This is a genomic window from Saccharibacillus qingshengii, assembly GCF_013185195.1.
Lineage (GTDB): Bacteria > Bacillota > Bacilli > Paenibacillales > Paenibacillaceae > Saccharibacillus > Saccharibacillus qingshengii.
In genome coordinates, this window is record NZ_JAAZWC010000015.1 from 1 (window position 1) to 57185 (window position 57185).

General features: G+C 56.6%; 53 protein-coding genes (1 of these 53 running past the window's edge). 15 read left to right on the forward strand and 38 right to left on the reverse strand.

Annotation, left to right across the window (positions count from 1 at the left end; genetic code table 11):
- Window positions 1-167: 167 nt before the first annotated feature.
- The 3 genes from HRQ60_RS13720 to HRQ60_RS24020 all read right to left on the reverse strand — a co-directional run bounded on the left by HRQ60_RS13720 (window position 168) and on the right by HRQ60_RS24020 (window position 3558).
- Entirely contained in the window at window positions 168-488 is a 321-nt protein-coding gene (locus HRQ60_RS13720) for a hypothetical protein (protein WP_172196404.1), read from the reverse strand.
- 94 nt (window positions 489-582) lie between these two features.
- Window positions 583-888, reverse strand: coding sequence for a YtxH domain-containing protein (locus HRQ60_RS13725; RefSeq protein WP_172196405.1), 306 nt, complete (start codon window positions 886-888; stop codon window positions 583-585).
- Window positions 889-996: 108 nt separating this feature from the next.
- Window positions 997-3558, reverse strand: coding sequence for a helix-turn-helix domain-containing protein (locus HRQ60_RS24020; protein WP_172196406.1), 2562 nt, complete (start codon window positions 3556-3558; stop codon window positions 997-999).
- Window positions 3559-3889: 331 nt separating this feature from the next.
- Here HRQ60_RS24020 and HRQ60_RS13735 point away from each other — a divergent pair, with 331 nt between their 5' ends.
- From HRQ60_RS13735 to msrA, 4 genes are all read left to right on the forward strand, one after another.
- Window positions 3890-4606: a cytochrome c biogenesis protein CcdA gene (locus tag HRQ60_RS13735; protein ID WP_172196407.1), complete on the forward strand. Its 717-nt coding sequence runs from the start codon at window positions 3890-3892 to the stop codon at window positions 4604-4606.
- A gap of 46 nt (window positions 4607-4652) precedes the next feature.
- Window positions 4653-5216: a redoxin family protein gene (locus HRQ60_RS13740; RefSeq protein ID WP_246281323.1), complete on the forward strand. Its 564-nt coding sequence runs from the start codon at window positions 4653-4655 to the stop codon at window positions 5214-5216.
- Between the two features lie 46 nt (window positions 5217-5262).
- Entirely contained in the window at window positions 5263-6480 is a 1218-nt protein-coding gene (gene msrB / locus HRQ60_RS13745; protein ID WP_172196409.1) for a peptide-methionine (R)-S-oxide reductase MsrB, read from the forward strand.
- Window positions 6481-6567: 87 nt separating this feature from the next.
- The gene (msrA, locus tag HRQ60_RS13750) at window positions 6568-7272 is read left to right on the forward strand and encodes a peptide-methionine (S)-S-oxide reductase MsrA (RefSeq protein ID WP_172196410.1); all 705 of its coding nucleotides are present in this window, start codon (window positions 6568-6570) and stop codon (window positions 7270-7272) included.
- 368 nt (window positions 7273-7640) lie between these two features.
- Here msrA and HRQ60_RS13755 read toward each other — a convergent pair whose 3' ends face one another.
- Together HRQ60_RS13755 and HRQ60_RS13760 are read right to left on the reverse strand one after the other, a co-directional pair.
- On the reverse strand, window positions 7641-7868 hold the full coding sequence (locus HRQ60_RS13755; protein WP_172196411.1) for a YuzB family protein: 228 nt from the start codon (window positions 7866-7868) through the stop codon (window positions 7641-7643).
- Window positions 7865-9292 carry an SMI1/KNR4 family protein gene (locus HRQ60_RS13760; protein ID WP_172196412.1) on the reverse strand — a complete coding sequence of 476 codons (1428 nt, stop codon included), beginning with the start codon at window positions 9290-9292 and terminating at the stop codon, window positions 7865-7867. The genes HRQ60_RS13755 and HRQ60_RS13760 overlap by 4 nt, the downstream gene beginning before the upstream one ends.
- A gap of 155 nt (window positions 9293-9447) precedes the next feature.
- Between HRQ60_RS13760 and HRQ60_RS13765 the strand changes: the two genes are divergently transcribed.
- Window positions 9448-11004, forward strand: a complete 1557-nt coding sequence (locus HRQ60_RS13765; protein ID WP_172196413.1) for an ABC-F family ATP-binding cassette domain-containing protein — start codon at window positions 9448-9450, stop codon at window positions 11002-11004.
- Window positions 11005-11088: 84 nt separating this feature from the next.
- Here the strand turns inward: HRQ60_RS13765 and HRQ60_RS13770 are convergent, their stop codons facing one another.
- The 7 genes from HRQ60_RS13770 to HRQ60_RS24025 form a co-directional block, all read right to left on the reverse strand.
- Window positions 11089-11961 carry a fumarylacetoacetate hydrolase family protein gene (locus tag HRQ60_RS13770; RefSeq protein ID WP_172196414.1) on the reverse strand — a complete coding sequence of 291 codons (873 nt, stop codon included), beginning with the start codon at window positions 11959-11961 and terminating at the stop codon, window positions 11089-11091.
- A gap of 186 nt (window positions 11962-12147) precedes the next feature.
- Window positions 12148-12432, reverse strand: a complete 285-nt coding sequence (locus tag HRQ60_RS13775; RefSeq protein ID WP_172196415.1) for a hypothetical protein — start codon at window positions 12430-12432, stop codon at window positions 12148-12150.
- A 71-nt stretch (window positions 12433-12503) separates the two neighbouring features.
- Complete coding sequence (locus HRQ60_RS13780) at window positions 12504-13214, reverse strand: hypothetical protein (RefSeq protein ID WP_172196416.1); 711 nt, start codon at window positions 13212-13214, stop codon at window positions 12504-12506.
- Window positions 13215-13346: 132 nt separating this feature from the next.
- Complete coding sequence (locus tag HRQ60_RS13785) at window positions 13347-14345, reverse strand: diacylglycerol kinase catalytic domain-containing protein (RefSeq protein ID WP_246281324.1); 999 nt, start codon at window positions 14343-14345, stop codon at window positions 13347-13349.
- Window positions 14342-15388, reverse strand: a complete 1047-nt coding sequence (locus tag HRQ60_RS13790) for an SPFH domain-containing protein (protein ID WP_172196417.1) — start codon at window positions 15386-15388, stop codon at window positions 14342-14344. Before HRQ60_RS13790 ends, HRQ60_RS13785 begins: the two co-directional genes overlap by 4 nt.
- A gap of 165 nt (window positions 15389-15553) precedes the next feature.
- Window positions 15554-16300, reverse strand: a complete 747-nt coding sequence (locus tag HRQ60_RS13795; RefSeq protein WP_172196418.1) for an alpha/beta hydrolase — start codon at window positions 16298-16300, stop codon at window positions 15554-15556.
- 85 nt (window positions 16301-16385) lie between these two features.
- Window positions 16386-17768 (reverse strand): HEAT repeat domain-containing protein, encoded by a 1383-nt coding sequence (locus tag HRQ60_RS24025; protein WP_172196419.1) that lies wholly within the window; start codon window positions 17766-17768, stop codon window positions 16386-16388.
- 262 nt (window positions 17769-18030) lie between these two features.
- On the opposite strand from HRQ60_RS24025, the gene HRQ60_RS13805 reads away from it, so the two are divergent.
- Window positions 18031-19737, forward strand: a complete 1707-nt coding sequence (locus tag HRQ60_RS13805; RefSeq protein WP_172196420.1) for a DUF6138 family protein — start codon at window positions 18031-18033, stop codon at window positions 19735-19737.
- A 4-nt stretch (window positions 19738-19741) separates the two neighbouring features.
- On the forward strand, window positions 19742-20077 hold the full coding sequence (locus HRQ60_RS13810) for a hypothetical protein (protein WP_172196421.1): 336 nt from the start codon (window positions 19742-19744) through the stop codon (window positions 20075-20077).
- 143 nt (window positions 20078-20220) lie between these two features.
- On the opposite strand, the gene HRQ60_RS13815 is transcribed toward HRQ60_RS13810, so the two are convergent.
- The gene (locus HRQ60_RS13815) at window positions 20221-21717 is read right to left on the reverse strand and encodes an MDR family MFS transporter (protein ID WP_172196422.1); all 1497 of its coding nucleotides are present in this window, start codon (window positions 21715-21717) and stop codon (window positions 20221-20223) included.
- Between the two features lie 188 nt (window positions 21718-21905).
- Here HRQ60_RS13815 and HRQ60_RS13820 point away from each other — a divergent pair, with 188 nt between their 5' ends.
- Window positions 21906-22457 (forward strand): helix-turn-helix domain-containing protein, encoded by a 552-nt coding sequence (locus tag HRQ60_RS13820; RefSeq protein ID WP_172196423.1) that lies wholly within the window; start codon window positions 21906-21908, stop codon window positions 22455-22457.
- A 144-nt stretch (window positions 22458-22601) separates the two neighbouring features.
- Here HRQ60_RS13820 and HRQ60_RS24030 read toward each other — a convergent pair whose 3' ends face one another.
- The 3 genes from HRQ60_RS24030 to HRQ60_RS13835 form a co-directional block, all read right to left on the reverse strand.
- Window positions 22602-23819, reverse strand: coding sequence for a DUF418 domain-containing protein (locus tag HRQ60_RS24030; protein ID WP_172196424.1), 1218 nt, complete (start codon window positions 23817-23819; stop codon window positions 22602-22604).
- 154 nt (window positions 23820-23973) lie between these two features.
- Window positions 23974-24396, reverse strand: coding sequence for a MaoC/PaaZ C-terminal domain-containing protein (locus HRQ60_RS13830; protein WP_172196502.1), 423 nt, complete (start codon window positions 24394-24396; stop codon window positions 23974-23976).
- Between the two features lie 51 nt (window positions 24397-24447).
- Window positions 24448-25875 carry an NAD-dependent succinate-semialdehyde dehydrogenase gene (locus HRQ60_RS13835; protein ID WP_172196425.1) on the reverse strand — a complete coding sequence of 476 codons (1428 nt, stop codon included), beginning with the start codon at window positions 25873-25875 and terminating at the stop codon, window positions 24448-24450.
- A gap of 242 nt (window positions 25876-26117) precedes the next feature.
- Between HRQ60_RS13835 and HRQ60_RS13840 the strand changes: the two genes are divergently transcribed.
- The gene (locus tag HRQ60_RS13840; RefSeq protein ID WP_172196426.1) at window positions 26118-27209 is read left to right on the forward strand and encodes a helix-turn-helix transcriptional regulator; all 1092 of its coding nucleotides are present in this window, start codon (window positions 26118-26120) and stop codon (window positions 27207-27209) included.
- Between the two features lie 124 nt (window positions 27210-27333).
- On the opposite strand, the gene HRQ60_RS13845 is transcribed toward HRQ60_RS13840, so the two are convergent.
- Both HRQ60_RS13845 and HRQ60_RS13850 read right to left on the reverse strand, forming a co-directional pair.
- Window positions 27334-28512: an acetoin utilization protein AcuC gene (locus tag HRQ60_RS13845; protein WP_172196427.1), complete on the reverse strand. Its 1179-nt coding sequence runs from the start codon at window positions 28510-28512 to the stop codon at window positions 27334-27336.
- Window positions 28513-28534: 22 nt separating this feature from the next.
- Window positions 28535-29167 (reverse strand): GNAT family N-acetyltransferase, encoded by a 633-nt coding sequence (locus tag HRQ60_RS13850; protein WP_172196428.1) that lies wholly within the window; start codon window positions 29165-29167, stop codon window positions 28535-28537.
- Window positions 29168-29511: 344 nt separating this feature from the next.
- On the opposite strand from HRQ60_RS13850, the gene acsA reads away from it, so the two are divergent.
- Complete coding sequence (gene acsA, locus HRQ60_RS13855; protein ID WP_172196429.1) at window positions 29512-31275, forward strand: acetate--CoA ligase; 1764 nt, start codon at window positions 29512-29514, stop codon at window positions 31273-31275.
- A gap of 135 nt (window positions 31276-31410) precedes the next feature.
- Here the strand turns inward: acsA and HRQ60_RS13860 are convergent, their stop codons facing one another.
- From HRQ60_RS13860 to HRQ60_RS13915, 12 genes are all read right to left on the reverse strand, one after another.
- Window positions 31411-32145, reverse strand: coding sequence for a Bax inhibitor-1/YccA family protein (locus tag HRQ60_RS13860; RefSeq protein ID WP_172196430.1), 735 nt, complete (start codon window positions 32143-32145; stop codon window positions 31411-31413).
- 95 nt (window positions 32146-32240) lie between these two features.
- Window positions 32241-32996 carry a TipAS antibiotic-recognition domain-containing protein gene (locus tag HRQ60_RS13865; protein ID WP_172196503.1) on the reverse strand — a complete coding sequence of 252 codons (756 nt, stop codon included), beginning with the start codon at window positions 32994-32996 and terminating at the stop codon, window positions 32241-32243.
- A gap of 198 nt (window positions 32997-33194) precedes the next feature.
- On the reverse strand, window positions 33195-34040 hold the full coding sequence (locus HRQ60_RS13870; protein WP_172196431.1) for an endonuclease/exonuclease/phosphatase family protein: 846 nt from the start codon (window positions 34038-34040) through the stop codon (window positions 33195-33197).
- A 387-nt stretch (window positions 34041-34427) separates the two neighbouring features.
- Window positions 34428-35150 (reverse strand): ABC transporter ATP-binding protein, encoded by a 723-nt coding sequence (locus HRQ60_RS13875; protein ID WP_172196432.1) that lies wholly within the window; start codon window positions 35148-35150, stop codon window positions 34428-34430.
- Window positions 35147-36265 (reverse strand): ABC transporter permease, encoded by a 1119-nt coding sequence (locus HRQ60_RS13880; RefSeq protein ID WP_172196433.1) that lies wholly within the window; start codon window positions 36263-36265, stop codon window positions 35147-35149. The genes HRQ60_RS13875 and HRQ60_RS13880 overlap by 4 nt, the downstream gene beginning before the upstream one ends.
- Before the next feature lie 130 nt (window positions 36266-36395).
- Entirely contained in the window at window positions 36396-37802 is a 1407-nt protein-coding gene (locus tag HRQ60_RS13885) for a sensor histidine kinase (RefSeq protein ID WP_172196434.1), read from the reverse strand.
- Window positions 37799-38476, reverse strand: coding sequence for a response regulator transcription factor (locus HRQ60_RS13890; protein ID WP_343044690.1), 678 nt, complete (start codon window positions 38474-38476; stop codon window positions 37799-37801). Before HRQ60_RS13890 ends, HRQ60_RS13885 begins: the two co-directional genes overlap by 4 nt.
- A 25-nt stretch (window positions 38477-38501) precedes the next feature.
- A complete protein-coding gene (locus HRQ60_RS13895; RefSeq protein ID WP_172196436.1) occupies window positions 38502-39284 on the reverse strand; it encodes an apurinic/apyrimidinic endonuclease family protein in 783 nt (260 codons plus the stop codon).
- Between the two features lie 189 nt (window positions 39285-39473).
- On the reverse strand, window positions 39474-40454 hold the full coding sequence (locus HRQ60_RS13900) for a glycoside hydrolase family 43 protein (RefSeq protein ID WP_172196437.1): 981 nt from the start codon (window positions 40452-40454) through the stop codon (window positions 39474-39476).
- 350 nt (window positions 40455-40804) lie between these two features.
- Window positions 40805-41701 carry a carbohydrate ABC transporter permease gene (locus HRQ60_RS13905; protein ID WP_172196505.1) on the reverse strand — a complete coding sequence of 299 codons (897 nt, stop codon included), beginning with the start codon at window positions 41699-41701 and terminating at the stop codon, window positions 40805-40807.
- Window positions 41702-41717: 16 nt separating this feature from the next.
- A complete protein-coding gene (locus tag HRQ60_RS13910; RefSeq protein ID WP_172196438.1) occupies window positions 41718-42596 on the reverse strand; it encodes a carbohydrate ABC transporter permease in 879 nt (292 codons plus the stop codon).
- 128 nt (window positions 42597-42724) lie between these two features.
- Window positions 42725-43984 carry an extracellular solute-binding protein gene (locus tag HRQ60_RS13915; protein WP_172196439.1) on the reverse strand — a complete coding sequence of 420 codons (1260 nt, stop codon included), beginning with the start codon at window positions 43982-43984 and terminating at the stop codon, window positions 42725-42727.
- Window positions 43985-44258: 274 nt separating this feature from the next.
- On the opposite strand from HRQ60_RS13915, the gene HRQ60_RS13920 reads away from it, so the two are divergent.
- The 4 genes from HRQ60_RS13920 (at window position 44259) to HRQ60_RS13935 (ending at window position 48211) form a co-directional block, all read left to right on the forward strand.
- On the forward strand, window positions 44259-45161 hold the full coding sequence (locus HRQ60_RS13920; RefSeq protein WP_172196440.1) for an ArsR/SmtB family transcription factor: 903 nt from the start codon (window positions 44259-44261) through the stop codon (window positions 45159-45161).
- A 248-nt stretch (window positions 45162-45409) separates the two neighbouring features.
- The gene (locus tag HRQ60_RS13925) at window positions 45410-45901 is read left to right on the forward strand and encodes a sigma-70 family RNA polymerase sigma factor (RefSeq protein ID WP_172196441.1); all 492 of its coding nucleotides are present in this window, start codon (window positions 45410-45412) and stop codon (window positions 45899-45901) included.
- The gene (locus HRQ60_RS13930; RefSeq protein ID WP_172196442.1) at window positions 45898-46236 is read left to right on the forward strand and encodes a hypothetical protein; all 339 of its coding nucleotides are present in this window, start codon (window positions 45898-45900) and stop codon (window positions 46234-46236) included. Before HRQ60_RS13925 ends, HRQ60_RS13930 begins: the two co-directional genes overlap by 4 nt.
- Window positions 46226-48211: a hypothetical protein gene (locus HRQ60_RS13935; protein WP_172196443.1), complete on the forward strand. Its 1986-nt coding sequence runs from the start codon at window positions 46226-46228 to the stop codon at window positions 48209-48211. Before HRQ60_RS13930 ends, HRQ60_RS13935 begins: the two co-directional genes overlap by 11 nt.
- Window positions 48212-48586: 375 nt before the next feature.
- Here HRQ60_RS13935 and HRQ60_RS13940 read toward each other — a convergent pair whose 3' ends face one another.
- Window positions 48587-49549 carry an AraC family transcriptional regulator gene (locus tag HRQ60_RS13940; RefSeq protein ID WP_172196444.1) on the reverse strand — a complete coding sequence of 321 codons (963 nt, stop codon included), beginning with the start codon at window positions 49547-49549 and terminating at the stop codon, window positions 48587-48589.
- Between the two features lie 270 nt (window positions 49550-49819).
- Here HRQ60_RS13940 and HRQ60_RS13945 point away from each other — a divergent pair, with 270 nt between their 5' ends.
- Window positions 49820-50578, forward strand: a complete 759-nt coding sequence (locus HRQ60_RS13945) for an SDR family oxidoreductase (RefSeq protein ID WP_172196445.1) — start codon at window positions 49820-49822, stop codon at window positions 50576-50578.
- Between the two features lie 100 nt (window positions 50579-50678).
- On the opposite strand, the gene HRQ60_RS13950 is transcribed toward HRQ60_RS13945, so the two are convergent.
- From HRQ60_RS13950 to HRQ60_RS13980, 7 genes are all read right to left on the reverse strand, one after another.
- On the reverse strand, window positions 50679-51509 hold the full coding sequence (locus tag HRQ60_RS13950) for an energy-coupling factor transporter transmembrane component T family protein (RefSeq protein ID WP_172196446.1): 831 nt from the start codon (window positions 51507-51509) through the stop codon (window positions 50679-50681).
- Window positions 51509-53212: an ABC transporter ATP-binding protein gene (locus HRQ60_RS13955; protein ID WP_172196447.1), complete on the reverse strand. Its 1704-nt coding sequence runs from the start codon at window positions 53210-53212 to the stop codon at window positions 51509-51511. Before HRQ60_RS13955 ends, HRQ60_RS13950 begins: the two co-directional genes overlap by 1 nt.
- 111 nt (window positions 53213-53323) lie before the next feature.
- Window positions 53324-53881 (reverse strand): ECF-type riboflavin transporter substrate-binding protein, encoded by a 558-nt coding sequence (locus HRQ60_RS13960; RefSeq protein ID WP_172196448.1) that lies wholly within the window; start codon window positions 53879-53881, stop codon window positions 53324-53326.
- 96 nt (window positions 53882-53977) lie between these two features.
- Complete coding sequence (locus HRQ60_RS13965; protein WP_172196449.1) at window positions 53978-54139, reverse strand: hypothetical protein; 162 nt, start codon at window positions 54137-54139, stop codon at window positions 53978-53980.
- A gap of 40 nt (window positions 54140-54179) precedes the next feature.
- On the reverse strand, window positions 54180-54851 hold the full coding sequence (locus HRQ60_RS13970; protein WP_172196450.1) for a DUF1266 domain-containing protein: 672 nt from the start codon (window positions 54849-54851) through the stop codon (window positions 54180-54182).
- Window positions 54852-54854: 3 nt separating this feature from the next.
- Window positions 54855-56774 carry a tetratricopeptide repeat protein gene (locus HRQ60_RS23910; protein WP_172196451.1) on the reverse strand — a complete coding sequence of 640 codons (1920 nt, stop codon included), beginning with the start codon at window positions 56772-56774 and terminating at the stop codon, window positions 54855-54857.
- 1 nt (window position 56775) lies between these two features.
- A protein-coding gene (locus tag HRQ60_RS13980) for a molecular chaperone HscC (protein WP_172196452.1) crosses the window boundary here: on the reverse strand, window positions 56776-57185 show its end. 1288 nt of this gene lie beyond the right edge of the window; 410 of the gene's 1698 nt are visible here — the last part of the coding sequence; its start codon lies off the right edge, out of view — the gene reads right to left on this strand; the stop codon is at window positions 56776-56778.

The window sequence follows — 57185 nt, forward strand, 5'->3', positions numbered from 1 at the left end:
TTGAGCTTCGTTTATTTGGCTTCGACGATGATTTTATTGAAATAGTTGGGCGGAATCGGGTTTTAAAACACGCCCTAGTTCAGAACAAATTTCTCGACCTATGCTCCATCTGGAGAGAACTAAGTTTCTTCTCGCTTTGACTCTTTGTAATAATCATGAAAATCCTTTTAACGTTCATTGTTTACAGCTACTTCAATAGCTTCTGTGATATATTCACAAATCTTTTTTATTGATTTTGTTCTTTTAAGAAAAATTGGAGTTTCCCAATTTCTTTCTTTTATGATTACCAGCTTGAATTCTCCTTTTTCCAAGTCAAATTCAGGCAGCCATCCTAAATCTAAAACAATCCCCTTCTTATATTTGACTTGTATAATGTCATGCTTAAAAGACCACAACTTATCTTCTGGCTGCTCGCCAGGTTCAAGAGATTTAATAAAGTCGAAATCATTTAAAATTACCATTCCCGTTTTAAAATCAAATTCTTCCATCAATTTTATACCACCTCTTTTCCACACAAAAAAACTGCCCGCAAACATTGCGGACAGTTTTTCAATTCAATTACAGAAATCAAAACAGAAAGTCTTAAGACTTAAACGCCTTAACCTCTTCCTTAATATCCGAAGCCGCCGAAGTCGCTTCGTCCTTGAATTCGCGAACGACTTCCACGGATTCCTGCAGGATGCCTTTGACTTCTTGGCCTTTTTCCTTCAGTTCCTGGCTGCGTTCGTTCAGAACGGTTCCCTGCTCCTTGAGCAGATTCACCGTGTTCATGAATTTGTCTTTCAGGGAAGAGCCTTCTTGGGCGGCTACCAGAACGGCCAGGCCGGCTCCGATCAGCGCTCCCGCTACCGCTCCGACAATAATTGCATTTTTTTCTGTATCTGCCATATTGTGTTGCTCCTCTCGTTTATCCAAATGGGCTTGCTGCTTCGCTTCTCTTTTAGCTATTACCCACTCTTCGGCGTTTTGCTCTCATTCGGACGAAGCGTTTTTGGATTATTCCGTATTCCCTTCTGTTCGGCTTCGACTGCGGTACTCGCCGGGAGTAGCCGCGGCCACTTTTTTGAAGGCGCGGCTGAACGACATATAGTTGGCATAGCCGACGCGGATCGCGATTTCCTGGATCGGGTCGGACGTTTCACGCAGCATCGTTTTGGCCGCATCGACCCGTACGCCCGCCAGATAATCGACGAAGTTCTGACCGAACGCGTCTTTGAACAGGCGGCTCAGGTAGCTTGCGCTCAGCCCGAACCGTTCGGCGATCGAAGACAGCGACAGATTGGGATCGCTGAAGTTGGCGTCGATAAACGCCCGTACTTCCTGCAGCGTGACATGGCTGCTCCGGCTTTCGCGCAGCAGCCGCAGCCGGACGGCGTATTCGTCCAGCAGGCTGCGCACGGAAGTCTCCAATTCGTCCAACGTATCAAAATGTTCCAGTGCTGCGGTCAGCTTCGGCGCAGCTTCGCTGCGCCACAGCTCTTTGGCTTCGCCGGGCAGTTCCATCATCTCGCGCAGCAGCTGATACGCGAGCACATTCATCAGAGCGGACAGATCGTCTCTGGGCAGCAGGGCGGCGCGCAGACCGCCGAGCAGCTCTTCCAGCTGCTCCCGCCACTGCGGCTCGCCCAGCCGGTAAGTCTGCGCCAGCTCGCGAATCGTGCGCAGCACTCCGTACAGCTCGGCGGCCGCTACCCGCCGCAGCTCGCGGAGGGCGATAACCCGCGCGCCGCCGAGAGAAGACTTGTATCCCATCGCTTCCTCCGCTTCGTGGAACCCGCGCGCGATCTCGCGCGGCGAAGCGACCGGATCGCCCAGCGCCACGGTCACGGTGCATTTCAGATGCGCCGCTACCCAGGCGACCAGCTCCTTCGCAATCGCGATAGCCGCGGCTACGGCGTCTTCGGCTTCTCCGCCGGACGGATCCGCGGCGCCTTCCGGATCGGCCGGGGACGCATCCGATTCGGCCCGCTTCGTCTGTGCGAAGCGCAGCAGCAGACCGAGCCGGCCGCCGGGCAGCCATTCCGCCCAGAGCCGCGCTCCGCGTTCTGCCGCCAGTTCGCCTGCAGCGCTGGAGACCGCGTAGCGCAGCAGTTCGCGGCTGCGCTCCGAATAAGCCCGGTTGAATTCGTCCGGCCGGTCGATCTCCAGCAGACCGACGGCCCCGCTTCCGAATACGGGGATTTCGGCGCTCTGCACCGGCTTGCTTCTTTCTTTCACAAGAACCGCTGCCCCCGCAAATTCCCGCCGTTCCGGCTCTTCCTTGCGGATCGCCGATTCGGCCTGCAGCCGCCGGACTTCATGTTCCCATTCCTCAGGCTCCACCACCCGCGAACCTTCCAGCAGCTCTCTAAAAAATTCCCGCCGCCGGTACACGATGTCTTCCCGCTGCTGCCGGCGGTCCGCTTCGGCACGCGCGATCATGGCGCTGAGCGTCGATTCGATCCGTTCGAACTCGTCCGGATGCTGCATCCTGCGCCCTTTTCGTTCGCTTCGCGTCATCCGGTCTTCGCTGCCGGCCTGCTCTTCTTCGCCTTCCCGCCCGGCGGCTCCGGCAGCGTTCCCGTCCAGCTGCGCCGCTTCGTTCAGCGCGGCGGCGGCTTCAAGCGTCCCCGGCGGCAGCGCATCGAGCCGCTGCAGCATCCGGACCACCGGCTCGTAATTGCGCCGCGAGACAAGCGCCGTCCAGCCGATCCCGAGCGCGACAATCAGCGCGGCGGCGCCAAGCCAGACGTACCAGATACTTTTGAGGATCAGCGAGAGCGAATCGCCGATGACGCCGCTGCGCACTTCCCAGCCCGTGTACGGAGAAACAACGGAAGACAGCTCCCGATCGGGATCGACCGCTTGGCGTCCGGATCCATTCTGCAGCCGCTGCGCTTCCAGCGCCGGGAATCCGGCTTCGGTTCCGAGCATCGGCACCCCCTGCGCCGTATACAGATGGATAAAGCTTGTTTCTTCGCCGATCATTTCGCGCAGCAGTTCGCGTACCGAGTCGAGCGACACGTTGACGACCATAATGCCCTGTTCGCCTGTCAGCAAAGGGATGCCCCGCGTCAGCGTCACGACTGTCCGGGGCTGCGTATGGAATCCGGGCAGCTGCCTCGGCTCCGACCAGCGCGTCGGAACCGGCCCGGCCAGCACCCGCTTGATAAAAGCCCGGTCGGCAAATTCTTCCGTGCGCCCGATCGACAGATTGCTCAAGACGACGCCGTCCGACAGTCGGCAGATATACAGCGAGTCGATCAGCGGGTTGGTCAGTTTGAGCCGGGCCAGCCGGGTCGATGCATCATGCGCCGCCAAATAGGGATTATCCGATGCCGAGAAAAAGGACTGGAACTCGCCCGCCAGAATCTCCCGGTTCATCATCTCGCTGATCGAACGAAACGAGTAATCCAGCGACTGAACGGCCTGACGCGAAAAGACTTCGTTCGCCCGCGCCGTTTCCCGTTTCGACAATTCCGACGATCCGAGAAAGAACAGGATCATCAGAATCACGGGCACGATAATAAGAATGGGCAGGTAAGAAAACGTGAGCCGGTTGAACCATCTTCTCGACACGGAAAACACCTCCTAATCTTCTTATAAAGTTACATATTTTCTCATACAGCGCAATCCCTTTCATCTATTTTCTGCAAAATTATTCCTCTTTCTTTGGCCGGGCCCTCCTGATCCCTTTGTAAGGCTCTTTTTAAAAATATTTCGAATAACTAATCCAAAACAAACTCTTTTGCGTACAATAAGATGTAGATCTTGTATGCACACGGCTCGACCTGTTCGATATCCGGGCCTTTCGCTGCCGATCGCCGTCTTTGAACACGTATTCGAACGATTCCGGAAACCGGTTCTGACCGCGGTTTTCCGATCTTATTCCCCCGGAGGTGACGCTTCATTGCCTGCTGAATCCTTATATGTCGGAAGCGTGCTCGCGGCAGGAGTCTTGTCTTTCTTCTCGCCCTGCATCTTCCCCATGCTGCCCGTCTACTTCGCCTTTCTCGGCGGTTCGGAAGCGGAGCGCGCCAAAGCGGCGGAGTCCTCTTCCGGATTCCGCGTCGATCCCAAACTGATCGGGCGCACGCTGCTGTTCATCCTCGGACTGTCCACCGTCTTCCTGCTGCTCGGCTTCGGAGCGGGCGCGCTCGGCGGCGTCATCAACAGCTCGTGGTTCATGATCGCATGCGGCGCCGTCGTCGTCTTGTTCGGTATCCACCAGACCGGCGTGCTCAATCTGATGTTCATGCAAAAAGAAAAACGGCTCACGTTCGACAGCACCAAGCAAAAAGGCTGGTTCGGCGCGTTCCTGCTCGGCTTCACGTTCAGCTTCGGCTGGACGCCGTGTATCGGGCCGGTGCTCGCCGCCGTACTCGGCGTGGCCGCAGGCGGCGGATCGGCCGGCTACGGCGTGTGGATGATGTTCGTCTACACCGTCGGCATGGCCGTTCCGTTCCTGCTGCTGGCCGTATTCTCCGACCTGCTGCTGCGCCGCCTCAAGAACCTGTACAAGCATATGGGCAAGCTCAAGATCGTGTCCGGCGTCGTGCTGATCGCGATGGGCATCCTGCTCATGACGAACAATCTAGCCGTGCTCACGTCCGCTTTTCAGATCTGACCGGCCACAATCCGACTTTCATTTTTAACCCAAGGAGATGACTCATTTGAATAACGTCAACGCCCGTCCCCTGCGCCGAAAATGGCTGCCGCTGCTTCTGCTGACACTCTCGGCCGCCCTGCTGCTGTCCGCCTGCGGGCAGAACGGCGCGGCAAATGCGGCAAATTCGGCAAGCGGCCAAACGGCAAGCGCCAAACCGGCTCCGCAGTTCGATCTCCAAGACCTGAGCGGCAATGAAGTCAAACTCGCGGATTTCCAAGGTGAAAAAGTCTACATCAAATACTGGGCTTCCTGGTGCTCGATCTGCCTCGCCGGCATGGATGAATTGAACACGCTGGCCGGCCAGGAGAACGACTACAAAGTGATCAGCATCGTCGCTCCGAACTTCAAAGGCGAAAAATCCGAAGCCGATTTCAAAAAATGGTATGCCGGTCTGGACGAGAAAAACACGACCGTGCTGCTGGATCAAGACGGCAAATACGCGCAGCAGCTCGGCGTACGCGCTTATCCCACTTCCTTTTACATCGATTCGAACGGCGGCCTGGCCAAAACGGTACCGGGTCACAACGCCAACGACGTGATCGCGGCGAACATCAACGATATTCCCTAAATCCAGCATTCTGCTTCTCCCCATAATGAAATAGGAGGCTGCTCGCATGAAAAAAAGATCCCGGTCCACAGCCTGGCTCTCTCTCGTATCGCTGATGCTGCTGAGCTTGCTGGTATCGGCCTGCTCCACATCCGGCTTAACCGGAATGAACGCTGCCGGCTCTACACTGCCTTCGAGCGTCACCGCCGCCAGCATCCCGAACCCGAACGCGGACGTCGATTTTTCCAAATCCGATCTCAAAAAAGTGTATCTCGCGGGCGGCTGCTTCTGGGGCGTCGAAGCGTACATGGCCCGCATCTACGGCGTGCAGGACGCGGTATCCGGCTATGCCAACGGCACCGGCGAGAATCCGTCTTACGAAGACGTCATCAAAGGCAACCGCGGCTTCGCGGAAACGGTCGAAGTCACCTACGATCCGGCTCTCGTTCCGCTGGATAAAGTGCTCAAAGAATTTTTCAAAGTCGTCGATCCGACAAGCGTAAACCAGCAGGGCAACGATCGCGGCATCCAATACCGTTCCGGCGTTTTCTATACGGAAGACAGCGAGAAATCGGTCGTCGAAGCCGTCATCGCCAAGGAACAAGAGAAATACAACAAGAAGATCGTGACCGAAGTGCTGCCGCTCGAGAACTTCTATATGGCGGAAGAGTACCATCAGGATTATCTGGAAAAGAATCCGGAAGGCTACTGCCACATCGATATGGGCATCCTGAACGAACAAGAAATTCCGGGCCAAGAAGGTGCGGCGGCTGGCGTCACTTCCCAGAGCGCCAAGTCCGCAGCCGCTTCGAAAAAAGCCGGTCAAATCGTGATCGATCCGGCGGATTACCCGAAACGCAGCTCCGAAGAACTCAAATCGCTGCTGACCGATATCCAGTACAAAGTGGCCGTTGAACAAGATACCGAACATCCGTATTCCAACGAATATTGGGATACGTACGAGCCGGGCATCTACGTCGATGTCTCGACCGGCGAGCCGCTGTTCGCAAGCGAAGACAAGTACGACTCCCAATGCGGCTGGCCAAGCTTCGTGAAGCCGATCCTCCCCGAAGTCGTCACTTATAAAGAAGATAAAGCCTACAATATGGTCCGCACCGAAGTGCGCAGCCGTTCCGGCGATATCCATCTGGGCCATGTGTTCGACGACGGTCCCGAAGATCGCGGCGGCAAACGCTACTGCATCAACAGCGCTTCGATCAAGTTTGTGCCGCTGGCCGATATGGAAGCGCAGGGTTACGGCTATCTGGCAAGCGTAGCGAAATAAGTTTGCTCGACACCGATAGGCCGCGCCCGATGACATGACATTCATCGAGGCGCGGCCTTATTTTCGCGAAAAGGAGTTCCGAACGCTATGCGCAAATTTTGGATCTCGGCTGCTGCCGCCGCCTTGGCGGTCCTCCTGCTGTATTCCGCGCTGTCCCTGAACGGCGAAGCGCAGAGCTTGCCCGATCCCGACTCCCCGGCGGCTTTCGCCAATCCCAACGACGGGATCGATTATTCGGGAGCGAAGCTGCATACGATCTATTTGGCGGGCGGCTGCTTCTGGGGCGTCGAAGCGTACCTGTCCCGGGTGTACGGGGTATCCGACGTGACGGTAGGCTATGCTTACGGCGGCGGTTCCGGCGGCGGAAGCGGAAATGCGGACCGTAAGAGCGAAAATCCCGCTGCCCACAGCGAAGGTTCCCGCGAATCCGCGCCGCCGGATACTCCGCCGTCCGGTTATGCCGAGACGGCGCGCGTCGCTTACGATCCGGCGAGGATTTCGCTCGAGGAGCTGCTAAGCTTCTTTTTCCGCGTGATCGATCCGACGACGCTGAACCGTCAAGGCGAAGACGTCGGCACGCAGTATCGTTCGGGCGTTTATTATACGGACGAGGCGGATTGGACAGCTGTCGAAGCCGCGATCCGGCGCGAACGTTCGCGATACAATCAACCGATCGTGACCGAAGCGCTGCCGCTGGGACGTTTCGTCGCCGCGGCCGAAAGTCAGCAGGATTATTTGGACAAGCATCCCAGCGGCTATTGTTCGATCGATCTGCACGCGCTGGACGAGTAACAAGGCGAGCTAATAGCGTACGTACGATTCGTTAGAATTCCGAAGCGGCCGAGAAAACCTCGACTGCCGACTACCTCTTTCGGCTGCGGAAGTCCGGAAGCCGGGAGGCAGCGCAAAAGCCAATGAAAAAGAGCCATGCAAAAGAACCATGCAAAAGAACCCCTACGCTCCGCGGAGCGTCGGGGTTCTTGCCATGATGAGGTTTCTTTACGGGAGCCTTTGCTTAATTACGTTTCCGGCTTTTCGGATACGCCGCGTTTAGCGGATGCCTTCCATTCGCGCCTAGGCGTCGTCGCGGTCATCCCGGGGGCTGCCGATTCCTACTGCATATTCTTTCGAAAAGGAAGGTTCCGCTGTCTCGGTTCCTTTTAGGATAACTCCCCGATTCTTTTCTCCAGCTTCTTCACCAATTTTTTCGGCGTCTCCGCCCGGACGATCTCGCCTTTGACGATCGCGAACGGTTCGGTCCGGCACAGCCGGCATTCTTTCAAGCAGCCGTCTTTTTTCACTTTGACGTCGTCGTATTTGCTTTTCAGTTCTTTGTAGGCCTGCTTCGAGAAGCGGTCGATATTTTTCTCGCAAAATTTGATCTTCATCTGTGTGCCTCCATGAGGTCTCGCAGCATGCCCCTTACTCTCGTCAGGTCTGCGGGCACGCCGCGTTCGATTTTTTGATGCGTATGGAATCTATATTCTATTAAGCGATGCCGGACGTTGCCGCGAATATAAGGTTCGTCCGTCGGATACCGCTCCAGCATGTGCTCATAAGCCGGCAGCAGCCGCGGGTCGGTCACGCCTTCGAGCGCCTGAATCGCCGTCAGCCTGACAGAGACTTCCGGATCGTGCAGCAGAATGCCGACAAAATCTTCGACGTAATCGGCTTTGCGCCTGGATTTGCCGGCCTGCCAGATCGCGCTTTTGCGGATTTCGGCGGCGGGGCTCCGAAACGCGGGCAGCAGCAGAGGAAGCGGCTCGATGTCGGCCGACTCCAATATATAAGTCGCGAAGCGGAACGTTTCTTCGTCCGTTTCCTTCGAAACCGTCGCTTGCAGCGTTTCGGCGAACGTGCGGGCCGCCTGCTTGCGATACCAATGGATCAACTGCACGGCCGCCTTGCGCTTGTCCGCCTGTTCGCTTCCCAGATCTTCCAGCAGAATAGGATCGGCCGAATCCGGCGCATGGGCAGCCAGCAGCGTCAATGCCCAGTACCGGACTTGATCCGACGGATCACCGTCCACAGCCTGCTTGGCGAACGCGATCGCAGGATTGCCAAGCTTCGGAAAACGCAGCAGCGATTTGAGCGCTTCGCCCCGCTGCGCGGCGTATTCGGAAGTCTGCGCCAACGTCAGCAGTTCGGCTTCTCCGCCGCCCGGTGTCGTAGCAAACCAATGGATCTTAAAGCCCTCGATCACTTCGTCGAGCCAGCGTTCGTACCAATCCAGGAAATTTTTTTTGTACACGAAAAAAGGCTTCAGGTATTCCGTATCCAGATACACGATGCGTCCGCGGTGCTCCCCGCTCACGATCAGCAGAATCTCGCTGCTGCACCCCATTGTCCCGATCGTAAGCGTCCCCCGCATCAGATCGGACAGCGCTTCGTCATAGGCATCGTCGTCGAGGTCTTCGTTCCAAACGGACGGATCGGCTGGTTCTCCGGCATCCCAACTCCGATCGGGCTTAAGCTTCGCAGGCTGTCTCAAGCGTACAGGGTCGGGGTCCATCTCGTCGACGGCATAAATGCCGTAATACGGCCCGGCTCCTCCATAAGAACCCGGCCCTCCGTTGCCTACGGCAGTAACAAAGGCGGCGAAATCTTCGGGCAGCGTCACGCCCCACTCCTGTTCCAGCGTATCCAGCTCCGCATGCGTCAGCGGTTCGTTGAGCCGATAGCGGTGGCTGCTCGCACCAAACACCTCGTCCGCTCCGGGAGATTGGGCGGCGAGCAGCCGTTTGCGGCGAATCCGCTCGATCTGGACGGCGAAAGGCTCAAGCTGCGGAGCGGCTTCCGTTTTCCCGTCCATGTTTTTATTTTGCCGCTCTTTTTTTCTTTTCCATGAAAACATTTGACGGTTTTCCACCTTTCCATTGAGTTGTGCGCCGTTACCTTTTATAATGAAACGGAAAAAGTGTTAAAAAAGTTCAACCGAAATCTAACAGAAAAAGGTGTCTTTCATTAATGAGTATACTAAATGTAGAACGACTGAGCCACGGTTTCGGCGACCGGGCCATTTTTAAGGATGTTTCTTTCCGCCTGCTCAAAGGCGAACATATCGGTCTGATCGGCGCCAACGGCGAAGGCAAATCGACGTTTATGAATATCGTAACGGGCAAGCTGCAGCCGGACGAAGGCAAAGTCGAATGGTCCAAGCGCGTCCGCGTCGGCTATCTCGATCAGCACGCCGTGCTGGAGAAAGGCCTGAGTATTCGCGACGTGCTCAAAGGAGCTTTCCAATACCTGCTCGATATGGAACAGGAAATGAACGATATGTACGGACGTATGGGTGAAGTCACGCCGGAAGAATTGGAAGACCTGCTCGAGCAGGTTGGCACGATTCAAGATACGCTGACGGCGCAGGACTTTTATCTGATCGATGCCAAGATCGACGAGACGGCCCGCGGGCTGGGTCTGACCGACGTGGGCCTCGACAAAGACGTGGACGATCTGTCCGGCGGACAGCGCACGAAGGTTCTGCTGACCAAGCTGCTGCTGGAGAAACCGGATATCCTGCTCCTCGACGAGCCGACCAACTATCTGGACGAAGTGCATATCGCCTGGCTGACGCGCTACCTACAGGAATACGAGAATGCGTTCATTCTGATCTCCCACGATATTCCGTTCCTGAACAGCGTCGTCAACACCATCTATCATATGGAGAATCAAGAACTGAACCGCTACGTCGGCGATTATGAATATTTCCAAGAAGTATACGCGATGAAAAAACAGCAGCTGGAATCGGCCTTCAAGCGCCAGCAACAGGAGATCTCGCAGCTCAAAGACTTTGTGGCACGCAACAAAGCGAGCGTCGCGACCCGCAACATGGCGATGTCCCGTCAGAAAAAGCTCGACAAGATGGACGTCATCGAACTGGCGCAGGAACGTCCGAAGCCCCAGTTCAACTTCAAGGTCGGCCGTACGGCCGGCAAGCTGATCTTCGAAGCCAAAAATCTCGTGATCGGCTACAACGAACCGCTGTCCCGTCCGCTTGACCTGAAAATGGAACGCGGCCAAAAAATCGCTCTTGTCGGCGCCAACGGCATCGGCAAAACGACGCTGCTGCGCAGTATCCTCGGCGAAATCCAGGCGCTGTCCGGTACGGTCGAACGCGGCGAACACCAGCAGATCGGCTACTTCGAACAGGAAATGAAAGGCGACGGTTCGAAAACGTGTATTGAAGAGATCTGGAGCGAATTCCCTTCGCTGAGCCAATTCGAAGTGCGCGCGGCGCTGGCCAAGTGCGGCTTGACGACGAAGCATATCGAGAGCAAGGTCACCGTCCTCAGCGGCGGCGAGAAAGCCAAAGTCCGTCTGTGCAAACTGATCAATCGCGAAACGAATATCCTCGTACTCGACGAGCCGACGAACCACTTGGACGTCGATGCAAAAGACGAGCTGAAACGCGCTTTGCAGGCTTACAAAGGCACGATCCTGATGATCTCCCACGAACCCGAATTCTACCGCGATATCGTGACCGAGACCTGGAACTGCGAATCGTGGACGACCAAAGTCTTCTAAGTTCGGCTTCCGGCAGGAAGTTCGGTTGGCCGCGTGTGTATACAGAGAAAGGGCTTCCGGCAGGAAGCCCTTTTTGTTGTTTTTTTATTTGCCGATTCTATTCGTCAGTTCGCCCAAACCTTCGATCGAGATCGTCACTTCGTCACCCGGCTTCAGCCAGACGCGCTCCGCTTCGGGCTTGCCGAGTACGACGCCTTCCGGCGTTCCGGTCAGAATGACGTCGCCCGGACGAAGCGTGAAATGCCGGGACAGATACGCGATAATCTGGCGGCAGGAAAAGATCATATCCGAAGTATTCGAATCCTGCACGGTCTGACCGTTTACGCTTGCCGAGATACGCAGCCTATTGGGATCGGCAATCTCGTCGGCGGTTGCGATAAACGGACCCAACGGCGCGAAGCCTGCCCCTGTCTTGCCAAGCAGCCACTGTCCCGAGCGCATCTGCAGATCCCGGGCCGACAGATCGTTGGCACAGCAGTATCCGAATACGAAATCCAGTGCGTCTTCCTCGCTCACATGCGAAGCGGTGCGCCCGATTACGATACACAGCTCCGCTTCGTAATCAAGCTGCCGCGTTTCGGCGGGATGCAAGATGACGTCTCCGTGCGCGGCTGCGGAATCCGAGAATTTGCCGAATACGACCGGTTCCTTGGGCAGCGCCATATTCGTCTCTGCGGCATGGCGTCTGTAATTCAGTCCGATACAGACCAGTTTGCCGGGGTTCAGCACGGCCGGCAGAAACCGGAAGTCCGATCCTTCCAGGCCGATCTCCTCTCCGCTGTAAGCCGCTTGTTCGCAAGCTGTGCGGATTTGTTCGATCCGCTCCGGCGATTTCAGCAGTTCGTCCGTCGATGCCGGCAGAACGCTCCATCCTTCCAGCCATGGCGCGAGCGCGCCAAGCGGTACGACCACAGCGACCCCTGCGGCGCCGCCTTGTTCGATATTGGCGAATTTCATCTTGTTCCCTCCCGCGGTATGTACATGCCGGCGGTTCCGGAACTCTTCCGGTCCGCTTCTCTCCATCATACGCCAGCCGAACGGCAAAGCAAATGAACTCGGTCACCCCGTACTTCTACGCAAAAAGCAAGCACTCGCTTCTGCTGCGGACAGAGGCGGGTGCTTCCCGTAGAGTGCGCTGCGCGCTTATTCGGTTCTCGTTTCGTAGGAGCCTTCCCGGTATCCGTTCTCTCTGGACGATTCCCGGCGCTCCGTCTGCGTTCTCGTCTCGCGGGTGTCCTTCTCCGAATGCCAGGCTTGGATCTTCTTCTTCCGCTTGCGCTGCATCCAACGTTCGATCGGATTGGCGGATTGACGTTCGGCCAGTGCCTTCTTGATTCCCTTCATCATAAGCTTCGAACGGTCTTCGTCACTGCGTTCCAGCTCGTGGAGGTCCTTCAGAAATTCATCATTCATCGTATGCATCTCCATTAACAAGGTCTCCTCCCATTATATCGAACATATGTTCTTTTGTCGAGTCCGGGTACACAAATGGGCATCGGTCAAGAAGACGGCTTTTCTTCTTCCCCGTGCGGCAGAAGGCCTCCCTCCTGCCGGATCTTGGCCAGAATGCCGGGAATCAGCTCGCGGTAAGGGCCGATCTCGCTGATATCCGACAGATCTCCGATCTCCAGCAGATGCTCTTCCTTCCGATTCTCCAAGTCGAGCAGCAGGCGGTATTCCGACTGGTACTCGTATTCTTTCGGTTTGCGAAAATATCCCCATTTCCCCGTAAAGTTCTCGACTTCGTGATAAGCGACCATGCCTCCGCACAGACCGAATCCTTTTTTGCGGCAGGCCGCATCGATCCGGTTCCTGAATTCTTTGGGATGGGTGATCACAACCGCGTAATCGCCGAATTTTTCGTTCCACGGATGGATCAGGCTTTCCTGTTCTCCACTCACATGACGCTGAAGCGATTCATTCGTCACGCCGTACAGGCTGAGCGAATACTGGCGGTCCGCTTCGTTTTCCTGCAGCACGATCGGCCCTTCCACGTCTTCGAGAGGTTTTCCTCCGACATAGACTTTATAATTGCCCGGATTATAGATCGCGGAGGCCGCTTCGAACGGATCGTTGCGTCCCGCCTCGTCTTTTTCCGAATTTTTAAAAGCGCTGAGGCATTGAAAATGCAGCTGCCCGCGCCGGAATTTTTCCATAAAGCGGCGTTCTCCGAATTTGAGCAGTACGTAAATTTTCACCGGCTCGCTCATTGGGATGCTCCCTTCTCTCTTTTTTATTCCATCTGGCTGTACGAGGGATACTCCATATTTACCCAATCTCCGGCAAAAAAATAAAAACGCTCTCCTTGGGGGAGAGCGTTTTGGAATATTTTTGTAGAGGTCTCAGACGGCCAGACGCCCCCGACGCTCCGCCACGGTAATCGAAGCTTCGATGCCCGAACCGAACTCCAGATAGTCGTCTTCGACTCCATCGCTGAAGATTACGCCGCTCTCGGGCATCTGCGAGACGATCTTGAGCGGGCTTCGCTCGTCGATCCGTCCGAACACCAGATTGGCCGAAGTGGAGCGGCTCGGATAAGGTTCGCGTACACTGAAATACAGATACGGGGAGTCCCAGCCGAACGTCGGATCCGGCACAAGCGGCTCCGGTGTTCCTCCGCCTGCCCGCGAAGAAATGCCCGCGGCTCCGGCCAGCACGCTGCGCAGCCATCCGGTCGACCCCATGCCCGTCGATACGATGATGCCGCTCGAAGACTGCTGCTCGGCCGCCTCGCTTTGGCGCAGTTCGTATCTCGCCGATACATGCGTGCGGCGTCCGATAAACAAATCGTTGACCGCAACCAGCACCTGTCCGTCGTTCAGCTCCGCCTGCGCCAGACGGACTTCCCGGATCGGGCGTTTGCCGCGCAGCAGATCGCGCACCGCGGCAGGCAGCTCGGCAACCGTAAACGGCAGCAGGGCTCCGTCCCAGCGCTGCGGATCGGGATTGACCCCGATCAGCGGCTGTTCGGTCACATATTTGAGCGTATTGGCGACCAATCCGTCCTGACCGAGCACCACGACGACATCTTTTTGACCAAAAATAAAGTTCGGGACATGCTCGCGGTCGACCTGCTGGACGCGCCCGATACTCGCAAGCGTCTCCGAAGCCTGGTGCAGCGCCGTATGATACAACCGGTCTTCCTGTACATAATCGCCGAAATCAGCTCCCAGCCTTTCCACGAAAAACTGCGCCTGCTGGATCGTGTTATAACGAACCACCAATTCTTCCAGCCGGGTACGGCGTTTCACCAGTATGATCTTTATTTCCGTCTCCGGGCCTGCCGATGCCTGTACCTTTCCGCTATTTGCGACCGCTTCTTTTTTTCCGAAAAAGCTCATCGCGGACCTCCTCCCCTCGCTGCCGGATTCGCCTGTCCGCCCATCAGTCCCTGCAGCAGATCCGGCGTAATGTTCAGCTGGCCGATCTTCTCGGCATTGCCCGCCATGTCGCGGAACGCGATCGCAATCAGCTTGTCCGGCTGCATATCCATCTGCGCCATCGCTTCGAGCACGCCGGGACTGACGTTCTCAAGCGACTTCATGACCGCGGTCAGCTCGTACGCTTTGGCGTCTGCCGCGACTTTGCGGTTCGATGTTTCCAGACCGATCAGCTCCTGCCGATCCGATTCCATGCCGATATCGAAGCGCAGCTGTTCTTCCGCCATCTCGTGTTTCTTCTGCTTGACCGCACGCTCGGCATTCAGCTGCGTTTCGCGAATCTGCCGCTTTTTGGTCTCGACGGCGATTTCGGTATTGAGTTCGTTCTCTTTCACTTGGCGTTCCTGCTCGATCGAAGCATTCCGGCGGCGGTACAGCGCTTCGTCCGCATCCTGCAGAATCTCTTCCCGGGCTTTCGCTTCGAGCGCGCGCATGGTGTCTTTGTTGGGCAAAATAGCCAGGATCGACAATCCCATCAATTCCACGCCGAGCGCCGCCATTTCTTCATCCTGCACCAGCTCCGCCCGCAGGCTCTGAGCCAGGTTCTCGCTGGCCTGGATCGCTTCGCGGAGCGGCATCCGGGCAAGTCCCCGTTTGATGCGCACTTTGACAATATTCACGACACGCTGGCTCAGCAGAGCCGGATCATCGGAGAGATAACGCTGCTTTTTCAGATCGTACGTATAATTCAGCACCTCGGTCATCCGGCGGTACTCGGCAATCCGGTAGATCAGCTGTCCCTGGACAGTAATTCTCTGATAATCGCTCGTCATTTCGTCGAACATGAACGGTACATCGATCGAGGAGACGGGAACGACGACGACCGAAGTGGTCGGGGCGTAATAGTGAAACGCGAGACCGACGCCTTCTTTGACGACTTTGCCGTTCTTGATCTTCATCACGTACTCGCTGGGCTGGAATTTGGCAAAACGGAATCCGAACATAAAAGTTCCCCGCTTTCTTTTTCAATATTGTCATTTCGACTTTAACGAAACTTTATCATATCTTTTTGATATTTTCAATATGATAATTACAATATTTTTTCTGTGCGCACAAAAAAAGCCCGTTCCCGGGGAACGAAGCTTGGCAGATCGGTTTTGACCTTGCGGTTAGACGGATTCGACCTGGAGGTCGCGGTGATCTTCGGTACGAGCGGCAGAATCGAAAGATTTCACGGGAGGGGTTGGCGGGCTGCACGACGATCTCTTCACATGATCCAAGACGGCATCGAACAATTCAAGCTGATCGGGCGAATGACACACCAGATGCCCGCTGCGTGCAAGAATCAGCTGTTCTTTCCGTTTGGATCCCAGCCGTTCCTGCAAATAGGCAGCACTGCGGGGCTTGACCAGGTGGTCTTGGGCTCCCTGAACGATCAAGGCCGGAGCCTGGGCTTCTTCATACCATTCGAGCGATTCGTCGACAAGCCGGTAAAATTCCTTTGCGGCGCGGGAAGGCACAATGAACAGATTGCGGATGTACCGGCCGACCATCTTGGGTTGAACCAGGGTTCTTGCGATCGCGGGCGGATGAAGCGGAAATACCGGCGTAGACAGCAGTGTCAGCGAAGCGATTCGCTCTTTGTACAAAGCGGCCAATCTCGTTGCGATCAGCGCGCCTGTCGAGAAGCCGATCAGATGCACCTGCCCGTGTTCGTCCAGCAGCTTTTCCAATGCGGCTTCCGCGCTGGCGATCCATTCCCGGCTGCCCGCATCCTGCATTTCTTTTCGGCTCCCGCCATGACCGCTGAGCGTGAACGTCCCGACCCGTATTCCTTTGCTTTCCAAAAAGCCGGCAAGCGGCGCCAATTCATGCACGCCGCCCGTGAAACCGTGAATCAGCAGGCAGGCTTCCATCGTTACCCTCTCCCGTCTTTTTCGATTTCGTGCTTTGTTCCATTATAGCCCTAATCGAAAAGAAGCGGCAAAGAAAACGCTTTATTCACGACTTGTTCACTTTAACTTTCAACCGTTCGATCTTGTGCCGGGCCTCTCTGCCGATCTCCGGATCTTCGTCCGCGCTCAGCCGCTCCAGGAGCGTCCGCGCCCGTTCTCCGTACTCGTCCAATCTTCGGAGCACCATACGCCGCATTTCGGTATCCGGCTCGTCATCGTGCAGCAGACGCTCATACCGGGGCAGCAGTTCCGGCAGCGGAATGCCTTCAAGCGCGCCCAGCGCCGCACGGCGCACTTTCCCGTCCGCATCGCCTAGCGCCGCGCCGAATGCTTCGGCCCAGGCTTGCCTGCCGGGCAGCCGCCCCGCATGAAAGACCGCTTCCCGGCGAATATCGGGATCGGGGCAATCAAACAGCGGGATCAGCAGATGAAGAGGGTTCACGGAGCCTTGTTCCAGAATACGGGCGGATTGGCACAGCACCCGGGCATCCGTTTCTTCCGAAAGCAGGCTCGACAGTACATGGGCCAAGTGTCCTCCGCCCGGTTCGCCATGCGCTTCGATCTGACGGGCGGCGTTCAGGCGTTCTTCCGCAACCGAACTGACCAGCGCCTGTTCCAGCCGAGGTACCGCTTCCGCGTAATCTTTTTGGGCCAGGATTTCCAGAGCGGCCATACGTACTGCAGGCGAAGCATCGTCGCACTGTTCCAGCAGAAATGCCCGTGTATCCTGCTTCAATTTCAGCAGTTTGTGCATCCCCCGGATCGCGCTGACTTTCACCTTTTCTTCCAAACTCGATAGATAGAGATCAATCAGCATGAGTTCGTCGCGGGCTTCTTCCATTTCGAACCAGCCCGTATCGTAGCCGCCGATAATCTCGTCCAGCCAGCGTTCGTACCACTCGAGAAAATTCGCTTCATAGGTGAAAAAAGGAATCTGATGACTGCGGTCGATATACACGATCCGTCCGCGGTAAATTCCCGTTACCACCAGCATCATTTCGAACGTCCAACCCATCGTTCCGATATCCAGCAGCCCGCCGTACAACTCGCTTCGCAGGCGTTCTTTCTCCGGTTCGTCCAGCGAAGGATCATCCATAAAAGCGCTCAGTTCTCCCCACTCTTCCTGCGTCATGTCCGGTGCCAGACGGCATTCCCGATTCATCAGGCCCGGCGGATGTCCGGCATCCAGCTCCAAGATCCCGTAATAAGGACCGGCTCCGCCGTTTCCGACGGTTTGCAGGAATTCGGCAAACTCGGCCGGAAGCGCAATCCCCGTTTTCTTTTCGAAAGATTCGATCTTGCCTGCTTCGATCGGTTCGTTCATCCGGTAACCGTGCCGATTTGCTCCGAATTCTTGCAAAGCTGCGTCCCGCCGCGCCGCCACCTTCAGCTTCCAGATAATGCGTTCCAACTGCACCTGCTTTTTCACTTCGTTCCCCTCCCTGAAATAGGCGGCCGATCTTGTTGTGAGGCCTGCTGCAGCACCCTGATCGAAACGTTTCTCTTACGTGAACGATATGGTTTTTTATATCGCTTGTGTGCTATAATTCCCACTTGTAACGGTTGGTATGCTTTCCCTAATCTTCCACTGAGCTTGATTGTAACTCGTTGGGGTGTTTTGTGCAAAATCCCAAATTACCTATTTATTTTTCTTTTTCAAGGATTTACGAGGAATATAAGGAGGAACTTCCATGGACAGCACGTCTTCCCTTTTTTTGCAGGAAGTTTGGAGCCGATTGAGCGATATTTATAACAGGGAAAAGCAGCGGATCGATCAAATCGAAGACTGGAGTCTTCTTCATGCGGGCATCTTCGGGTATGTCAAAATCACGCGTTTGATTCCCAAGCCGGGCCAAACCCCTTTTGAACTGGCAATCGACGTGTATCTGCCGCTGGATTGGAGCGACAGCTCCTACAAATTCGAACTGGAATGCGACGCGGAAGAACTGACCGACGAGCATCTGCGCAGCGAATTCTGGCCCGAACTGCTGAACCATCTGCTTGAGCTGCGGCAGTCGGGAACAATGGGCCCGCGCTTTTTCGATTATCGTCTGGACGTCGAACTGGAATTCCGCCGCTCCGATCCCGCTCCATCGTTAAAAATTGCCGAGACCTTGATAGACGAGGCTGCCCGAACCCGGGTGCGGGAAACCCTGGACCGGTTCATCTCCGAGAAAGTGTTGTCGGATTCGCCGGCCCGGCCCAAACCCAAAGACCTGTTTTTCTTCGCTTCCTGGCTGTTGAACCCGGATCTGCTGCCTGAAGGGCGCCGTGTACCCGACCCTGCTCGAATCGGTGAACTGCTGAACGGCGTGAACCGCAAATTCCGCGCCCAACCCGAACGGTTGGCCCAATGGCGGGGCGAATACAAGCGGGTGCTGCGGCAGTGGGCAGAGACGTATTTCCTCCCCGCTTACTTCACCGCCTCGGGCGAATATTCGCCGGGCTTCATGCTCAAACCGGAAGACCAGCGTCCAATCGTCGATCAAGAAGCGCTGGACTTCTTCTTGTTTGCCGCGCTCAAGATCGGGGAGTCCGACCCCAATCTTCGCCTGGAATATCTGCGTTATGCGGCGATGCTCGATTCCGAGACGGCGGCCCGGTATCTGAAGACCGGCAGCGGCTTGGTAGAGAGCGAACGAATCGGCCGTCTGTTCCGCGGCACAGCGAACGACATTCTGCAGCAAATCGAGCTGAAGATTCTTCGCGAAGAAGCGGCGGCTTACCGCGAAGCGCTGGATTACTTGTGCGATCTGCTGCGGCAGGGCTTCTCGAACGAATATGAACTTAAGCTCAAAAGCGCGGCCAAACATCTGCTTCCGCTGAAAAAGCTGGCCAAATCGCCTCTTCACCGCTTTTTTGCCAATGCGCTTCAATATCCCGAAATATTCCCTGCGATCGCCGAATATGCGGAATTGGCCATGCAGGAGTTCACCTGGTACAACGATACGCCGCCCAGCGAAAAATCGGTGATGCCCGGCACGTATGCGGTGTTCGGACTGGGCCTGTACAGCAGCGCCTATTTCCCGCTGTTGCTGCGCTATATGGACCTGGTCGATACGGAGCATCAATCGGCGCAGGATGAATACGCAGAAGCGTTTGCCCAAGCGCATTCTCCGGATGTCCATACGCTGCCTATACTGGTCGCTATCCTGCGGGCAGGCGGTCAGTCGGCCAAACCAATGAAATCTGCTCCGATTGACTCGGCGGAACTTGCCGGAATCGTACATAAACAGCTCGAACCGCTTGCAAGCCATGAACGGGAGACCGTATTGTACCGCCTGTTCGGCGGACAGGCCAAGCTCGTCCGGCTTGCCCAAAAAGCCGAACCCGATCTGCGGGGCGCCCTGCAAAACCTTGCGGCGCTGCTGCCCGAATCTTCTCATAGAAACAGGTGAATCGATGAAAAAAGTAATCTTTGCGGGACTTGTGCTTCTGCTGATGTTGCCTGTACGGGCAAGTGCCGCCGATGTTCAAGTGTCCGAGACCGAACTTCGCCGCCTGGAGGAAACGTACGAACTGGGTCCATCCCCTGCCGATCCCGTGCCTTCTTTTGCCGGCGATTTGGGCTTCGACCTGGGAGGCGTATCGGGCAGTTTCGGCGTATCGACCTTGTCTCTTAGCGATCCGTTCGCCGGAGTTCAGCTGCTGATCGGACTTGCCGAAGCGCCCGATCTGAGACTTGTATCCGCCTGCCGCTTATCTGTCCGGCTGCTGGCCGATCGTTTCGACTCCTGAATGCTCCGGACGTCAAGCCGGCGGCAGACACATCAAAAAGACTGCCCTGCCGGAATGTTCCGGCGGAGCAGTCTTTTTGCATCGTACAGCTGCCGATACGAACCTGCGGCAGGATTTCTTTTTCGGACACCGCTAAGCGCGGTCTACTTCGTTTCTTCTGCACCGGCTTTGTCTTTGCCCATGAAAGCGACTGCGACTGCGGCCAGTGCGATCGGCACCAGTGCATAGAGGAACATTGCCGTAATCGAGTCCGACATCGCATTTACGATTTTGTCGAGAATATCCGGCGGAATCTGCGAGCGTACATCGGACTGGAAGACTTGGCGCAGATCGCCTCCGAATCCGGCGGCGGCTCCGCCTTCCTGCCCGGCGAACGCCTCGGCCAGACGATTCGCGAGCACACTGCTCTGAATAGCCCCAAAGACCGTGATGCCCATCGTCATGCCGAACGAACGCAGGAACGAGTTGGTCGAGTTCGCCGTTCCCCGATATCTCGGCTCCAGATTGTGCATGGAAGCGGTCGGAAGCATCGAGAACGAGAAGCCGACCCCGAACCCTGCCAGAACCATATAGACCGTCAGCAGCAGACGCGATGTATCCGGCGTCATGAAAGCGAGCAGCGCCATACCCGCGAAGAACGAAATCACGGACACGGTCATCAAACGGCGGAACGAAATTTTCGTCTGGTAAATACCGCCGATGGCGCTGCCGGCTACCGAACCCAACATCATCGGCGTCAGAATCAGACCGGCATTGGTCGCCGAACCGCCGTAAACAGCCTGAACGAACAGCGGAATATAGACGGTCAGGATGATAAAGGTCGCCCCGTACAGAAAGGCGAGAATCTGGGAAGACGCGAACAGCGGACGCTTGAACAGCCAGAACGGCAGAATCGGATCGGCCGCTTTGCGTTCGACAGCAACAAAGGCGATAAAGAAAATCGCGAATGCGGCAAACAGCGCGATAATCGGCATCGAGCTCCATCCGTAGGAACCGCCCAGTTCAAGCGCGAACATCAAGGCCACGATCGCAACGACCAGCGTAAAAGCGCCGGCCCAGTCGATCCGCTGTTTCTGATGCACCGCCGATTCTTTGTAGAAGACAAGAATCAGCGCCAGCGCCACGATCCCGATCGGCACATTGACGTAGAAGACCCAGTGCCAGCCGATCGTGTCGGTGATGTAGGCGCCGAGCAGGGGTCCGAGTACGCTTGCCAAACCGAAGACTGCACCCAGCATGCCCGTCATCTTGCCCCGCTTCTCGGGTGGGAACGTATCGAAGATAATGGTGAAAGCAATCGGCATCAGCGCTCCGCCGCCGATACCCTGGATCGCCCGGAAGATACTGAGCTGCGTCATCGTCTGCGCGAGCCCGCACAGCGCCGAACCGAGCAGGAAAACGATCAGTCCGAAGACGAAAAACCGTTTGCGGCCGTACATATCGGACAGCTTGCCGAAGATCGGCATACCCGCCATCGTGGCGACCATATAAGCGGAAGTGACCCAAACGAACTGGTCCAATCCCCCCAGATCGGCGACGATGGTTCCCATGGCGGTCGCAACGATCGTGTTGTCCATCGCGGCCATCAGGATACTGAGCAGCAGACCGGTTACGATCCATTTGGTATTGATTTGATTCATGATCCGCTCACCAGCCTTTTCTCATTGTTCGTTGTAAATCTTAGATGACCGACCGGTCAGAGTCAAGACATATTTATGTCTATAAGAGCATACGTGCAGCCTGGAAGGCAAATGCTGGCGAAGCGGTGCGAAAGTTGGTAGGATAAGAAAACGCAAGACCAACCAACCGACAAAAAGGAGCAGGAAAAATGGATCTCGGTTCCAATATACGTACCGTACGCAAACGCAAAGGGATCACAATCGCTTCGATCTGTGCCGCTACCGGATTGTCCCAGGGATTCATGAGCCAGGTCGAAAACAATAAAACATCGCCGTCCATCTCCACGCTCGAACAAATTGCCGAAGCCCTGGATGTACCGCTGGTTTATTTGCTGCTAAAAAAAGAAGACCGCATGCAGGTCACCCGCAAAAAAGACCGTCATCAAACTGCCGGCGGTACAAGCCATGTCTCGATCTCGCATATCGGACGTACGCCCCATCTGCGCATGACGATCGTCGAACTCGCACCGGGCGCTTCGTCGGGCGACACTCCCCATTCGCATGAAGGCGAAGAAGTGCATGTAGTCGTGCAGGGAACGGTTATCGCCGAGCAGGGCGAAGATCGGTACGTGCTGAGCGAAGGCGATGCTTTCAGCTGGAACGCAGGCGTTCCCCACCGGGTCTGGAACGAAGGCGAAGAGACGGCAATCGTGCTGATCGCCGTTTATACCGACAGCCCAAGGGAAGCGGAACCGATATGAAGCGCACGACAAAGCCGCCCTGCACCGAAACGGTTGATCGGTGAGGGCGGCTGCGCGGAGCGTGTATCGACAGACGACAGAAGCCGGATTTCGGGCCAACCGCCGTGTGCCGGGGTCGTCGACAACAGCCCATAGCTTCGTCGATCAGGCTGTGTGCCGACTCTCGTCCGTCCCTTCCGCTCGACTTGGTTTTTTGAATGCCGGCCATTCGAGATTGGTGCCGGCTCTCCACAACCATTCAAACGGACCGTACAGGAATACCCGAAGCCAATAACGGCTTGCGGCCATCTGCAGGGCAAAAAAGGCGAGCCCGATCGGTACGACGGCGGTCATTGGCAGGCTGCCGATAAAACCGAGCGAGGCGAAGACTCCTTCGCCCGACGCGCTGAACAACGTGACAAAGACCAGCGACTGCATCAGGTAATTGGTGAACGCCATCCGGCCGACTGCGCGGAACGGTTCCAGAAGACGCGAGGCTGCCGAGCCTTCCCGTCCCGCCAGTCCGACGATCAGGAACACCGCTCCGATCGTAACCGAGAAGCAGGCGACGGGATGCAGCGTCATGATCCATGCATTTTCGCTCGACAGACCGCTGTACATATATTTCCCCGTCCAACCGAGCAGAAGCAGCAGAGCCCCGATTCCCGCAGCCCGGCGCGGATACTTCGGCAGACGGACAAACAGGCCGCTGCGGTAAGCATACATGCCGAACAGGAAAAAGGTCAGATGTTCGATCGCCAACACCAGCTCGCTGAACGAGGTAGCCAGATAGGGATTCGAGAAGAATACATCCGGATTCGGCAGCTTGGCGATTCCGTTATAGAGCCAATTCGACGGAGAGAACGTCAGCAGCCAATTGGACACTTCCGGACTCATCGCAGCCTGCAGTTCATAGGACGAGATCAGAAACAGCAGAATGCCCGACAGAAGCAGCAGCGGCTTGGGCATCCATAGGAACAAGATCAGCATAAATCCGTCCAGCGCATACATGAACAGGATATCGCCGTTCCAGACGGCAAATACGTGCAGCGCGCCGAACAGCAGCAGCATCCCCATCCGCCGCAGCAGCATGGGATAAGGCCGCCGGCCTTTGCGAACCGCGGCGTCGAAGATCAGCATCATGCTGATGCCGAACATGAACGAGAACAGCGGACGTGCGCTGTTGCCGAACAAGACGTCGATCGCCTGCGCCAGGAACGTGCCGACCGCATCCCCTTCGTCGATCGAAGCTCCAGCAAGATGCGACAAATTGCACATAAAAATCGCAAACAGGGCGATCCCTCGCAGTTGGTCCAGCACGTTGATCCGGCCGGCAGGCGTACCCGCTGCCGCCTTGACCTTGGGTGTCGGTAAAGTCGTCACAATGATTCATCCTTCTTTCTTCTGCAATCGATAAGTATAAGACAAGCTACTTATCCATTGTAGAGATGACGCGCAGACGACTCTTCCTTCGAACACTACAATCGAATGACAACTTTGTTACGCCTTCGAACCCGACTCTCTATCCCTCCCGGGCTTACCGGCTCACCAGGGCGGACAGTTCTCCGCTGAATACTTTTTCGTTTTTTTGATTGAATGTCGACAATCGCACGGTTACGATTCCGCTGCGGCGCCTTTCTTCCAGACCGATCACCTCGACCTCGACATGCAGTTCATCTTCCGGATAGACCGGTTTGATAAAGCGGATTTCGTTCATTCCTGTGCCCGCTACCACTTCTTCGCCGTACGCCCCCGTCTCCACCCACAGCTTGAAAGAGACCGCCATCGTCTGAATCCCCGAAGCGATCAATCCTTTGAACCGTCCTTGCGCCGCTTTGGCTTCGTCCAGATGCATATACTGCGGATCGTAGACGGCTGCGAATTCCATAATGCTTGCCCTGCTCAGAATCAGGGAAGACGTCTTGAACGTCTGTCCCAGCGTAAACTCTTCGAATTTCACCTGCGTGTGCACTCCCCGTTCTCTTGCCGCCGCTTCAAGCTTGATATCTGCTCAAAGTCCCAGCGAAATATATTTCACTTCCAGATATTCTTCGATTCCGTAACGACCGCCTTCGCGGCCAAGGCCGCTTTCCTTGAAGCCGCCGAACGGCGCCTGCGCGGTGGACGGCAGCGGATCGTTCAGACCGACGATGCCAAACTCGAGACGCTCGGCGATCTGCACCGCTTCGCCGATCCGTTCGGTGAACACGTAAGCCGCCAACCCGTAAGGACTGCGATTGGCGCGTTCGATCACTTCGTCAATCGTGCGAAACGATGCGATCGGAGCCAGCGGACCAAACGTTTCTTCGTTCATGCAGACCATATCGTCCGTCACGTTCGCAAGCAGCGTCGGCTGTACGAAATGGCCGCCCGCTTCGTTCGCGCGTCCGCCGCCCGTCAGCACTTTCGCGCCTTTGGCCCGGGCATCTTCAATCTGCGCCAACACTTTGTCGACTGCGGCCGCATTGATCAGCGGACCGATCTGCGTACCTGCATCGAGGCCGTTTCCGACCACGAGTTCGGACACTTTGCGCGCGGCAAGCTCGGAGAAACGTTCGATCAGGCTCTCATGCACATAGATCCGATTGGTGCAGACGCAGGTCTGGCCGCCGTTGCGGAACTTGGAAGACATCATGCCGTCCACCGCCTTCTCCGGATCGGCATGTTCGGTCACGATAAACGGCGCATGTCCGCCGAGTTCCAGCGACAGCTTTTTCATGGTGTCGGCGGCGCCTTTCATCAGCTGTTTGCCTATGCGGGTCGATCCGGTAAAAGACAGCTTGCGGACGCGCGGGTCCTGCTGCCACACACCGCCGATTTCGCCCGGAACGCCTGTCACCATATTGATGACGCCGTCCGGAATCCCCGCTTCGACCGCAAGTTCCGCCAGGCGCAGCGCCGTGAACGGCGTTTCTTCCGACGGCTTGATGACGACCGTGCAGCCGGCGGCAAGCGCCGGAGCGACTTTGCGCGTAATCATCGAAGCCGGGAAATTCCACGGCGTGATCATGGCCGCCACGCCGACCGGCTGCTTGATCACCCAGATTCTTTTGTTTGGCGACGAGGCGGGAACCGTCTCCCCGTATACCCGTTTGCCTTCTTCGGCGTACCATTGAATAAAGCTGTTCGCGTAAGCGATCTCTCCCGCCGCTTCGGCCAGAGGTTTGCCCTGCTCCAGCGTCATGATCCGGGCCAATTCGTCTTGATGCCGCTCGATCAGCGCGTGCCAGCCCAGCAGAAGCCGGCTCCGTTCGATCGCCGCCAGCGCCGACCAGGAGGCAAGCGCGCCATAAGCCGCGTCGACAGCCGCAAGCGCATCCGCTTCCGCCGCTTTGGAAGCATGGCCGACAAGTTCTCCGTTTGCCGGATTGGTCACTTCGATCTGCTCGGCCGTCTCGATCCACGAGCCTCCGATCAGCAGTTTGCCCCGCTTGTTCATTGCTGCACCTCTTTCCGCCTCATTTTCTTTTCTATTATACACCTGCGGAAGAAGCATCCAAGCCCCTGCTGCAGAAGGCGAAGAACCAAGCGTCCCCTCTGCATAAATGCGGTTCCCGGGTTGAAAAAGAAGTCCCGGATAACGGATAATATAGTCAGCCGCTGGGAGTCCGCGCCCCGATTGCGGCAAAGACTCCGCGGTTTGCCCGTCCCGGAACACGGAAAACGGCGAGGAGGATGAATATGGATCAGACGATAAGCCGCTTGTCCGGCAAGCTTCACCGCTTGGCGGACAAGCTTCCGTCTCCCCGCGCTTACCGAAGCGCCTGCTTGTCCCTGCTGGCCGGAACGGTGCCTTTTGACGGCGCCTGCTTCACCGGTGCGGACGGACATACCGGCCTCGGCACCGGCTCGGTGACCGAAGGCGATGTCGGAGCGATTCATGCGCGTCTGTTGGAATACGATTCCCGCGGCGACGATTTCAACCGCTACGATACGCTTGCGGCTGCCGGGAACCCTGCCGCCGCTCTCCGGCTGACCTGCGGCGGCAGCCCGGAGCGCAGTGCCCGCTACCGCGAGATCCTCGCTCCGGCGGGCTTCGACGACGAACTGCGCGCCGTACTGACGGCGCGCGGGCAGCGCTGCGGGCGGCTGTCGCTGCTGCGCCGCCCGGATCGTCCTCCGTTCACGGAGGACGAAGTGCGCCTCGTCGCGGCGCTGCTGCCGCAGATGGCCGCGTATCTGCGGCAGGCCCCGTTCTCCGCCGAACATGCGGAGGACGGGGCGGACGAACAGCCGCTTCCGCTCCCGCACGAATCCGGCGTCTTCGTCCTGTCGGACCGGCTGCTCCTGCTGGCCGCCAATACGGCAGCCCCGAGCTGGCTCGCCGCGCTGCGCACCGCCGAGCGAATCGAACCGGACGTTATGCCCCGTCCGATCCGCGCCGTCTGCGCCCGCGCCCTGTCGCCGTCTTTGCAAGCCGGCTCCTCCGCCGAATATGCCGCACGGGTCTGCGTCCCCGTGCCCGGCGGCTATTACATCGGCATCCGCGCCAGCCGGATGGAGACCGCAGCCGGCGAAGTCCAGCTCGCCGTCACCGTCGAGCGGGCCCGTCCCGCCGAGATTCTGCCGGTGCTGGCCGAAAGTTTCGGCCTGAACGAACGCGAGCAGGAAGTCGTCGAACGGATCGTGCAGGGTCTTTCGGCCAAAGAAGCGGCGCTGTCGCTGCATCTGTCCGAATCGACGCTGCAGGACCTGCTGAAGTCTATCTTTCGCAAGACCGGCACCAAGAACCGCCGGGAGCTGGTCTGGCAGCTTTATTCGCGGTTCAGCTGAACGTACAGCCGGTGCGGCCTCCCGGATTGTTCTTTCTTACGAAAAATAAGCAGCGCCAAAAAGCCTTTCTGCCCCGCGGTCTGCGGAACAAAAAGGCTTTTTGGCGATCGCTTCGGATACAGGACTACCGTAAATACAGGGAAGCCAGTTCGGCCGCGCGGCGGTTGCTGGCTTCGATCTCCGCCCGCCTCGGCATCGGGCTCCAGGAAGAGGTATCGTCGAGCCACGTCTCGGGCAGCTCTTCCGGACTGTCCGAACGCCAGCGGTCCAACCACTCCTGCGGCAGTCTGAGCTTGGGATCGGCATCCAGCTTTTTCAGAAGCGGATGTCCGCTCATCTCCATCCACAGCAGCGCCCAGGCTCGCGGAACCACACGCCAAATATCGTAACCGCCTCCTCCGAGCGCCACCCAGCGGCCTCCGCAGTAAGCATGCGCCGCTTCATGCAGCATTTTGGGCATCTCGCGGTAAATCTTCATCGAGCAGTGTACATGCGCCAGCGGGTCGAGCGCGTGCGCATCGCAGCCGTGCTGACTGACAATGATGTCCGGTTTGGCTTTGCGCAGCACATCGTCCAGCACGCTGCCGAAACATTCCAGCCAAGAATCGTCTTCCGTGTAAGGCTCCATCGGCAGGTTGACCGTGCAGCCGAATCCTTCGCCTTCTCCCCGCTGTTCGACCAGACCCGTACCGGGGAACAGATACTTACCCGTCTCATGGATCGAATACGTATACACGCCCGGATCGCTGTAGAACGACATTTCCACCCCGTCGCCGTGATGGACGTCGGTATCGACATACAGGACACGCGCCCCATACTCTTTGCGAATAAACGAAATGGCGATCGAAGCGTCATTGTAGACGCAGAATCCCGACCCCCGCTGCGGCATGGCATGGTGCAGCCCTCCGGCCAGGTTCACCGCATGGCGCGCGTCGCCGTCCATCACGAGCTTGGCCGCCGCCACGGAAGCCGCCGCGATGATCTCCGCACTTCGGTGCATCCCCGGGAAGAACGGCGTATCGTCGGTATCCAGGCCGTATTTTTGCGCATCGCCGATCAGGCCGTCATCGGGAAGGGGTACGCTGAGCGCTTTGACCCGCTCGACATATTCCGGTACATGCACTGCGTGCAGCAGCGCCTCGTCCAGCCGGTCGGCAGGCAGAATCTCGCCTTCGGTAGGAAAAGCGCCGGCCGTGCGCAGCAAATCGCGGGTCAGGGTGATGCGCCGCTGGTCGAACGGATGGTCTTGGCCGAACACGTAATTCAGGCTGTTCGGGTGAAACAAATAAACGGCGTCCCGCATCTTGGGGTTCACTCCTTCCGATTCAGTACATGAAGCGCTGGCGGAATCGCAGCCGGTCGAATGCCTCGACCGAATCCTGCGGCACTTTTCTGCCGACGCGAACCATCAGGCAGTTGGCCGGATGGCTGCAGATTTCCGGATCGTCCGTCGCAAACCAGACCATATCGACATTCTTCATCAGGTCCTCCATCATTTTGCGATAATCCCAGACGTTGAGCCCCGTACTTTCCAGATCCCAATGCCAATAATATTCGGTGGTGAACACGATCGCGTTATCGAGCTGACCGCCGCGAAACGAAAGTTCGAGCATTTTTTTGCTTAAGCCTCTGCCTCTGTAATCGTTTGCAACTTCGATCGCGCCCAGCTCGACAAGATCGTCCATCTTCCCTTCCGACCAGCGTTCGTATTCGTCGGCATAATGAAAAGTCACATATCCCACAACGACCTCTCCCGCCACTGCCGCAATGATGCGTCCTTCCGGCAGCTGCGCGATCTCCACGAGCGCTTCATGCTGCTGCTTCGGCCGGCGGAACGCGTCGAGCTGCGGATGCAGCGTCATCTTTTCCAGCGTTTCCGGCAGCATGGGCCCCTGTACGACCAGAGCGTCTTCCCCTTCTCCGACAATTTCCTCGTGATACCGTTTGATATGCTCCATACGGCCTCCCTTCGCTCCGAGCGGCGTGTGCAGCCAGAAGACAATCGGCGGAAAAGGCTCGGGCTTTCCGTCGGACCGTCTGCCTGCTTTGTATTTATCATAGCTTCTTTGCTCCGCAAAAACCATCACCCTCCTCCAATACGCCGGAACGTCATGACAAATGCAGGAAAAACGTTTATACTGTTTCCGAAGCGAATGCAGACGGGATAGGTCCGGCAGCCATATCCCCCGTTTTGCACGCCGAAGCTTGTTTTTCACCGTTTTCTTGTAAGCGCTACATTTGTAAGGATTGTCAGCTCTATGGCTTGACGGCTCTCTTATTCTTTCAGCGACTGGAGGCTCTTATGGAAAAAGACACGGTAGAAATCATTGGCGCGGAGGTCCAGCAGTCCAATCTGGGCGACTATGAAGAGGCTCGCCTTGCATTCGACTGGATGGACGAGGAGAAACATTTCAGCTGGCACGAGACGGGACGCATCAATCTCGCCCACGAAGCGATCGACCGACATGCCCGCTCGGGACTTGGCGACAAGATCGCCCTGCATTACAGCGACGCCGAGCGCAGCGAATCGTACACGTTCGAACAGATGCGGCAGGAGTCGAACCGGGCGGCGAACATGTTTCGGAAGCTTGGCATCGGCAAAGGAGACCGGGTCTTCATCTTCATGCCGCGCACGCCGGAACTTTATTTCGCCCTGCTGGGGATTTTGAAGGTCGGCGCGATCGCAGGTCCGATGTTCGAAGCCTTTATGGAAACGGCCGTACGCGATCGGCTGCAGGACAGCGGCGCGGTAGCGATCGTAACGACGCCGAAATTGGCGGAACGGGTACCTGCACACGAGCTGCCGGAACTGAAACATGTGATTTTGGTGGACAGCTCCAAACCGGGCGGTACCGAATCGGGCGAACCGAACAGCCTCCTGCCCGAAGATTCCCCGTTCGCCGATTTCCATGCCCTGATGAGCGAAGCTTCTACGGAAGCGGACATCGAATGGGTCGACCGCGAAGACGGATTGATCCTGCATTATACATCGGGTTCGACCGGTAAACCGAAAGGGGTCTACCATGTGCACGGCGCGATGATCCAGCACGGTTATACGGGACGAATCGTACTGGACCTGCGGCCGGACGACGTCTATTGGTGCACCGCCGATCCAGGCTGGGTCACGGGCACTTCCTACGGCATTTTCGCCCCCTGGCTGAACGGCGTCACCAATGTGATTCGCGGCGGCAGATTCAGTCCGCAGGATTGGTACGAGACGATCCAGCGTTACCAGGTCACCGTGTGGTACAGTGCACCGACGGCTTTCCGCATGCTGATGGGCGCAGGCGACGAAGCGGTCAAGCAGGCGGACTTGTCTTCGCTCCGGCACGTGCTCAGCGTCGGCGAACCGCTCAACCCCGAAGTGATCCGGTGGGGCTACCGTATGTATCACCAACGTATTCACGATACGTGGTGGATGACCGAGACGGGTGCCCAGCTGATCTGCAATTATCCGTCGATGGATATGCGTCCGGGCTCGATGGGCAAGCCGATTCCGGGCGTCGAAGCAGCCATTATCGACGATCAGGGCCAGGTGCTGCCGCCGCTGCGTATGGGCAATCTCGCGATCCGCACCCCGTGGCCGTCGATCATGCGCAGGATCTGGAACAACCCGTCCAAGTTCGAAGAATATACGCGCATCGAAGGCTGGTACATTTCCGGCGACTCCGCCTATATGGATGAAGACGGTTATTTCTGGTTCCAGGGGCGGATCGACGATGTCATCAATACGTCCGGCGAACGCGTCGGTCCATTCGAAGTCGAGAGCAAACTGGTCGAACATCCGGCCGTCGCCGAAGCGGGGGTAATCGGCAAGCCCGATCCGGTGCGGGGCGAAGTGATCAAAGCGTTTATTTCGCTGCGCGAAGGCTACGAAGCGAGCGACGAACTGAAGGCCGAGATCACCAAATTCGTAAAAGAAGGCTTGTCCGCCCACGCCGCTCCGCGCGAGATCGAATTCAAGGACAAACTGCCCAAGACGCGCAGCGGCAAAATCATGCGGCGCGTGCTCAAAGCCTGGGAGCTGAAGCTTCCGGCGGGAGATCTGTCGACGATCGAAGATTGAGGCCCGGAATTCGAGTCGTGATTGGCGAAACACTGCGCTGAATGCCAAAAAGCCCGGAACCGAGATTACTCGGTTCCGGGCTTTTGCCGCGCTAGGCTTTGACCGTTTCGACTATTCGCATTCGAACGTTCAAACTCAGTCTCTTTTGGCGAATTTGGACAGCAGCTTCAGTACTTCAAGGTACAACCAGACCAGCGTGACCATCAATCCGAACGCCCCGTACCATTCCATGTGTTTGGGAGCGCCGCTGCGCGTACCCTGCTCGATAAAGTCGAAATCCAGCAGGTTCAGCGACGCGATCACGACAACGAACAAACTGATTCCGATCCCGATCAGACCCGATTCGTGAATGAACGGGACATTGACACCGAAGAAGCCAAGCACGAAATCGAATAGATAGACCAGCATAATCGAGAACGTCGCCATAATGATACCTGTGCGGAATCCCGGTGTCACTTTGACAATCCGGGTTACGTACAGCAGCAGCATCGCGAACAATGTGCCGACCGTGATCAAGACGGCATTCAGTACGATTCCCGGATACTGCATATCGAATACGGCCGAGATCCCTCCCAATGCCAAGCCTTCGAAGATCGCATACAGAGGAGCCGTGATAAAAGCGACTTTGGGTACAAAACTGGTCACAAGCGCCGCGATCAGACCCAATACGACGCCGGCAATCATGATTCCGTATATATCCTGTCCTTGATCGAAGCGGTACCAGGTATAAGCCGCGCCTCCGATCAGCAGCAGAAGCAGGATAAAGGTCTTATGCACGGTGCCGCCAAGCGTCATTGCACCCGAACCGACCAGATCTTCCCTTGCGCGATCAAACATTTTTTTGCCAAATACGGGGTTTCTCGATTCCATCTCTCTCATCCTTTTTCCGCAAAGTTACTTGATGGGGTACGTATACGTCAAAAGTTGATTAAGGTTTCACCGATCGAACGACCGTTTTCTCGGTCTTACCCGTTTTGTTTGGTGCGCGCATACACCGCCATCGCTTCGCTCATGAACGCCGCCAGTCCATCCCCGTACCGGTCGATATTCTGCGCAAAACGTTCATCCTGCACGTACATCTGTCCCAATCCGGCAAAAGCCTCGTAGGAATAGGTGCCGAAGTGATGCAGAAACGTATACCACTGTCCGATCTGCTGCTGCGCACGGGGCGAAGCAGGGTCTTCGCGCCGGACTTCGGCCAAGGCAATCATCCGCTCTTCCCATTCCCGCTGCAGTTCGGCGCTCATCTGCGGAGTCCGGGTCCGGTTCGCCAACCTTTCTTTGGAATCGTCGACCGCGGCGTCTCCCCAGCGTTCACGCGCTTCCTGTTCATATGGATTATTTGTAAAATCGATTCCTTCGAATCGTTCTTCTTGGGTCATTTCGATCTCTCCTTGGGTATACCGAATCGTTCGGTCGATATTTGCGATCATCCGGCGTGTCGACTCCATCTTGTCGGTCAGCATCCGCCGCTGCATCTCTAAAGCTTCCAGCCGGTCAAAAGCGGGATTGTCCAAGATCCGGCCGATTTCTTTGAGCGGAAAACCAAGCTCCCGAAAAAACAAAATCTGCTGCAGCCTTTCCAGATCGGTGTCGGCATACAGCCGGTAGCCCGCTTCCGATAGTGCCTGAGGCTTCAGCAGACCCCGTTCGTCATAATGATGCAGCGTACGGATACTGATTCCCGCAAGCTGCGAAACTTCTTTGACTTTCCACGCTATGTCGTCCGCCTCCTTTCTGATCTCAGAATAAAGCCTCACGCTGCGTGAGGGTCAAGCTTCTTTTTGAACCAAACAAAAACTTCCCGCTCCTACGCATCAAGCGCAGGACGGGAAGCGGGAAAGTCGGACGGCTGCTGCAAATTCGGGATCGTCCATCGCATGAGCGGATGATCCGAGCAGGAGTCTACGGCCGCGGGGTCAAACCGGTCCGTAAGTCAGTTCCGCGACAAGCGGATAATGATCGGAAGGATATTTGCCTCCGAAGTCGCGGCGATCGATCAGGCTTCGCCGCACCTGAAGCTGCGCCGACGCAAAGATATAATCGATCGGTTCGCCTTCGAGGCCGCCGAGGAAATCGTGGAACGTCCGCCCCGAAGGACCTTCCAGTCTGCCGTACGCATCCTGCAGCGCCGGAATATCGCCGGGTTCCGTCAGCTCGCCGCGCAGATAGCGCAGTGGAGCGTCGGAAGGCCCTCCGTTCATATCGCCCATCAGTACGGACGCGCTGCCCGGAAACTCCCGATCATGACGCAGCATCACGGAGGCGACCAATTTGGCGCCTTCGATCCGCGCCTGTTCGCCGATATGGTCAAAATGCGTATTGTATACGCGGATCTCCCGGCCGGAAACGCGATGCAGGAAACGGCCCCAGGTACAGATCCGCGGATAATCGCTGTCCCAACCCAGCGAAGCGACCGTCTGCGGCGTCTCGGACAACCAGAACTGCCCATGGCCGACGACCTCGAATTCATCCCGGCGATAGAAAATGGCACAGGCCTCGTCTTCCGTCCCGCCCCGGCGGCCTTCGCCGATCCAGGCGTAATCCGAAAGCTCGCGCTGCAGATCGTCCAGCATAAGTAAATAGGCTTCCTGGACTCCGACAAACGACGGCGTATGGGCTTGGATCGTTTCCGCTGCCCAAGGCGCACGGTGCACCCATTCGTTGCCGGCGTCGTTTGCCGTATGCGTTCTCAGATTGAAAGTCATGATTGTCAGTTCGATCGGCCCGCTGGCCTTCGAATCGGTACCCGATGTTTGATTCATGGTTTCGTCCTCCCGAAAATTTCGTTAGAACATTTCGAAGCGCTGTTGAACGGTTGAAAGTCTTTCTGATTCGAAACGTTTCTATGTGTAAATGATACCCCTTTCTTTTTAGTTTGGCGAGCCCAAACCAAAAAGGAAAGCGCAAAGCGCTTTCCTTCAGGCTGTCGAGAAAGTCCTATTCGTTGTAGAAGCTCGTCAGCTGCGGGAGAAATTCGTTCCGGTCGCGTGTTGAAATCGAGAAAAAGATTAAATTTCAGCGGAATTTTCTCGATTTCAAAGGCGAACACTATCGTTCCTTCACTGAATTTCTCCCTCCGCCTCCTCGCTTCTCTCGGAATCATACTTTCTCGACACGTTGGGAAAGCGCAAAGCGCTTTCCTTCAACGGTTATTCTTCGCGCAGTCTTCCGGCTTCCAAGCGCAGGACGCGGTCGCAGTAGGGCAGAATACGTTCATCGTGCGTGACGATGATTCCCGCTTTGCCTTCGGCTTTTACGCGTTCGGCGAGCAGCCGCGTGACATCCCGGCCGCGGTCTGCATCGAGGCTCGCTGTCGGCTCGTCGGCCAGGATCACCGACGGATCGTTCATCAGCGCCCGGGCGACGGCAACGCGCTGACGCTCTCCGCCGGACAGCTTGTCCGGATAATGCTTCCGGCGTTCCGACAGGCCGAGTCGTTCCAGCAGCTCGTCCGCCCGGCGCGCCGCCTGGGCTTTGTCCGCCCGGCCAAGCCTCGCCACGAACCGAAGCTGCTCTTCCACTTTCAGATACGGCAGCAGATTCGCGCCCTGGAAAATGAACCCGATCTCGTGCAGTCTCAAATCGGCGAGCTGACGCTCGTTCATGCCGGCCAGGCTGCGCCCGCCGATCGAGACTTCCCCGCGGGTCGGCGTCAACAGCGCACCGGCAATCGACAAGAACGTACTTTTGCCGGATCCCGAAGGTCCGACGACGGCGACCAATTCGCCGGCCGCTACCGAGCAGGACAGATGATCCAATACGTTCAGCACGGATTCGCCGTCTCCATAAGTATGCGAAACTCCGCTCAAGTTCAATTTGGTCTGTACGGATGCAGGTTTGGACTGCACCGCCGCAGCGATCCGATTATTCATGCTCCAGCCCTCCCTATTGCATCCAGCGCATCCGTTTTGGCTACTTTTACAACCGAAGCGAGTCCGCCGAGCAGAGCCACGCCCAGGAACAGTGCGCAGCTGAGCGCAATCGTTCCGGCTCCCAGCGCAAACGGCATCGCGGCCGGCAGCATCGCTTTCATGATCAGAACCAATCCTACCCCGACAGCCAGACTGCCCACCGACAGCACCAGCACCTGCGCGATCACGCTGCCGGCCAGATACCAGGTCTTCGCGCCGATCGCTTTCAGAATACCGAACTGGGCGGTTTTCTGGATCGTAATGACATAGAAGAACACCGCCAGCACAAAGGCCGAGATGACATAGAGGAAGACGATCATCATCATCAGCGACGATTGTTCGGCTTTGTGCCCCGGAATAGCGGAGATAGCCTGCGACTGGGTAATCACATCGGCATCTTTCACCGAGGCTGCCAGCTGATCCGCCTGCGTGCCCGAAATCCGAAGCGCAATCGCATTGTAAGCCGTATCGGTTTCTCCGCCGCGGGCGGCCATCAGTTCGGAGCGGTATGCCGCCCAGTCTTTTTCATTCATCCATACCGCAGGCATATGGCTGTACGAACGATTCTCCGTAAAGCCGCCCACTGTCCATTCCAAACCGGTCGCTCCGTCCACCACCGTATCGCCGATTTTGACGCCGGACTTTTTCAGATCAAGGTCGGCCAATACCTCTCCTGCGGCGGCCTCGCTCAACGGTTGGCCTTCTACCGTTTCCGGTACCAGCCAACTCTCCGCCTGTACGCCGAACAGCGCGATATCGATCCGCCCTTCGGTCCCTTCCCGTGTGACGGTCGTCATCTGAACGCCCAGCGGCTGGGCGCCTTCGGTTCCCGCGATCGCCTGTGCCTGCTTCACCTGATCCGCATGAAGTTCGGAACGCGCGAAGCGGTCATCCGAATCCTGCTGCACGATAAAATGATCGGCCGGCATATTGCGTATTGCCGAAGAAGTCGCATTGCCCAGACCGTTGGCGAGCCCTGTCACGAACAAAACCAGAAACGAGACCATCAGCATAATGGCTACGATCAGTACATACCGCGTTTTGGAAAAACGTATTTCCCGCAGTGCCAAAAACATCTTATTCTTCCTCCTGTTTTCCGGTCGGGTCCGAAGAAGCGTTTCGCTGTCGGCTTCTTGGCCGAACGACAGATTTCTATCCTGTTCCCCAAGTGTAGGGCCGGAAAATGAACGGAGTATGAACGCCAAATTACAATTTCGGAAGCCGAACGATAAAGGTCGAACCCCGGCCGGGTTCGCTCTCCGCCGCGATCGTCCCTCCATGCAGCAGTACAATTTTCTTGGCAATGGCCAGGCCCAAGCCCGTGCTGCCTCCGTCGGTACGGGACGGATCTGCCCGGTAGAACCGATCGAACAGCAGCGGCAGCTTCTCCGCAGGGATGCCGTTGCCCGTATCCGCGAAACGCAGCACGCACCTATCGCCGTCCGCCCCCGCCGTCACCGAAATCGAACGGCCTTCGGGGATATGCTTCACCGCATTCGATAGCAGATTAATCCAGACCTGATCGAGCAGGGTCGCATCGCCCATCACCGCAAGATTTTCCGGCACGGACAAACGCAGCGCCAAGCCTTTCTCGCTGAGCTGCCATTCCAGTACATCGACGGCGCGCCGGATCTCCGCTTTCAATTGGAGCGGACTGCGAATAAGACCGTCTTCCATCCGGTCGAGCGAGGACAGCAGCAGCAGCTGACGGCCGAGCGCCGACAGCCTGCGGCTTTCTTCGCCGATAATCGAAGCAAAACGCAGACGCTGTTCGTCGGGCAGATCGGCCGCGGCCAACTCCGATGCGAATCCCTGAATCGATGTCAGCGGCGATTGGATCTCGTGCGAAACATTGGCGACAAATTCCCTCCGCGATTCTTCCACCCGCGAGAGACTCCGGCTCATCGTCATAAAATGGCCGGCGAGTTGGCCGATCTCGTCGCTGCGCCGGGTCGGCAGCTCGATATCGTAACGGCCGTCCGCGATTCTGCGTGTAGCTTCGGTCATCCGGGTAATCGGCTTGACCAGATAGCGGGTCGCAATCAGAAACAGCCCGATACTGAACGCAACGGTCAGCAGTCCGATCATGGCGAAGAAACTGCGCAGCTCGCCGAACTGCAAAATAACGTCCGGACGCAGAAACAGCGCGGCAGGACGTCCTCTCCATTCCACCGGAACCCCTACCGTATTGCTGAGCCGGTTATCGAAGAAGCCCGTAATAAAGGGCCGGTTCGGAAACTCGGCTACCCCGTGGTACTCGCCTCCGGCGGCTACCCGGGTCACGGCATCCCGATCCAGATCAAGCGCCCGGAATTCCCGACCGTAAAAAGCTTCTTGACCTTGGCCGTCGGTGACGTACAGCTCGTAGCCGAGTGCCGCCGCATTATCCAGGTAAGCATCGGCATCGCCGGGACGAAGCTCCGCCATCCGTTTGACTTCGTAGGCAATCTTCGTCAGCTTGGCATCGTTAAACGGCTTGAGCCGCGTATGATAATGTACATTGGAGACAAGAAACCCAAGCAGCGCGCTGACCGCAACGACCAGCAGCGTCGTCAGGCAGACCCGCATATAGAGACTTTTGCCCAGATGACCAAGGCCCGACGGCTTGTTCATTTGCGCGGCACCTCCAACTTATAGCCGATGCCCCGGACCGTTCGGATCGTGAAGTCGTCCGAATGATCGGCAAACCGCTGGCGCAGACGTTTGATATGCACATCGACCGTCCGCTCGTCTCCTTCATAGTCGGCTCCCCAGACCAGATGGATCAGATCTCCGCGTTCGAACAGACGGCCGGGATACTGGGCCAACTGGGCCAGCAGCTCGAACTCTTTGAGCGGCAGCAGCAGCGTCGTTTCCCCGTCCGTCACTTCGTGGTTCTGCCGGTCGATCGTTACGCGGTTCAACTTGATCTTCTCGCTGGAGGCGAGCGAATAGCGGCGGAACAACGCGTTCATGCGAAACAGAAGCTCTCTCGGCTCGAACGGTTTGGTGATATAATCGTCCGTTCCGTGCGCATAGCCGGCTTCCTTGTCCGCCAGCTGCTCGCGTGCGGTCAGCAGAATGACGGGAATATCGTACAGACTGCGGATCTCCGTGCACAGATCGAGCCCGTTCACTCCCGGCATCATCACGTCGAGCACAGCCAGATCAACCGGAGATTGTTCCAGCAGACGCGCAGCTTCATCTCCGTCCTTGGCTTCGATAACCCGGTACCCTTCCTGGGTCAGCACCGTCCGCAGCAGGGTACGGATATGGGCATCGTCGTCGGCAATCAGCACTTTTTTCACTCTGGATTCCTCCCGACCCATTCGCTCAAGACCCGATCTCCGCAAAAAAGACTCCGCTCTCCACCATCGGCGAACAGTCGGTATGATCCCCGCTCAGATTGATCTCGAAAATATAGTCTTTCCCTTCCACAAACGGCTTGACCCGCGCCCAATCGATCCGTCCCGAGCCAAGCGGAAGCGAATCGTGCCTCTCCCCCATGCTGTCCACCAAGTGATAATAACGCGCATAAGGAGCGGTGCGCTCCAGCACTTCGCACAGTTTGTCGTTATCGCCGCGAAAGCCGATAAAGGTATGACTGACGTCCACGTTCAGCGGAAGTTTCAGCGGCACAATCACTTCGTCGATCAGATGCGGGTTGCTGTAGCAGAACAGCCCTTCTGTCGAATCTTCCCAGAGCAGCAGACCGCTGTCGTAACCGGGAATAGCGCCGATCGCTTCTCTCAGCCGGATCGAACTCGCACGGTCGGCGGGAGCTCCTACCATCCCCACATAATGGGCATGAATGACGCATTTCGCTCCTTCCTGCCTGCAGATTTCGAGCAGCTCCGCCGTCGATTCCCGGTAGAATCGGTACATGCCGGGCTCCTCGCTCAAAATATCCAAGTACGCTCCCCGATATTTGGAAGGATGATGCATATACGCACCGATTCCTCGCCTGCGCAGTTCGCGTATCCGCTGCCGAATCAGCTCCGTATTCCCCATATCTTGTTCCGTCAAATACAACTCCACGATCTCCGGGTCGTAATCGAGACGATTATTGAAGCTTTTGTCGTCGATTCCGCCTTTCAGTCGAATCCCCTGACTCATCCGTATCCGCCTCCTGAACTCCAATTTGAGCTTTCTCTGTAAGGCCGATTATCGGCCGTTCTGTTCCTATCTTAGCGAAAAGACGCCCGGCATACAAAAAGAAAAGAAAAAAAGCCCGTTCGCTTGAGAACAGACATTTCTCGAGCGAACAGGCGGTTCATATGCGGGTAAGTCTCCGGCGGCCGTTTCTTACGAACGGGCCAACGATTCGGCCGAAGTGTCGGGTCTTGGCGTACCGAAGTTCGGCGTACCGTCTTCGTTCCAATGAATGACCTGCACGCGGGCATGGCGGTTGGGATCGTACAGCGGATCGCCGACGATTTCCTTGTAGCTTCTGCCGTGATAAACGAGCAGATCGAGCGTTCCGTCTTCCGAGACGGTAAAACTGTTGTGTCCGGGTCCATACTGGCCGCTGTCTTCGCACGTTTGGAAGACCGGAGCGGGCGATTTCACCCACGACTTCGGATCCAGCAGGTCGCTGTCTTCGTCGGCGGTCAGCAGGCCCATACAATAATTATGGTCGGTGGCACTGCCGGAGAACGTCATGAAGATCCGGCCGTTCTTTTTGAGAACCGCGGCGCCTTCATTAACGAGGAATCCGATTCTCTCCCAATCGTATTCCGGTGTGGAAATGCAGACCTGCTCGCCGCGCAGCGTCCACGGATTTTCCATTTCGGAAATATATAGATTGGAGTTGCCGGCGATTTCCGGATCTTTTTGTGCCCAGACATAATAGCGGATTCCGCGGTGTTCGAAGGTTGTCGCATCCAGCGCGAACGATTCCCACTTGGTTTTGACCTGTCCTTTTTCGACCCACTGGCCTTCCAACGGATTAACGGAATCGTTTTCGAGAACGAACATGCGATGGTCGAACAAGCCTTCCTTCGTCTCGGACGTATGCGCCGCGGCAAAGTAGACGTACCATTTCCCATCGATGTAATGGATTTCGGGAGCCCAGATATTGGCGCTCATCGGGCCGCTGTCATGTTTGTACCAGATATTCTTGACTTCGGCTTCCTGCAGCCCTGCAAGCGTGGATGCGCGTCTCAGCTCGATACGGTCGTATTCCGGCACCGAAGCGATAAAATAGTAGAAGCCGTCGGTGTGTTTGCAGATAAAAGGATCGGCCCGCTGCTCGATCAGTGGATTGGGTAGATTGTAGGTTGTCATGGTCGGTGGCTCCTATTCGGACTTGATATCGCCGAGGTTTGGCCGGCTGAGTCCGGCACGCGGTGGGGCGCTGCGGGATAGAGAGCCTTACGATCGCTGTTTCAGACGGATTTCTTCATTTTAATCTGACCGGGTCAGGTTGAAATCCGTCTTCAAAGGCGAACGCTTCGCTTCTTCAGGCTCTCTATCCCTCCGCTGGACGCGTGCCGGGCCGGCCGAATTCGGCCATTCAAGTTCTGTATGTTTTTGGGGTGGGGTTTTAAAAAATGCTGAAAATAAGACAAGAATTAAATCTTCGATCAAAAGTTCATATAAACCTCAAGCATAAACAAAGCTCTTAACAAGTTTGCTTAACCCTTGATCCCGGAGTTCAGGTTAATGGATTGAACAAAGTACTTCTGTGCGAACAGGAACAGGGCAAGCGTCGGGATAATCGCCAGAATCGCGGAACCCATCAGTTGTCCGATCATCCGGTAGTTGCCGTAAATGTCCTGCAGCAGCAGCAGACCCGCGGTAACCGGCATCTTGTCGACATCGGTATAGACGATAACCGGCCACAGGAAGTCGTTCCACGAACCGGTGAACGAGAACAGCGCACAGACGATCAGAACCGGCTTGATCAGCGGCAGCATGATCGAGAAATAAATACGGAAGTCGCTGGCTCCGTCGACTTTGGCGGATTCGTCCAGGTCTTTCGGGATGCCCAGCATAAACTGCCGGACGAGGAAGATGTTACCCATGCCGGCAAGGCCCGGGATAATCATCGCCCACGATGTGTTGACCCAACCGAGAGCATCGATGATCTTGTAGGAAGGAATCAGGTTGACGACGCCCGGGAAGAAAGAAATCCCCAGCAGCGTGAAGAACAGAACGTTCCGTCCTCTGAATTTCATCCGTGCATAGCCGTAGCCGGTCAGGGAAATAACGACGACAACCAGCAGCGTATGCGATGTCGCGATGACGACCGAGTTGGTCAACCAGCGCAGGATCGGGGCGGTCGACGTATTTTCCAGAATCGCGGTATAATTGTCCATGATCCAGTTGACCGGAAGCAGCCGGAATCCGGCGCTGACCACTTCGGTTTGTGAACGGAAAGAAGTCGTAATCCCGAAGATAACCGGAACAATCCAGATCAGACAAAGCAGTCCGAGGAATACATAGGCCACGACCTGCGAGACGCTGACTTTCGTGCGCTTGCGGCCGACGGCCACTGCGCTTTTATCCAAATTCATTACCTGGTTTGACATCATGCACTCCTCCTAATCAGTTTGCATTGCGGTTCATGACGTAATATTGCAGGGCCGAAATGACCAGAATGACCAGGCCGAGCAGGACCGCCATCGCCGATGCCATCCCCGCGATCGATTCGCCGCTGCCGAATGCGAGCTGGCGAATATACATCATCAGCACCGAAGTGCTCTGCTGGGGACCGCCGTCGGTCATCATCAGCGGCTGGCCGAAGACGTTGAATGCGCCGGCCGTCGTCATGACGAACGTATAGATTAACGGGAAGTTGATCGAAGGCAGGGTGATGCTGAAAAATTTACGGATCGGACCGGCGCCGTCAAGCTCCGCCGATTCGTACAATTCTTCGGACACTCCGCTGATCGAAGCGCGATAGATAATCATATTGCCGCCGATCCCGCCCCAGATGGTCAACAGAATAATGGTGATCCAGGCATAAGGCTGATGCGTCGCCCAGGCAATCGTGGAACCGAACACATTGCCGGTGATGCCGAGCTGTTTGTTGAAGATCAGCGTAAAGATCAGCGCCGATGCCGAAATGGAGATCAGACCCGGTACATAAAGTACGGATTGAATAAACGTTTTGCCTTTGAGCTTCTTGTGCGACAGCGCCACCGCGATCATCAAAGGAAGCACGATAAGCGGAGGTACGGTGAACAAGACGAACAGCAGGGTATTTTTGAGACCGTTAAAAAACTGCGTATGGAACGTCGACGTCGTGTCGAACAGAATCGTGCTGTAGTTGGAAAACCCTACCCAGTTCGGCGAGCCGGCCAGGTTCCACTGCGTGAACGAAGCATAAATACCGTAAATCGTCGGAATGACGACAAATACAAGGAACAAGATCAGATGCGGTCCCACAAAGAACACGGGTGCCAGATTCAGCTTCTTTTTCATAGGCTTTCAGTTCTCCTCTCAAGACTGCCCCGGATCTTCGATCCGGTTCAAGGCTTCATACACAACCGTAGGAGGCCCGGAAAAAACGATATGCCCCGAAGGGCATATCTTTTCCGAAACGTCCAAGCTTATTCGCCGGATTTGGCTGCGGCACCGTTCGATTCCGCAATCTTGTCTTCGACTTCTTTTTGCATCGTTTTCAGACCTTCGTCGATCGGCAGATTGCCGCGAACCAGATCGCCGACATACTTGTCTACCGCTTCCGCGATATATGGGTAGTATTCGTACGTATAGATGTAGAGAGATTCAATCTCTTTTTCATCCTTCGTGAAGAACGACTGCATGTACTCCGAGAATTCCGGGCTGTCTACAACCTGCTTACTGGCAGGGATCTGGCCGGCTTTTGCCCATTCAACCGAGTTAGCACGGATAAACTCGAGGAACGAAGCGATGCCTTTTTCCTTCTCGTCCAAACGTTTCTCGTTGTTGAACATCGCGAACAAGTGGGAAGAAGAACGGTTGGTAAACTTGTCCGGGCTGACGGAGTACACGTTCGTGACGCCGAAGTTAAGGTTCTCAACCGAAGCATGCGCCGTGGAGCTCCAGGTGCCGTCCGTCGAGAACAGAACGTTGCCGGATTGGAACATCAGGTAACCGTCTTCGCCGAACGGAGTCATCAGACCGGCATCGTTAATTTTTTTCACATCTTCGATGGCCGTTTTCATTTCCGGCGTATCGACCGCAGGCTTGCCGTCTTTTTGAATATCGCCGTTCAGGTTCTGGATCTGTCCGAGCATCGCCCAGCCGAGCAGCGCATCGTTGACGACATAATCGCCTTCATCGAGTTTGCCTTTGAGGCTCAGGATTTCGTCGACCGTTACATTGTTATCGTCAAGGAAACTTTCCGCGCCGTATTTGGCCAGCAGATCCTTGTTGTAATACATAACGTTGGCGTGAATATCGAGCGGAATCGTATACTGCGTACCGTCGATATTGCCCGCTCCCCAAGCCTGCGGAAGGAAGTTGTCTTCTTTCAGTTCTGGTTGCGCTTGCATAACCGTCGTCATGGCTTCGAGCTGATTCTGCTTCACATATCCCGGTACGCGGTCGGCGTGAATAATGGCCAGATCGGGTACGCCTTTGCCGGAACTCAGCACCGTGGAGATCTTCGTGTACATATCCGCCGTTACGACGTGTTTGACCTTAACGGCCGGGTTGGTATCGTTGTAGGCTTTGACCAGATTGTCCATATACGCGCCGTCTTCGCCTGTCAGTGGTGTCCAAAACGTAATGGTATTCGGATCGTTGGCGTTGCTGTTCCCACAGCCTGCCAGCAGCGATGCAGTAAGCGCGAAACCTGTTACTAATGCCCCCAATTTTCTTTTCAATCTATTCTCCTCCTGTCGTATGAACCCTTAACTCGAGTTTAGTATATCCCCAAGCTGAAAACGGTGTCAATAACTTTTTTATAAACTTAAAACAAAATTATTGATCTTAAGTAACAAATAAGTTCACTTAATGTCGTAATGTAACCGCTATTTCGCTTCGAAAATACCTCTTTCATTAATTTATGTACAGGTTAATAAGCTTTATGGTATTATATGCTCATTCAAAGGTCCTCGCGGCCCGTTTAATGAAACCAAGCGAAAGAAGTGGGATAACATGCAGTTGGAAATCGATCACTCCTCTCTTATCGTCTATGAAGCGCTTGCCAGCGATGTTCGTATCAAAATCATTCAGCTGCTGTCCAAAAACAAAATGAACATCAAGGAACTGGCCGCCGAATTGAAGATCAGCAGTCCGATTGTGATCAAGCACATCAAGAAACTCGAAGACGCCGGTATTATCAAAACGGAGAAAGTTCCCGGCAAGTCGGGTCTCCAGAAACTCTCGATCCTCAAAGTCGACCATATCGAAATCAATTTCCCCAAAAAGATTTTCCATTCTTTCGATTCGTACGAAACTTCCGTGCCCGTCGGTCACTATACCAATTTCGATCTCAAACCGACCTGCGGGCTTGCATCGGACAAAGACTTTATCGGGCCGGTCGACGAACCCAAATATTTTATGGACCCGAAACGGATGGATGCGGAGATCTTGTGGTTTACGCAGGGATTCGTGCAGTACAATGTCGCGAACTTCCTCAAAAAAGAAGAAAAACTCCAGCAGTTCGAGATCAGTATGGAACTTTCTTCGGAATTCCCTTTCTCCAACGACGTTTGGCCTTCGGACCTTACCTTTACGCTGAACGGGATTGAACTTGGGACCTGGACCAGTCCCGGCGATTTCGCCGACACCCGGGGCAAGCTGACACCCGACTGGTGGCCGCATAATCTCAATCAGTACGGTCTGCTCAAGACGATCCGGATTACCGGACACGGCACCTACGTCGACGGCGATCCGATGTCCGATATCTCGGTTGCCGACCTCGACACGAACTGCGACCGCTGGACTCTGCGGATCGAAGTCAAGGAAGACGCCAAGAACGTCGGCGGAGCGACCATCTTCGGCAAGAAATTCGGCAATCACAATCAGGATATTTTGTTTAAAATGTATTATTTGTAAGCGAGAAACTTTGAAACGATGTACGTCGAAAATGTTAGATGTTCCTTCCTATCTCCCGTTCCCTGCATTTTTCATGCGGGCGAACGGGATTTTTCGTTAAAAACAACTCATCTTAGGCGAATTTTGTTTATTTCCCTCTTTTTGCAACCTATTGTTCGCAGCCCGCATCTTATTGGTAAAGGGGGGTATCCCATCTGGATCTTATCGATAGACTGAAAAACCAGGAAGAATCGGCCCTTCGAGAGCTGATGGACGGGTACGGCGATATCCTTCTGCGAACGGCTTCCCTGCTGGTGCGGGACCGGCAGACGGCGGAAGAAGCGGTTCAGGATACTTTTGTCCAGGCTTATCTGAAAATCGGACAGCTTCAAGATTCGGCCAAACTGAAGTCCTGGCTGATCCGGATCGTCGTCAACCGATGCCGGATGAGGCAGCGGACCTGGAGTTGGCGGCATCTGTTTCCGGGCGGAATGCCCGGCGATCTTCCCGCCGACCCTGCAGCCGTCTCGGCCAGCGCCGACGATATCGTGATGGCGCAGTGGGAACAAGGCCGCCTGGCGGAAGCGGTAGGCCGGCTCGATTACCTGTACCGGGAAAGTGTGGTGCTCTACTATTTTGACGAGCTGAGTATAAAAGAAATAGCCGAGCTGCTCGAATCCGGAGAAAACACGGTCAAGTCCAGACTGGCACGGGGACGCAGGATGCTCAAAAGGATCTTGGAAAAGGAGGAACCGACATGAGGGAAACGGAACGCAGCGCGATCAAACGAAAATTGGACGAGGAGCTGAAGCTTCATACGTTTGCAGGGCAGGAAGCCGTGCTGAAGCGCACGCATCCCGCTCCGCGAAAAACGCGGCTGCATGCCCTATGGAACCGTGAGCTGGAATGGGTGCTGAACCCTGCGGGTCTGATCGGCGGAACTGCCGCTCTGCTGCTGCTCGCCGCTCTTCCCGTGCTGTCCTATACCCTGCAGAGTCCGCAACCTGCTGCCGAGCAGCGCGAATTGATCGAGGTCGGAGGAAATATCTACTGGAGCGATACGTACCGAAACGAGGTGGACCGCCTTGAAAATTAAAATAAAAGTCAAACATTTGGTCCTGTATGTGCTCATTCCGGTCTTTCTGCTGACTGCCGCCGCCTTGTGGATTCCGGGTGCCGTCGACCGCTACCAGGCTTCGCAAACGCCGGAAGCGATCCGCGCCCGGATGTTGGAAAAAATCGAAGCAGCGTCCGGAGCGGACAAGCTGGAGCGGATCGCCGAATTTGCGGTGCTCCCTTCCGCCTACGAACCTTACACGTTCGACGTCCGGCTCGGTCCCCGGGTGATGATGCAGTCGGACGAAGACAATCCCGCACCGTTGACGCCGGAAGACCGGGTGCCGCTGCTTGAGCTGTACGTCGGCAGCGGACCGCCGGGCGATACGCTGCTGCGCGCTGCGAACCAGCTGGCTTACGAATACGATGCGCTCGGCCAAGCCGAACAAGCAACCCGGATGCTGGAGCGGACGGCGGACCGGCTTGACCTTGACGAACATGCGGACGGACAGAAGCTGAGGCAGGAACTCGCGAAGCGCGAACCGCCAACGCAGACGCCCGGGAAAACGCCCGCTGCGTCGACATTCAGCGGCAGATTGATAGATCGGGACGGATCACCCGTACGGCGGGCCGGCATCTATCTACTCGGCGAAGAAGGGTCGGACTCGGCGGAGCGGAACGATCCTTATCAAGCCGTCACCGACCCGAACGGAAATTTTGAAATCCTCAATGTCGCTCCCGGCTTTTACCAGATCGAACTCGGATTGGACTACGAACAGGTGGACGGCCGGAGCCGCCCGGTTCAATGGGACGACTGGATCGAAATCAAGCAGGGCCGGAATCTCTCGAAAAATCTGACACTGCGGCCTCTGATCGAACTTCAATCTCCGGTCAACGGACAGAAGCTGACCGAAGACACGGTTGAATTCCGCTGGACACCCGTGCAGGGCGCCGCGTATTACGACATAACCGGCTTTATCCCCGACGAGAACGGGTTATCGGGCACCGGCACGGTAATTCGCAGCCGAATCCCGGAAAATCGTCTGTCGCTATCGATCGAAGAACTGTACGCTGCTCCCGGTGCTTCTACCCTTCCCGATTCCGGGAAATGGGAAGATGTGGATCCGAACTACCTGCTCGCTTACATGAATCCGAACGCCCGCTTCTCCTGGTTGGTTCGGGCTTACGATGCCGAAGGACGGGCTCTCAGCGAAAGTTCGGGTTACCGGCTGAATCCGGAACAAACGAACAATCTGCCTTTTTTCTATCTGAAGCAGCGGGAGCTCAGCGGCACGGATCGGCTGCTGCTGAAGGGCCGGCTTAGCCAAGCATTCGAGCAGTATCGGCAGGAAGCCGAGAGCGACCCGCGGAATATCCATGCGCTGCGGATGACGGCCCGACTGATGCTGTCCAACGTTGAAATTTCGCACGATGCATTGGCAAAAAAGGAACTGCTGCCGTTGCTGGAACGCTTGACGGCAGGCGTCTCTTCGCCCCAGGAAGTCGAGCGGATGCTGAACCTTCTGTATGAAGAAGCCGATTGGGACGCGTACGAACACTATTATGAGCGGTATACCCGTCTGAATGGTGGACAGGTCGAGCCCTATCTCCGCTCCCTGCATGCCGCATCGCTGTTTTACCGGGGCCGTGCGGGCGAAGCTGTTCAAGAGTTCGAACAAACCCTGCCGGACGATCCGGGTCATCGGTTTGTCGGCTTGTATCTGGCAGCGCAGCTGCAGGAAGGACGCACGCTCGGCGAAGCGCTTGAGCTGGCCCGGCGTTATCCCGAACTCGGTTACGAGCAGGGCGGCCGCGGTTGGACCAAGCTGCTGAATACGATGCTCAGCGAACGCTCGGCCGCCGGCTCCGCTGCCGATTTCGATACCCGGCTGCGGACATCGCTGGGTGAATTTGCACAGAACCGCGCTGCCGATCCGCTCGCTTCTCTTCCTCCAACCCCTACCGGATCGGCGTCGATCGACGCGTTTGTTAAAGCTCTGACGAATATTCGCTGATTGTTTCAGGTCTTGTCTTCAAATTCGAAGCTCTGCAGTAGGGTGAAAATCGATGAAAGAGGCACTTCCCTATTTGGAAGAGAGGCCTTGGCTAAACCGCAGCAAAAAAGCCGAACAAGGATGTTCGGCTCAGGTTGTCGAGAAAGTCCTATTCGTAGGAGAAGCGGGTCGGCTGCGGGAGAAATTCGTTCCGGTCGCGTGTTGAAATCGAGAAAAAGATTAAATTTCAGCGGAATTTTCTCGATTTCAAAGGCGAACACTATCGTTCCTTCACTGAATTTCTCCCTCCGGCTCCTCACTTTGTTTGGAATACGACTTTCTCGACACGTTGAGCCGGACAAGGATGTTCGGCTTTTTTGCTGCGGTTTTTCACTGTTAGTCTCCCGGTACGCCGCTTGGCGAAGCGTTCGCGGTCATTCCTGCCTGCATCCTTTTCAAATCCCTGCCTGGCGGCAGACCAAACAGCCTCGCATATTCGCGGCTGAACTGGGAAGGACTCTCGTACCCGACGCGGAACGCCGCTTCCGCCGCACTGCCTGTCTCCGACAGCAGCAGACGGCGAGCTTCCTGCAGACGAATTTTTTTCTGGTATTGGATCGGCGTCAGATGGGTCACTTTCTTGAAATGAGCATAAAGGGACGATTCGCTCATCTGCGCCTGCGCCGCCAGCTCGTCGATCCGCAGCGGCTTGTCGTAGTCCAGCCGAAGCCGGCGCACAACATCTGCGATCCGTTTGGAGAGCGTGCCCGCTGCAGCAAAACGCCGCATCTGTCCGCCAAGTTCCCCCTGCAGCGTCCGATACAGCAGTTCCTGTACGATGAGCGGCGAAAGCGCCCCAATATCGCGCGGCGTATCCAACAGCCGGATCAACCGAAGAACCGTATCCAGCAGGTCTTCGTTCATTCGTCCGGCGGCAAGCCCCCGATCCGTTGCGTCCTTATCCGTCGACAAATCCAGGGTTTCCTCCAACGGAAGAATCTGGTCCGCGGTAAAATACAGCTGCAGACTTAAATAGGGCCGTTCCTCGGAAGCTTCAACAACGCGTCCTTGAATCGGCAGTTCGACCGAAGTTGCCAGGTAAGTCGACGGATCGTACGTGTAGCTTTCCCCCCCGAGCAGCACCTGTTTCGCTCCCTGAGCCACGATGCAGAGCGAAGGACGATAGAGCGAGTGTACCGGTTCGTTCGGATATGGCTGACGAATAATATGCAGCGCAGGAATCAGGGTAGTCTGCGGCCCTTCAATCGGCGAGTACCGAAGAAGACGCTGCGCAAGCTCGCACCGGAGGTCTTCAAATCGCGGTCCGGACAACTGCTTGCGGTCTATACGATATTCCATATCTCGTCCTCCTTGTCTGGAACGGAGCGGAAGTTTTGACCGTCCATCCGCAATTTCTTTGTCTATCATGCCCGGTTTCGCGCTGTTTGGCTACCCTATCCGCGCGATTTGCAGCGAATCGTTCCAAGCTGCAATCCGGAGAACCCTTTGGAGGATTAGGCAAGGAGTTTCGGGAATCGGTCTACCGCTTCTGCCTCTCCAGCGGGCATAATCCAGATAGACCCAGACCGCTTCATCATTGTCATTATGACGAAAAAGGAGAGAATTTCTATGCATTCATCTGTCTACCCTACAACTTTTACCGGTAAAACCGTGATCGTGACCGGCTCGTCTCGAGGGATCGGCCGCACTCTTGCCGAAGCTTTCGCCGCGCAGGGAGCCAACGTCGTCGTCAATTACTCGAACAATTCCGGCAAAGCCGAAGAAGTCGTTCGCGGAATCAAAGCGGCAGGCGGACAAGCGACCGCCATTCGCGCCGATGTCGGACGCGTGCCGGAGATCGAATCGCTGTTCGCCCAGACGTTCGAGACGTTCGGCGGTATCGATATCCTCGTCAATAACGCCGGCCTGATGCATACGGTACCGCTGCTTCAAGTCACGGAAGAAGACTTCGACCGGCAGTTTGCCGTCAATGTCAAAGGCACGTTTTTCGCCTGTCAGGCCGCCGCCGCACGGATGAACGAAGGCGGCCGGATCATCAATTTCTCGACTTCCGTAACCGGCGCCATGTTTCCCGGATACAGCGTATATGCCGGAACAAAAGGCGCCGTCGAACAATTCACCCGCCAACTGGCAAAAGAATTCGGCCCAAAAGGAATTACGATCAATGCCCTAGCACCGGGTCCCGTCAACACGGAGCTATTTATGCAGGACAAGTCCGAATCTCAAATTGCAGGTATTGTTGGCATGAATGCCTTCGGAAGACTGGGCGAAACGGACGATATCACCGGAGCCGCACTGTTTCTGGCCGGCGAAGACGCCCGCTGGATCACCGGACAGACGCTGCGGGTCAACGGAGGCTTCGTGTAAATTCGTGTAAAAGTGACCGGCAGGCCAAAAAGCCGCCCGTACATCCGTGTACAGGCGGCTTTTGAACTTTCTGTCGATGTTAACTCTTCCAGCGCAAACGTTACAAAAACGGATTATAGAATCTCGAACCGTCCCAGAACGTAATCGTGAACGCGACAGCCGAGATCAGTACCGCGCAGATCAAGACGACGATGTCCCGGCGCGTCAATGGGCGGCTGCGGTACCAGGTACGGCGGCGATTCCGGCCGAAGCCGCGCAGTTCCAACGCCGCGCTGACTTTCTCGATCCGCTCGAGTGTCGCCAGAACAAGCGGAAGCAGAATAGCTCCCATATTTTTCAACCGGCGGCCCAGCTTTTCTTTTCTCGACAAGTCGATCCCGCGAGCCTGCGCAGCCGTCGAAATGTTCATGAATTCCTGCTGGACGTCGGGAATGTAACGCATGGTCAACGAGATGGCGTACGCGACTTTGTAAGGAACGCCGACGCGATTCAGCGAAGACGCGAATTCGCTCGGCTCGGTCGCCAGCAGGAACAGCAGCGCCGGCGGAACGACCACGGCAAATTTCAGCAGCACGTTAAGTTGGTAGAACAGCTGCTCGGCCGTCAAGGTATAGCGTCCTGCGATCGGCAGCAGTTCATGCCGCGTTCCGTAGATCTGCACACCCTGCTCAGGCGCGAACAGGAAGATCGCCAACTGGTTCAACGCAGAGAAGATCAAGATCAGGTACAGTACGAACGAATACTGCTTGAACGGCACTTTGGACCAAGCGAACACGGACAGCGACAAGACGAGCATCGCCAACAGGCAGCGAGTGTCGTATATGACCATTCCGGTAACCGAAAACAGCAGGAATACAGACAGTTTGGTAACGCCGTTCAGCCGATGGATCGGCGATCCGGTATCGAAATAAGCCAATAATTTGGCGGCCATCAGTTCAGCAGCCCCCTATCCGAACGAATAAATCGGGCGACAAATTCAGCCTCCGGATAAATGCCGACACGCCGCGCCAGCACATGCAGCGATGTCTCGTGCAGATGCGCTTCTTCCATCAAAGCGGCATTGCCGAGAATGCGTGCCGGCACATCTTCGGCAATCTTCCGGCCTTCGGACAAAATGACCGCACGCTGTCCGTATTCGAGCATCAGGTGCATATCGTGCGTAATCAGGATCAGCGTCATCCCCTGGTTGTTCAATTCCGTCAAAAATTTCATCATTTCATTATAATGCCGAAAATCCTGACCCGCCGTCGGTTCGTCAAGGATCAGAATTTCGGGGCGCAGCACGAGAATGGAAGCGATCGTCGCACGCTTCTTCTGCCCGTAGCTGAGCGCGGACAGCGGCCAACTTCGAAACGGATACAGCCCGCAGACGCGCAGCGTCTCGTTCACCCGCTCACGGACTTCCGCTTCCGGAACGCCGCGGTTGACAAGCCCCAGCGCCACTTCGTCGTACAGCATAGGCTTGGAGAGCATATGGTTCGGATTCTGCATCACGAACCCGATCCGGTCCGCACGCTCGCGAATCGTATCGTCCGACAGATCGCGGCCATCTAGACGGATCGAGCCCGACAACGGCTTATGGAATCCGCAGATCAGACGGGAAATGGTCGATTTCCCTGCTCCGTTGCGTCCGGCGATGCAGAGAATCTCTCCCCGGCCTACGGTTAGCGACACCTCTTCCAGCACCGGAGACTTGGGATCGTAGCCGAAGGTAAGATGCTCGATTTCCAACAGCGGTTCCCGGTGCGCCGGCTCGGACACGGCCGTATTCGCTTCGTGCCAACGAGCCAATTGACCCGTAGCGCTGTGCAGATCAACCGTCTCGACACTGCGCGGCTTGATGGCCGGCGACAGCAAACAGCCCGCATAGCGCATCGCGGACAGATGCAGAGGCTCTCGGATTCCTTTTTCCCGCAGCAGGCCCGAGCAGAGCAGCTCATCCGGCGGCAGATCGGCAGCGATACGTCCTTCGTCGATCACGATGATCCGGTCTACCGGACAGTGCAGCACTTCTTCCAGCCGGTGCTCGACGATCAGGATCGTCCGGCCGGATTCCCGGTGCAGCCGATCGATCAGCTCGATGGTCGCACGTCCCGCCTGCGGATCTAGACTGGCCAGCGGCTCGTCGAACAGCAGGATCGGCGCGCCGCCGACCAGTCCTCCGGCAAGCGTCGTCTTCTGTTTCTGCCCCCCGGACAGCTCCTGCGGCGAAGCGTTCAGAAAGTCCGCGAAGTCTACTTCCTCCGCCGCTTCCCGGACACGCCGCAGCATCTCCGCGTGGCCCATCCCGTCGTTTTCCAACTTAAAAGCGATATCTTCGGCAACAGTCAGTCCCACGAACTGTCCGTCCGGGTCCTGCAGGACCGTCCCCACAAGATCGGACAGCTCCGCAATGCCGGAATCGGAAGCGTCCTTGCCCATGATCTTTAGCGATCCCGAATATTCACCCGGATAAAAATGCGGCGCAAGTCCGTTGATGCAGTGCGCAAGCGTGCTCTTCCCCGATCCGGAAGGACCGACGATCAGCACTTTTTCCCCTTCGTACAGGGTCAGGCTGATCTCGTGCAGCGTCGGTTCACTCTGCGCACGGTATTGAAAAGTAAAACGATCGAATTCGATCACCGGTTTTCTCATGGATTTCCTTCCTCTGCTGCAATCTCATCTCTCAAGCGGTTCAGACAAACGAAAAAGCCGGCTGCATGCACCGGCTTTTTCCAAGCTTGCTTCTTCTCCAATTTTCACATGCTAGGCTTCGCGCGTCAAGCTTCCCCGTTTGGTTCGCGTTTTGGAGTAGGCGACGGCCAGCAGCGTGCCAAGAATCGCCACGATCACGATGTTCATACCGCCTGCGGCAAATCCCTGTGTAAACACTTTGTTCGCAGGCTCCGCATAGATCACGATATCAAGCACCGGAGCGACCACAAACCAGCCGACCGCATTGGCGACGATCTGCGCGATATTGAACCTCAAGATTCCTTTTCCTCCGAATTCTCCATCGTGGATCCGGATGCCGCGCGTCAGCAGACCGACCAGAAGGCCGACGACTCCGGAAGCGATAATCCAGCTGAACCACGGTCCGAACGACAGCAGATCCGCCACGCTGTGCCCGATCAAACCGATCAGCAGGCCCGCCCACGGTCCGTACAGCAGGGCGAACAGAGCCAGAATCGCGTAGTTCGTCTGTAAGTTGGTATTCGGAATGCCGGTCGGAATCGAACCGAAACGTGCCAATACGACGAACAAAGCCGCTCCAATTCCGATCGCGACGATCGTTTTAACCGAAAACCCTTTTGAAGATTGCATAACTACCCCTCTTTTCTCGTATAAACATGCAAAGTATTCAGCCGAATCGGCCTTCTTTGCGTTGATTATACCGGGAGACAAGCTGCAAAGCTACCGTTATCTCAACAAAATTTCCGGTCCCGGCGGCTTCTTCTTTGTAGGGTCTTCATAAGCGCGCACGCGGAATTCGATACCGGACAAATCGTCGGGCAGCGGCAGGCTGATGATATAATTGTTCGACATTTTTCCTGTCGATCGGCCGCAGCCGTTCATCATCATAATCGCCGCCGGGAAATTCGCAGCCTCTCATTACTCCTTTTTATTCCGGCAGTGCCGGTGGTTCGGGGAGGATGATGTCCCATTCCAGCTCCCGCCACGGACTTTTCGGGCCGGTCAGCAGTCTGCGCAGACGGACCAGACGGATCTCGGCCCCTTCCTCGGACAAGTCTTTTTGCGAGAATTGACACCCTGCCATATAAGCTACCGCATAATCCGCCCAATTCCGGTAAGAAAATCGGACCCGGACCGCATTGTGCAGCAGGTAGGCGGCTTCTTCCTGCTCGTTGATATATCGCGCCAACCGTGCACAGCGAATATAAAAAGCCAGCCGGCCCAAGTCCCAGGCGGCAATACCCGCGGGCGGCAGGCGATCCATATACAGATTGACCACGTATCCTTCCCGGCCGCGTACGCTTCCGGGCGTCTGCGCGGCTAGATCGGAGGAACGCTCTGCCCGCGTCAATCCGCTGAAGAACAGCCGAATCTGCTGAAACTGCGGATTGTCGAGCCCCGACCAGAACCGTTCCGCCAACTCCCGCAGATCTGCGGCATTTTCGACCTGCCAAAGATTCCGGAGGATTCCGGCCGCATCCAACCGGGCTTTGCCGCATTCATACATGCCGTAAGGCGGTTTTACCCCGTGCTCTTCCAGCAGCGGGCCGCCGAGAGACGCCGCCCACTGCAGCGCCCTGCGGTACGAATACTCATCCATTCTTCATTCCTCCTTGCTCTCGCCGGAGCGGCCGCGGCTGTGCGGAAGCTCCAAACGGGATGATGCCGGCAGCGGACGTCCCAGCTTCGCCAGACAATCGCCGTGAGCCTGCAGAATGACTTGCGAATCCGGTTCGACGCTCAAACGGCGTTCCAAATCTTCGATCGCTTCCGCGTAGCGCTCCAATTTGTGCAGGGCCCGTCCTCGGCCCGCATAGTAGGCGCTGTCGGGCTTGCTTTGCAGCGCACGGCCGTACCAAGCAGCCGACTCTTCGAATCTGCCGCTTTCGAATGCGCAGCGTCCCCATGCGGCCGCGAGCTGCGGGCTGCCTGGTCCAAGCGCGGCCGCAAGGCGCAGATCTTCTTCCGCAGACTCCGTTTGTCCGATCTCCATTCGATACATTCCCCGGTGCAGCCTTGCTTCATATCCGCTTTGCCCTGCCGCTTCCGCCAAAGCAACCGCTTCGTTGAAGCCCGTTCCCGCTTCTTCCCTGCGTCCAAGCTTCCAGAGCGTACGGCCGAGCAGCGTTTTCATTGCACTAGTCCAGCCGTACAGCGGCGCTTCCGTCAGCAGGCGCTCGCATTCGGCGTACCGTTCCAACTCGAACAGACACTCGGCTGCCGCAGCTCTCGTCTCTTTGTCGCCGGGATAGCGCTTCAGTACGACCAACTGCCGCTCCAGGTCCTGTTCCAGCAGCTCCAGCAGCCGAATACGGAGTTCGATATCGGAAGGTTCCAGCAGCAGCGCCAGCTCGCACACCTGAAACGATTCCGCGAATCGCTCCAGCTCGCGATAGCAGCGCGCCAGGCCCAGCAGGGCATGCGGATCGTTCGGCAGCAAATCCAGCGCCCGTTGGTACAATCTTAATGCATCGGAAGCCCGATCGCTTTCAAGCATCAGATCCGCCAGACGCATCAGGGCATCCCGCTCTTGCGGATAACGTCCGACCAGCGAAGCCCAGTCGATCTCGGCTTTCTCGTCGTCGCCCATCAAATGCAGGGCTGTCGCCCGAAGGCGCAGCAGATCGGGGTCTCCGGCAAACAGGCGGAACGCCGCATCGAAATCTTCCAGCGCTTCTTCCAGACTGCCGCTTCTGAGCCGGGCCGCTCCCCGGCTGCGAAGACCGAGAAATTCGTCCTGATCGAAATCCGCGCCTTTGGGCAGGTAATCGAAACGAAGTTCCGACGCCTGCCGGATCGAATCAAGCATAAAAGCGGCAAAACCGGGCGGAACCAGCCGAGCCAGTCCGATCTCGTCGTCCGTCCAATAAAAGATACGGTCCAGCATCCGCCAAACCGCACGCGGCAGGTAAGGATGTTCAGCCAAAAAGACAAGCAGACGCGGCTGGAACGCTTGTTTGAACGCCAGCTGCTGCAGCCGTTCTTGTTCGAGCAGTTCACGCCAGGCTTCCGTTTGGATCCGCAGCGTATAATTCCCGTAAAGCTGTTCGAAGCGGCCGATCCAGACTTCCGCTTCCCGTTCTTCGCCCGCTGCCGGCTGCTCGGGCAATGCCGGAATCGGTGTCCGGTCACCCGCTGAGGCTTCCGGCTGCGGATGCGGAGGCTGCCCGACGGTTTCTTCCCTTCTTCGCCGGGCCAGCCGGTTGGCCTGCCCCCAAACAGGCAGGGCGCCAGGCGAGGGTTCTGCCGCCTGCGCCCTCGGCCCGGCTTCTTCATTGGGCCGGCCGAATCCTCCCAAGCCAGGCGAATCCGGCGCGGGAGAAGCATCGGACTGTCCGCGTGCGACTTCTTCCGGCGTAAGCGTCTTGGCCAATTCCAGCGCTTCCCCGTAAGCTTCCCGCAGACGCTGGAAACCTTCCGGATCGTCTTCCGGATGTACCTGCTTGAGCAGAGCGGCATAGGCCCGTTTAATGGCACGGGTATCTGCGGTAGGCGCGAGGCCCAGAATTCCCCAGACCCCCATCTTAACGCCGGTTCCTTTCGAATTGATCCAGGAGCTGTTCCAGCCGCTCCGCTTCCTCCCGAATTTCCTGCTCGTCCTGCCGATGCAGAGCCGCTTCGAAACGCTGCAGGGCAAGCCCGATCCATTCCCGTTCGTCGCCCAGCCGTTCCTCGTAGAGACGGTCGCCGCGTGCCAGCAGCAGCCGGTTTTTCTCCTGGTCTCTCGGATGCATCTTGAGGGCGGATAGCTGCGCCAGACGGCGTTCGATCTCTTCCCGGCTCATCACGCCGGGATTTTCTTCGATCACAACCCGGTGTACGTCATCCAAACCGACGGTTTTGACTTCGACTTCCAGAATCCCGTTGATATCGTAAGTGTAGCGGATATCGATATCGCGGATGCCCGCCGTTCCGGGAGGGAATTCGACTTCCA

Bases quoted from the DNA above. Each gene is read 5' to 3' on its own strand.
- HRQ60_RS13720 (WP_172196404.1), bottom strand. From the start codon at position 488: ATGGAAGAATTTGATTTTAAAACGGGAATGGTAATTTTAAATGATTTC.
- HRQ60_RS13725 (WP_172196405.1), bottom strand. From the start codon at position 888: ATGGCAGATACAGAAAAAAATGCAATTATTGTCGGAGCGGTAGCGGGA.
- msrB (WP_172196409.1), top strand. From the start codon at position 5,263: ATGAAAAAAAGATCCCGGTCCACAGCCTGGCTCTCTCTCGTATCGCTG.
- msrA (WP_172196410.1), top strand. From the start codon at position 6,568: ATGCGCAAATTTTGGATCTCGGCTGCTGCCGCCGCCTTGGCGGTCCTC.
- HRQ60_RS13755 (WP_172196411.1), bottom strand. From the start codon at position 7,868: ATGAAGATCAAATTTTGCGAGAAAAATATCGACCGCTTCTCGAAGCAG.
- HRQ60_RS13760 (WP_172196412.1), bottom strand. From the start codon at position 9,292: ATGGACGGGAAAACGGAAGCCGCTCCGCAGCTTGAGCCTTTCGCCGTC.
- HRQ60_RS13765 (WP_172196413.1), top strand. From the start codon at position 9,448: ATGAGTATACTAAATGTAGAACGACTGAGCCACGGTTTCGGCGACCGG.
- HRQ60_RS13770 (WP_172196414.1), bottom strand. From the start codon at position 11,961: ATGAAATTCGCCAATATCGAACAAGGCGGCGCCGCAGGGGTCGCTGTG.
- HRQ60_RS13775 (WP_172196415.1), bottom strand. From the start codon at position 12,432: ATGGAGATGCATACGATGAATGATGAATTTCTGAAGGACCTCCACGAG.
- HRQ60_RS13780 (WP_172196416.1), bottom strand. From the start codon at position 13,214: ATGAGCGAGCCGGTGAAAATTTACGTACTGCTCAAATTCGGAGAACGC.
- HRQ60_RS13785 (WP_246281324.1), bottom strand. From the start codon at position 14,345: ATGAGCTTTTTCGGAAAAAAAGAAGCGGTCGCAAATAGCGGAAAGGTA.
- HRQ60_RS13790 (WP_172196417.1), bottom strand. From the start codon at position 15,388: ATGTTCGGATTCCGTTTTGCCAAATTCCAGCCCAGCGAGTACGTGATG.
- HRQ60_RS13795 (WP_172196418.1), bottom strand. From the start codon at position 16,300: ATGGAAGCCTGCCTGCTGATTCACGGTTTCACGGGCGGCGTGCATGAA.
- HRQ60_RS13805 (WP_172196420.1), top strand. From the start codon at position 18,031: ATGGACAGCACGTCTTCCCTTTTTTTGCAGGAAGTTTGGAGCCGATTG.
- HRQ60_RS13810 (WP_172196421.1), top strand. From the start codon at position 19,742: ATGAAAAAAGTAATCTTTGCGGGACTTGTGCTTCTGCTGATGTTGCCT.
- HRQ60_RS13815 (WP_172196422.1), bottom strand. From the start codon at position 21,717: ATGAATCAAATCAATACCAAATGGATCGTAACCGGTCTGCTGCTCAGT.
- HRQ60_RS13820 (WP_172196423.1), top strand. From the start codon at position 21,906: ATGGATCTCGGTTCCAATATACGTACCGTACGCAAACGCAAAGGGATC.
- HRQ60_RS13835 (WP_172196425.1), bottom strand. From the start codon at position 25,875: ATGAACAAGCGGGGCAAACTGCTGATCGGAGGCTCGTGGATCGAGACG.
- HRQ60_RS13840 (WP_172196426.1), top strand. From the start codon at position 26,118: ATGGATCAGACGATAAGCCGCTTGTCCGGCAAGCTTCACCGCTTGGCG.
- HRQ60_RS13845 (WP_172196427.1), bottom strand. From the start codon at position 28,512: ATGCGGGACGCCGTTTATTTGTTTCACCCGAACAGCCTGAATTACGTG.
- HRQ60_RS13850 (WP_172196428.1), bottom strand. From the start codon at position 29,167: ATGGAGCATATCAAACGGTATCACGAGGAAATTGTCGGAGAAGGGGAA.
- acsA (WP_172196429.1), top strand. From the start codon at position 29,512: ATGGAAAAAGACACGGTAGAAATCATTGGCGCGGAGGTCCAGCAGTCC.
- HRQ60_RS13860 (WP_172196430.1), bottom strand. From the start codon at position 32,145: ATGGAATCGAGAAACCCCGTATTTGGCAAAAAAATGTTTGATCGCGCA.
- HRQ60_RS13870 (WP_172196431.1), bottom strand. From the start codon at position 34,040: ATGAATCAAACATCGGGTACCGATTCGAAGGCCAGCGGGCCGATCGAA.
- HRQ60_RS13875 (WP_172196432.1), bottom strand. From the start codon at position 35,150: ATGAATAATCGGATCGCTGCGGCGGTGCAGTCCAAACCTGCATCCGTA.
- HRQ60_RS13880 (WP_172196433.1), bottom strand. From the start codon at position 36,265: ATGTTTTTGGCACTGCGGGAAATACGTTTTTCCAAAACGCGGTATGTA.
- HRQ60_RS13885 (WP_172196434.1), bottom strand. From the start codon at position 37,802: ATGAACAAGCCGTCGGGCCTTGGTCATCTGGGCAAAAGTCTCTATATG.
- HRQ60_RS13895 (WP_172196436.1), bottom strand. From the start codon at position 39,284: ATGAGTCAGGGGATTCGACTGAAAGGCGGAATCGACGACAAAAGCTTC.
- HRQ60_RS13900 (WP_172196437.1), bottom strand. From the start codon at position 40,454: ATGACAACCTACAATCTACCCAATCCACTGATCGAGCAGCGGGCCGAT.
- HRQ60_RS13905 (WP_172196505.1), bottom strand. From the start codon at position 41,701: ATGTCAAACCAGGTAATGAATTTGGATAAAAGCGCAGTGGCCGTCGGC.
- HRQ60_RS13910 (WP_172196438.1), bottom strand. From the start codon at position 42,596: ATGAAAAAGAAGCTGAATCTGGCACCCGTGTTCTTTGTGGGACCGCAT.
- HRQ60_RS13920 (WP_172196440.1), top strand. From the start codon at position 44,259: ATGCAGTTGGAAATCGATCACTCCTCTCTTATCGTCTATGAAGCGCTT.
- HRQ60_RS13925 (WP_172196441.1), top strand. From the start codon at position 45,410: ATGGACGGGTACGGCGATATCCTTCTGCGAACGGCTTCCCTGCTGGTG.
- HRQ60_RS13930 (WP_172196442.1), top strand. From the start codon at position 45,898: ATGAGGGAAACGGAACGCAGCGCGATCAAACGAAAATTGGACGAGGAG.
- HRQ60_RS13940 (WP_172196444.1), bottom strand. From the start codon at position 49,549: ATGGAATATCGTATAGACCGCAAGCAGTTGTCCGGACCGCGATTTGAA.
- HRQ60_RS13945 (WP_172196445.1), top strand. From the start codon at position 49,820: ATGCATTCATCTGTCTACCCTACAACTTTTACCGGTAAAACCGTGATC.
- HRQ60_RS13950 (WP_172196446.1), bottom strand. From the start codon at position 51,509: ATGGCCGCCAAATTATTGGCTTATTTCGATACCGGATCGCCGATCCAT.
- HRQ60_RS13955 (WP_172196447.1), bottom strand. From the start codon at position 53,212: ATGAGAAAACCGGTGATCGAATTCGATCGTTTTACTTTTCAATACCGT.
- HRQ60_RS13960 (WP_172196448.1), bottom strand. From the start codon at position 53,881: ATGCAATCTTCAAAAGGGTTTTCGGTTAAAACGATCGTCGCGATCGGA.
- HRQ60_RS13965 (WP_172196449.1), bottom strand. From the start codon at position 54,139: ATGATGATGAACGGCTGCGGCCGATCGACAGGAAAAATGTCGAACAAT.
- HRQ60_RS13970 (WP_172196450.1), bottom strand. From the start codon at position 54,851: ATGGATGAGTATTCGTACCGCAGGGCGCTGCAGTGGGCGGCGTCTCTC.
- HRQ60_RS23910 (WP_172196451.1), bottom strand. From the start codon at position 56,774: ATGGGGGTCTGGGGAATTCTGGGCCTCGCGCCTACCGCAGATACCCGT.